Origin of the sequence: Kosakonia sp. CFBP8986, from assembly GCF_034044935.1 — a bacterium.
Taxonomy (GTDB): Bacteria; Pseudomonadota; Gammaproteobacteria; order Enterobacterales; family Enterobacteriaceae; genus Kosakonia; species Kosakonia cowanii.
This window is the reverse complement of the sequence record NZ_JAXCXB010000005.1, coordinates 342301-398247: the sequence shown is the minus strand read 5'-3', so window position 1 is coordinate 398247 and position 55947 is coordinate 342301. Positions and strand designations below refer to the sequence as shown.

59 protein-coding genes (2 of these 59 cut by a window edge) are annotated in these 55947 nt (G+C 56.6%); 22 read left to right on the top strand and 37 right to left on the bottom strand.

All coding sequences use genetic code 11. The features are described 5' to 3' along the window. Positions 1 to 351: the 5' portion of a TetR/AcrR family transcriptional regulator gene (locus SOM48_RS14140; RefSeq protein WP_320512188.1), read on the bottom strand. Its footprint begins 246 nt before the window's first position; only the first 351 of its 597 coding nucleotides appear in the window; it begins with the start codon at positions 349 to 351; its stop codon lies beyond the left edge, outside the window. Positions 352 to 459: 108 nt separating this feature from the next. Here SOM48_RS14140 and SOM48_RS14135 point away from each other — a divergent pair, with 108 nt between their 5' ends. The 3 genes from SOM48_RS14135 to sodC all read left to right on the top strand — a co-directional run bounded on the left by SOM48_RS14135 (position 460) and on the right by sodC (position 2256). Further along, entirely contained in the window at positions 460 to 711 is a 252-nt protein-coding gene (locus tag SOM48_RS14135) for a DUF1289 domain-containing protein (protein ID WP_164896944.1), read from the top strand. Between the two features lie 48 nt (positions 712 to 759). Continuing rightward, positions 760 to 1656 carry an aldo/keto reductase gene (locus SOM48_RS14130; protein WP_289743142.1) on the top strand — a complete coding sequence of 299 codons (897 nt, stop codon included), beginning with the start codon at positions 760 to 762 and terminating at the stop codon, positions 1654 to 1656. Between the two features lie 78 nt (positions 1657 to 1734). After that, positions 1735 to 2256 (top strand): superoxide dismutase [Cu-Zn] SodC, encoded by a 522-nt coding sequence (gene sodC / locus SOM48_RS14125; protein WP_054802854.1) that lies wholly within the window; start codon positions 1735 to 1737, stop codon positions 2254 to 2256. Here the strand turns inward: sodC and SOM48_RS14120 are convergent. From SOM48_RS14120 to SOM48_RS14110, 3 genes are read right to left on the bottom strand one after another with little or no spacing between them, the layout of a single operon-like run. Next, positions 2249 to 4273 (bottom strand): FUSC family protein, encoded by a 2025-nt coding sequence (locus SOM48_RS14120; RefSeq protein ID WP_320512187.1) that lies wholly within the window; start codon positions 4271 to 4273, stop codon positions 2249 to 2251. The genes sodC and SOM48_RS14120 overlap by 8 nt on opposite strands. After that, entirely contained in the window at positions 4270 to 5133 is an 864-nt protein-coding gene (locus SOM48_RS14115; protein ID WP_320512186.1) for an HlyD family secretion protein, read from the bottom strand. Before SOM48_RS14115 ends, SOM48_RS14120 begins: the two co-directional genes overlap by 4 nt. A 2-nt stretch (positions 5134 to 5135) precedes the next feature. Continuing rightward, positions 5136 to 5372: a DUF1656 domain-containing protein gene (locus tag SOM48_RS14110; protein ID WP_054802851.1), complete on the bottom strand. Its 237-nt coding sequence runs from the start codon at positions 5370 to 5372 to the stop codon at positions 5136 to 5138. Between the two features lie 154 nt (positions 5373 to 5526). Between SOM48_RS14110 and slyA the strand changes: the two genes are divergently transcribed. Beyond that, entirely contained in the window at positions 5527 to 5967 is a 441-nt protein-coding gene (slyA, locus tag SOM48_RS14105; protein ID WP_054802850.1) for a transcriptional regulator SlyA, read from the top strand. An 89-nt stretch (positions 5968 to 6056) separates the two neighbouring features. Here slyA and slyB read toward each other — a convergent pair whose 3' ends face one another. Then, positions 6057 to 6524 (bottom strand): outer membrane lipoprotein SlyB, encoded by a 468-nt coding sequence (gene slyB / locus SOM48_RS14100; protein WP_054802849.1) that lies wholly within the window; start codon positions 6522 to 6524, stop codon positions 6057 to 6059. Positions 6525 to 6806: 282 nt separating this feature from the next. On the opposite strand from slyB, the gene anmK reads away from it, so the two are divergent. The 4 genes from anmK (at position 6807) to tyrS (ending at position 10472) form a co-directional block, all read left to right on the top strand. Then, on the top strand, positions 6807 to 7931 hold the full coding sequence (gene anmK / locus SOM48_RS14095) for an anhydro-N-acetylmuramic acid kinase (RefSeq protein WP_054802848.1): 1125 nt from the start codon (positions 6807 to 6809) through the stop codon (positions 7929 to 7931). A gap of 91 nt (positions 7932 to 8022) precedes the next feature. After that, on the top strand, positions 8023 to 8343 hold the full coding sequence (mliC, locus tag SOM48_RS14090; protein ID WP_076769771.1) for a C-type lysozyme inhibitor: 321 nt from the start codon (positions 8023 to 8025) through the stop codon (positions 8341 to 8343). Positions 8344 to 8399: 56 nt separating this feature from the next. After that, positions 8400 to 9056, top strand: coding sequence for a pyridoxamine 5'-phosphate oxidase (gene pdxH, locus SOM48_RS14085; RefSeq protein WP_076769772.1), 657 nt, complete (start codon positions 8400 to 8402; stop codon positions 9054 to 9056). 141 nt (positions 9057 to 9197) lie between these two features. Continuing rightward, positions 9198 to 10472 carry a tyrosine--tRNA ligase gene (gene tyrS, locus SOM48_RS14080; protein ID WP_054802846.1) on the top strand — a complete coding sequence of 425 codons (1275 nt, stop codon included), beginning with the start codon at positions 9198 to 9200 and terminating at the stop codon, positions 10470 to 10472. 81 nt (positions 10473 to 10553) lie between these two features. Here the strand turns inward: tyrS and gstA are convergent, their stop codons facing one another. Both gstA and dtpA read right to left on the bottom strand, forming a co-directional pair. Beyond that, positions 10554 to 11159 (bottom strand): glutathione transferase GstA, encoded by a 606-nt coding sequence (gene gstA / locus SOM48_RS14075; RefSeq protein WP_320512185.1) that lies wholly within the window; start codon positions 11157 to 11159, stop codon positions 10554 to 10556. A gap of 105 nt (positions 11160 to 11264) precedes the next feature. Next, positions 11265 to 12767: a dipeptide/tripeptide permease DtpA gene (dtpA, locus tag SOM48_RS14070; RefSeq protein WP_042716881.1), complete on the bottom strand. Its 1503-nt coding sequence runs from the start codon at positions 12765 to 12767 to the stop codon at positions 11265 to 11267. Positions 12768 to 13509: 742 nt separating this feature from the next. Here dtpA and SOM48_RS14065 point away from each other — a divergent pair. Continuing rightward, on the top strand, positions 13510 to 13935 hold the full coding sequence (locus SOM48_RS14065; protein ID WP_139567719.1) for a CopD family protein: 426 nt from the start codon (positions 13510 to 13512) through the stop codon (positions 13933 to 13935). A gap of 4 nt (positions 13936 to 13939) precedes the next feature. Here the strand turns inward: SOM48_RS14065 and nth are convergent, their stop codons facing one another. The 10 genes from nth to blr form a co-directional block, all read right to left on the bottom strand. Then, positions 13940 to 14572 (bottom strand): endonuclease III, encoded by a 633-nt coding sequence (gene nth, locus SOM48_RS14060; protein WP_094420003.1) that lies wholly within the window; start codon positions 14570 to 14572, stop codon positions 13940 to 13942. After that, the gene (locus SOM48_RS14055; protein ID WP_076769773.1) at positions 14572 to 15273 is read right to left on the bottom strand and encodes an electron transport complex subunit E; all 702 of its coding nucleotides are present in this window, start codon (positions 15271 to 15273) and stop codon (positions 14572 to 14574) included. The genes nth and SOM48_RS14055 overlap by 1 nt, the downstream gene beginning before the upstream one ends. Positions 15274 to 15276: 3 nt before the next feature. Next, entirely contained in the window at positions 15277 to 15897 is a 621-nt protein-coding gene (gene rsxG / locus SOM48_RS14050; RefSeq protein ID WP_054802841.1) for an electron transport complex subunit RsxG, read from the bottom strand. A 9-nt stretch (positions 15898 to 15906) separates the two neighbouring features. Further along, positions 15907 to 16959: an electron transport complex subunit RsxD gene (rsxD, locus tag SOM48_RS14045; protein ID WP_320512184.1), complete on the bottom strand. Its 1053-nt coding sequence runs from the start codon at positions 16957 to 16959 to the stop codon at positions 15907 to 15909. Then, a complete protein-coding gene (gene rsxC, locus SOM48_RS14040) occupies positions 16960 to 19146 on the bottom strand; it encodes an electron transport complex subunit RsxC (protein ID WP_320512183.1) in 2187 nt (728 codons plus the stop codon). Beyond that, positions 19139 to 19717, bottom strand: a complete 579-nt coding sequence (gene rsxB / locus SOM48_RS14035) for an electron transport complex subunit RsxB (protein WP_023481647.1) — start codon at positions 19715 to 19717, stop codon at positions 19139 to 19141. The genes rsxC and rsxB overlap by 8 nt, the downstream gene beginning before the upstream one ends. Beyond that, positions 19717 to 20298, bottom strand: coding sequence for an electron transport complex subunit RsxA (rsxA, locus tag SOM48_RS14030; RefSeq protein WP_023481348.1), 582 nt, complete (start codon positions 20296 to 20298; stop codon positions 19717 to 19719). Before rsxA ends, rsxB begins: the two co-directional genes overlap by 1 nt. Before the next feature lie 78 nt (positions 20299 to 20376). Then, positions 20377 to 20817, bottom strand: coding sequence for a DUF2569 domain-containing protein (locus tag SOM48_RS14025; protein ID WP_054803863.1), 441 nt, complete (start codon positions 20815 to 20817; stop codon positions 20377 to 20379). An 85-nt stretch (positions 20818 to 20902) separates the two neighbouring features. Further along, positions 20903 to 21118, bottom strand: coding sequence for a transcription modulator YdgT (gene ydgT, locus SOM48_RS14020; protein ID WP_023481783.1), 216 nt, complete (start codon positions 21116 to 21118; stop codon positions 20903 to 20905). Positions 21119 to 21356: 238 nt separating this feature from the next. Then, positions 21357 to 21494 (bottom strand): division septum protein Blr, encoded by a 138-nt coding sequence (gene blr, locus SOM48_RS14015; protein ID WP_023481427.1) that lies wholly within the window; start codon positions 21492 to 21494, stop codon positions 21357 to 21359. Positions 21495 to 21691: 197 nt separating this feature from the next. Between blr and SOM48_RS14010 the strand changes: the two genes are divergently transcribed. Beyond that, the gene (locus SOM48_RS14010) at positions 21692 to 22732 is read left to right on the top strand and encodes an oxidoreductase (protein WP_076769775.1); all 1041 of its coding nucleotides are present in this window, start codon (positions 21692 to 21694) and stop codon (positions 22730 to 22732) included. A gap of 35 nt (positions 22733 to 22767) precedes the next feature. On the opposite strand, the gene add is transcribed toward SOM48_RS14010, so the two are convergent. The 4 genes from add to malX all read right to left on the bottom strand — a co-directional run bounded on the left by add (position 22768) and on the right by malX (position 27044). Continuing rightward, positions 22768 to 23769, bottom strand: coding sequence for an adenosine deaminase (gene add, locus SOM48_RS14005; RefSeq protein ID WP_320512182.1), 1002 nt, complete (start codon positions 23767 to 23769; stop codon positions 22768 to 22770). 167 nt (positions 23770 to 23936) lie between these two features. Next, on the bottom strand, positions 23937 to 24218 hold the full coding sequence (locus tag SOM48_RS14000) for a hypothetical protein (RefSeq protein ID WP_320512181.1): 282 nt from the start codon (positions 24216 to 24218) through the stop codon (positions 23937 to 23939). 28 nt (positions 24219 to 24246) lie between these two features. After that, a complete protein-coding gene (locus SOM48_RS13995; RefSeq protein ID WP_320512180.1) occupies positions 24247 to 25431 on the bottom strand; it encodes a MalY/PatB family protein in 1185 nt (394 codons plus the stop codon). Further along, the gene (gene malX / locus SOM48_RS13990; RefSeq protein ID WP_320512179.1) at positions 25428 to 27044 is read right to left on the bottom strand and encodes a maltose/glucose-specific PTS transporter subunit IIBC; all 1617 of its coding nucleotides are present in this window, start codon (positions 27042 to 27044) and stop codon (positions 25428 to 25430) included. Before malX ends, SOM48_RS13995 begins: the two co-directional genes overlap by 4 nt. Before the next feature lie 288 nt (positions 27045 to 27332). On the opposite strand from malX, the gene SOM48_RS13985 reads away from it, so the two are divergent. Beyond that, on the top strand, positions 27333 to 27581 hold the full coding sequence (locus tag SOM48_RS13985) for a biofilm development regulator YmgB/AriR family protein (protein WP_076769779.1): 249 nt from the start codon (positions 27333 to 27335) through the stop codon (positions 27579 to 27581). Positions 27582 to 27641: 60 nt separating this feature from the next. On the opposite strand, the gene SOM48_RS13980 is transcribed toward SOM48_RS13985, so the two are convergent. The 5 genes from SOM48_RS13980 to manA form a co-directional block, all read right to left on the bottom strand. Further along, positions 27642 to 27842: a hypothetical protein gene (locus SOM48_RS13980; RefSeq protein WP_128483046.1), complete on the bottom strand. Its 201-nt coding sequence runs from the start codon at positions 27840 to 27842 to the stop codon at positions 27642 to 27644. A 175-nt stretch (positions 27843 to 28017) separates the two neighbouring features. Continuing rightward, positions 28018 to 28317, bottom strand: coding sequence for a hypothetical protein (locus SOM48_RS13975; RefSeq protein ID WP_320512178.1), 300 nt, complete (start codon positions 28315 to 28317; stop codon positions 28018 to 28020). Positions 28318 to 28408: 91 nt separating this feature from the next. Next, positions 28409 to 28660 carry a two-component-system connector protein YcgZ gene (locus tag SOM48_RS13970; RefSeq protein WP_128483045.1) on the bottom strand — a complete coding sequence of 84 codons (252 nt, stop codon included), beginning with the start codon at positions 28658 to 28660 and terminating at the stop codon, positions 28409 to 28411. A 218-nt stretch (positions 28661 to 28878) separates the two neighbouring features. Continuing rightward, positions 28879 to 30411, bottom strand: coding sequence for a YdgA family protein (locus SOM48_RS13965; RefSeq protein ID WP_320512177.1), 1533 nt, complete (start codon positions 30409 to 30411; stop codon positions 28879 to 28881). Between the two features lie 99 nt (positions 30412 to 30510). After that, positions 30511 to 31689, bottom strand: a complete 1179-nt coding sequence (gene manA / locus SOM48_RS13960; RefSeq protein ID WP_320512176.1) for a mannose-6-phosphate isomerase — start codon at positions 31687 to 31689, stop codon at positions 30511 to 30513. 199 nt (positions 31690 to 31888) lie between these two features. Between manA and fumA the strand changes: the two genes are divergently transcribed. Further along, the gene (gene fumA / locus SOM48_RS13955; protein ID WP_139964836.1) at positions 31889 to 33535 is read left to right on the top strand and encodes a class I fumarate hydratase FumA; all 1647 of its coding nucleotides are present in this window, start codon (positions 31889 to 31891) and stop codon (positions 33533 to 33535) included. 150 nt (positions 33536 to 33685) lie between these two features. Beyond that, positions 33686 to 35086, top strand: coding sequence for a class II fumarate hydratase (gene fumC, locus SOM48_RS13950; RefSeq protein WP_288882322.1), 1401 nt, complete (start codon positions 33686 to 33688; stop codon positions 35084 to 35086). Here fumC and tus read toward each other — a convergent pair. From tus to rstA, 3 genes are all read right to left on the bottom strand, one after another. Then, on the bottom strand, positions 35083 to 36012 hold the full coding sequence (tus, locus tag SOM48_RS13945; protein WP_320512175.1) for a DNA replication terminus site-binding protein: 930 nt from the start codon (positions 36010 to 36012) through the stop codon (positions 35083 to 35085). The two genes, fumC and tus, sit on opposite strands and share 4 nt — an antisense overlap. A 76-nt stretch (positions 36013 to 36088) precedes the next feature. Beyond that, the gene (gene rstB, locus SOM48_RS13940; RefSeq protein ID WP_320512174.1) at positions 36089 to 37384 is read right to left on the bottom strand and encodes a two-component system sensor histidine kinase RstB; all 1296 of its coding nucleotides are present in this window, start codon (positions 37382 to 37384) and stop codon (positions 36089 to 36091) included. Between the two features lie 21 nt (positions 37385 to 37405). Next, positions 37406 to 38122, bottom strand: coding sequence for a two-component system response regulator RstA (gene rstA, locus SOM48_RS13935; RefSeq protein ID WP_054803870.1), 717 nt, complete (start codon positions 38120 to 38122; stop codon positions 37406 to 37408). 128 nt (positions 38123 to 38250) lie between these two features. On the opposite strand from rstA, the gene SOM48_RS13930 reads away from it, so the two are divergent. Further along, a complete protein-coding gene (locus SOM48_RS13930; protein WP_023481682.1) occupies positions 38251 to 38586 on the top strand; it encodes a GlpM family protein in 336 nt (111 codons plus the stop codon). Between the two features lie 2 nt (positions 38587 to 38588). On the opposite strand, the gene SOM48_RS13925 is transcribed toward SOM48_RS13930, so the two are convergent. Further along, positions 38589 to 39971 (bottom strand): amino acid permease, encoded by a 1383-nt coding sequence (locus tag SOM48_RS13925; protein ID WP_128483039.1) that lies wholly within the window; start codon positions 39969 to 39971, stop codon positions 38589 to 38591. A 198-nt stretch (positions 39972 to 40169) separates the two neighbouring features. Then, positions 40170 to 41114: a DUF1471 family protein YdgH gene (ydgH, locus tag SOM48_RS13920; protein ID WP_076769782.1), complete on the bottom strand. Its 945-nt coding sequence runs from the start codon at positions 41112 to 41114 to the stop codon at positions 40170 to 40172. 492 nt (positions 41115 to 41606) lie between these two features. Here ydgH and pntA point away from each other — a divergent pair, with 492 nt between their 5' ends. The 3 genes from pntA (at position 41607) to SOM48_RS13905 (ending at position 45759) form a co-directional block, all read left to right on the top strand. Continuing rightward, entirely contained in the window at positions 41607 to 43139 is a 1533-nt protein-coding gene (gene pntA, locus SOM48_RS13915; RefSeq protein WP_139567848.1) for a Re/Si-specific NAD(P)(+) transhydrogenase subunit alpha, read from the top strand. A gap of 10 nt (positions 43140 to 43149) precedes the next feature. After that, complete coding sequence (pntB, locus tag SOM48_RS13910; protein WP_054803873.1) at positions 43150 to 44538, top strand: Re/Si-specific NAD(P)(+) transhydrogenase subunit beta; 1389 nt, start codon at positions 43150 to 43152, stop codon at positions 44536 to 44538. 108 nt (positions 44539 to 44646) lie between these two features. Continuing rightward, positions 44647 to 45759 carry a mechanosensitive ion channel family protein gene (locus SOM48_RS13905; protein ID WP_320512173.1) on the top strand — a complete coding sequence of 371 codons (1113 nt, stop codon included), beginning with the start codon at positions 44647 to 44649 and terminating at the stop codon, positions 45757 to 45759. A 29-nt stretch (positions 45760 to 45788) separates the two neighbouring features. Here SOM48_RS13905 and uspE read toward each other — a convergent pair whose 3' ends face one another. From uspE to ogt, 3 genes are all read right to left on the bottom strand, one after another. Further along, positions 45789 to 46739 carry a universal stress protein UspE gene (gene uspE / locus SOM48_RS13900; RefSeq protein WP_076769784.1) on the bottom strand — a complete coding sequence of 317 codons (951 nt, stop codon included), beginning with the start codon at positions 46737 to 46739 and terminating at the stop codon, positions 45789 to 45791. Between the two features lie 145 nt (positions 46740 to 46884). Continuing rightward, positions 46885 to 47637: a fumarate/nitrate reduction transcriptional regulator Fnr gene (gene fnr / locus SOM48_RS13895; protein WP_023481718.1), complete on the bottom strand. Its 753-nt coding sequence runs from the start codon at positions 47635 to 47637 to the stop codon at positions 46885 to 46887. 209 nt (positions 47638 to 47846) lie between these two features. Next, positions 47847 to 48362, bottom strand: coding sequence for a methylated-DNA--[protein]-cysteine S-methyltransferase (ogt, locus tag SOM48_RS13890; protein WP_094419979.1), 516 nt, complete (start codon positions 48360 to 48362; stop codon positions 47847 to 47849). 457 nt (positions 48363 to 48819) lie between these two features. Here ogt and smrA point away from each other — a divergent pair, with 457 nt between their 5' ends. Next, positions 48820 to 49383: a DNA endonuclease SmrA gene (smrA, locus tag SOM48_RS13885; RefSeq protein WP_076769786.1), complete on the top strand. Its 564-nt coding sequence runs from the start codon at positions 48820 to 48822 to the stop codon at positions 49381 to 49383. Here the strand turns inward: smrA and umuC are convergent. Both umuC and umuD read right to left on the bottom strand, forming a co-directional pair. Continuing rightward, a complete protein-coding gene (gene umuC / locus SOM48_RS13880; RefSeq protein ID WP_320512172.1) occupies positions 49380 to 50633 on the bottom strand; it encodes a translesion error-prone DNA polymerase V subunit UmuC in 1254 nt (417 codons plus the stop codon). The genes smrA and umuC overlap by 4 nt on opposite strands. Then, positions 50617 to 50997, bottom strand: coding sequence for a translesion error-prone DNA polymerase V autoproteolytic subunit (gene umuD, locus SOM48_RS13875; protein ID WP_054803874.1), 381 nt, complete (start codon positions 50995 to 50997; stop codon positions 50617 to 50619). The genes umuC and umuD overlap by 17 nt, the downstream gene beginning before the upstream one ends. Positions 50998 to 51229: 232 nt before the next feature. Here umuD and SOM48_RS13870 point away from each other — a divergent pair, with 232 nt between their 5' ends. From SOM48_RS13870 to SOM48_RS13855, 4 genes are all read left to right on the top strand, one after another. Continuing rightward, complete coding sequence (locus tag SOM48_RS13870; RefSeq protein WP_313162154.1) at positions 51230 to 52300, top strand: AI-2E family transporter; 1071 nt, start codon at positions 51230 to 51232, stop codon at positions 52298 to 52300. Between the two features lie 398 nt (positions 52301 to 52698). Continuing rightward, a complete protein-coding gene (mdtJ, locus tag SOM48_RS13865; RefSeq protein ID WP_054803876.1) occupies positions 52699 to 53055 on the top strand; it encodes a multidrug/spermidine efflux SMR transporter subunit MdtJ in 357 nt (118 codons plus the stop codon). Next, positions 53042 to 53371 (top strand): multidrug/spermidine efflux SMR transporter subunit MdtI, encoded by a 330-nt coding sequence (gene mdtI, locus SOM48_RS13860; protein WP_054803877.1) that lies wholly within the window; start codon positions 53042 to 53044, stop codon positions 53369 to 53371. The genes mdtJ and mdtI overlap by 14 nt, the downstream gene beginning before the upstream one ends. A 97-nt stretch (positions 53372 to 53468) precedes the next feature. Beyond that, complete coding sequence (locus tag SOM48_RS13855; protein ID WP_076769789.1) at positions 53469 to 55631, top strand: putative bifunctional diguanylate cyclase/phosphodiesterase; 2163 nt, start codon at positions 53469 to 53471, stop codon at positions 55629 to 55631. 1 nt (position 55632) lies between these two features. Here SOM48_RS13855 and SOM48_RS13850 read toward each other — a convergent pair whose 3' ends face one another. Continuing rightward, on the bottom strand, positions 55633 to 55947 hold the 3' portion of the coding sequence (locus tag SOM48_RS13850; RefSeq protein ID WP_076769790.1) for a trypsin-like serine peptidase. The gene runs 516 nt beyond the window's last position; the window shows 315 of its 831 coding nt (coding positions 517–831); the start codon falls outside the window, past its right edge; the stop codon is at positions 55633 to 55635.

Here is a 55947-nt window from a genome sequence, read left to right as displayed (position 1 = left end):
ATCGCACACTTCCGCCGAGAGTTTGACGGTCAGGCAGCCGCTGATGTGACCCTGCTGGCAAAACTGATTCAGGGTCTCCTGATAATAGGCCAGCAATCTGTCGCGCGGCGTACCTGGGCCGCTGGCAAAATGTTGCGCCAGCCGCTGGTGGTAACTGGCGTAGTGGCGCTCAAGCAGCGCCACGCCAAACGCCTCTTTCGAGCGAAAGTAGTGGTAGAAGGAGCCTTTCGGCACTTCCGCCGTTTTCAGTAATTCGCTCAACCCCATGCCGGTAAAGCCGCGATGCATACAGAGCTGCTCGCCGGTGGCCAGTAAGTGTTCGCGTGTATCGTGTTCAGAATTCTTGCGCATCGACACACTCTAGCGGGCGAACTTTGTGATGGCAATTGGCGAACAATGCGTTTTTAACAGTTGCGCAATATCTCACCGCGGTCTTGAATGTAGAGAAAGCCTGCATCTATGGAGCGTCCATTGCCTGAACAACTGGAGTTTTTCCCGGTCCAGAGTCCGTGTCGCGGCATCTGTCAGTCAGATGAGCGCGGCTTTTGCCGTGGCTGTATGCGCAGCCGCGATGAGCGCTTTAACTGGCAAGCGATGAGTGATGCGCAAAAGCAGGAGGTGCTGCGCCTCTGCCGCCAACGTTTGCAGCGTAAATTGCGCGCAATGCGTGACCAACCCCCGGAAGAACCTGATCAACCTTCGCTGTTTTAAGGGCAAAAATGGGTATACTCGGGGCAAATTACCTTCGAGGAAATCATGATGGTTCAGCGTATTGCCCTTGCGCCGCAAGGTCCTGAGTTCTCACGTTTTGTGATGGGTTACTGGCGTCTGATGGAGTGGAATTTCACGCCGCGCCAGCTGGTCAGTTTTATTGAAGCTCATCTCGATCTTGGTGTCACTACCGTCGATCATGCCGATATCTATGGCGGCTATCAGTGTGAAGCCGCCTTCGGTGAAGCCCTTAAGCTTGCCCCGCATCTGCGCGCGCGCATGGAGATGGTCACTAAATGTGGCATCGCCACTACTGCGAAGCCGGAACACGCGCTCGGTCACTACATCACCGAGCGCGACCATATTATTCGCAGCGCCGAGCAGTCGCTGGTCAACCTGGCGACCGACTATCTCGATCTGCTGTTGATCCATCGCCCGGATCCGCTGATGGATGCCGATGAAGTCGCCGAAGCCTTTTTACAGCTGCAGCAGAGCGGTAAAGTGCGCCACTTCGGCGTCTCCAACTTTACGCCTGCGCAATTCTCCCTGCTGCAATCACGGCTGCCGTTTACGCTGGTCACCAATCAGGTAGAGATCTCGCCTGTGCACCAGCCGCTGCTGCTTGATGGCACGCTCGATCAACTGCAGCAGTTGCGCATCCGCCCGATGGCGTGGTCCTGCCTGGGCGGCGGGCGCATCTTCAGCGATGCTGACTGCCAGCCGCTGCGCGATGAGCTGCACCAGGTGGCAACGGAGCTGAATGCCGAAAATATTGAGCAGGTGATTTATGCCTGGGTGCTGCGTTTACCCTCTGCGCCGCTGCCGATTATCGGCTCCGGTAAAATTGAGCGCGTGCGTTCATCCCTTGGCGCGCTGAATCTACAGATGTCCCGCCAGCAGTGGTTCCGCATCCGTAAAGCGGCGCTCGGCTACGACGTGCCGTAAGCTAACGCTATGACCTCCCGGTGAAAAGTGCCGCTCTGGCCTACACTTACAGAGCGAAAACAATCGAACGGAGGTCATATGAAGCGTTTTAGTCTGGCAATGCTGGCTCTGCTCACCTGTGCGGGTGCGCAGGCCGCCAGTGAAGAAGTGCAGATGAACCTCGTCACCGCGCAGGGCGTCGGGCAGTCCGTGGGTAGCGTGAAGATCAGCGAAACCGATAAAGGGCTGGAGTTTGCGCCCGACCTTAACGCGCTGCCGCCCGGCGAGCACGGTTTCCATGTTCATGCGAAAGGGAGCTGCGAACCGGCGATGAAAGAGGGCAAGCCCTCTGCCGCTGAAGCCGCGGGCGGCCACCTCGATCCTCATAAAACAGGCAAACATGCAGGACCGGAAGGGGAAGGCCATTTAGGCGACCTGCCGGTGCTGGTGGTCAATAATGACGGTAAAGCGACCGATGCCGTCGTCGCGCCGCGCCTGAAAAAGCTGGACGAGGTGAAAGGTAAGGCGCTGATGATCCACGTCGGTGGCGATAACATGTCCGATCAGCCGAAACCGCTCGGCGGTGGCGGGGCGCGTTATGCCTGCGGCGTAATTAAGTAACCGGCTCGCTGATTGTCCCTGGCGCGGGCGCGTTTTCCAGCTGGGCAAGCGCGCAGTAAAGACGCCAGATTAGCGAGGCGAGTTCCCGCGCGGCGGGCTGGTGATGCTGACCCAGCGCCGCGCAAATCCGATCTAACTCTGCGAGCGTGGCGTTGAGCGACCGTTGCTGCACGCCGCGCTCGCTCATCACATCCCGCAGCAGACCAATGGCGCGATCGCGCACCCGGCTTAACGGATCGGAACGCGTCTCCCAGCCGCGCAGTTGCCACACCACATGCGAACAGTTGAGCAGCACCACGCCCCAACGCAACAACCAGCGCCGCGCCTGTGCATCCTGGCTGTTACTGAGCTGGCTGATGTGGTGATAAACAACCGACTCATATTGGTGTTCCTGCAACTTCGGCGTGCGGCTCAGTTGGTCAACAAAATGGCGGCGCAGGGCGCGAATATGGCGACGGCTTTTGCGCGCATCCGATCCCGGTCGCAACACCGCAAAGGCGAGCCAGGCCAGCGCCACGCCGAGGATCTTTGCCAGATCGGCATTGAGAAAATCGGCAAAATCAAACACCGGTGGGTCGCTCACCGCGATAAACGATCCCATAAAGACAATCAGTTGCCCCCACAGCCCGGCGCGCTTTGGCATCTGAAGCTTGAGCAATTGCAGGGTGGTAAGCAGGGGAAAGAGAAACAGCAGAAACAGCGCCAGCGCATTGATCTGCACCATCAGGCCAAATTTCACCACAAAGCTAAACAGCGTCAGCAGGGCAAGCGTGCGCAACAGCAGAGTTAAAGAGTTGAACGGTGCGGGCGAAACGGAGTAGAGCACACAACTGATCGCCGCCAGTGTCAGCGCGGCGGAGCCATGCTCCCACTGCGCGTTAAGACTCCACGCCCCGACCATGATCAGCGCGACAAAGGTTCGCAGCCCGCTCCACAATGCCTCGGCATTGTCGATATCGCGCATTAACGCCGGGCTGCGCGGTGGCAGCGCTTCGCTTACCGGCGAGGCATTTTCCAGATGGCGTAACCAGCGGCTGCTGGCAAGGTATAACCGACAAAAGTAGCGCAGCCGCTGCCAGAAAGCGTGATGGCGATAGTCAGCGTCCGGCGCAGGTGCCAGCGGAGCAATGATGCGCGCGACCGTGAGCGCGTCGGCATCGTGATGCGCCAGCTCTGCCAGCAGCTGCTCAAGCACAGGGCGCAGAGAGGCGGGCGCGTCTGGCCAGTTGAGCATCATTCGCCGCAGGCTGGAGATGACGCTGGTCATGCGCAACTGCTGATGGAGCAGCCAGGTGAGCACGCGGTTTTGGCGGCGAAAGCGATAGTGGCTCCAGAAGGCCTGAATGCGCAGCAGGTTCGTGGTGAGGATCTGCCCAATCAGGCTCTCATGTGCGTTGCGGATGGCGTCGTTTGTTTCGGCTTGCCAGAGCAGGCTGGCGTGCTCCAGCAGCCGGGCATGCATCCTTCTTAGCGCGGCGAGCAGCGTCGGGCCATCGGCAGTGCCAGGCAGGATCATCATCATCAGGCCGCCGCACAGAATGCCGAGAATCACCTCGCAGACGCGTGCCTGGGCGATGTCCCACAATTCGGTAATTTCAGTGATATTGGTCATTGCAAACGCGATGATGGCAGCGGTGTAGCCCGCCAGCTGGAAGGCGTAGGCGACATTATTGCTGAACTGGGCGCAGGCCCAGGTGCAGAAGGCTATCCAGCCCGCCATGGCAAACAGAAAAAGCCACGGATCGTTAAGGGTTTGCCCGGCGATAATCAGTGCGGCGCACGCCCCAAGCAGGCTGCCGGCAATGCGCCCGAGGCTTTTGCTGATCACGCCGCCGACGGTGGGAAAACTGACGACCGCCGCAGAGGTCATTGCCCAGTAAGGTTCGTCAAGATTGAGCGCATAGGCAAGCGTCAGGGCGAGGCACATAGCAATGCCGTTACGCAGCGCGTAGCGCCACTGACCGCCGGTCGCCTTGACCCACGGCAGGTTTTGCCACAGCCGCGCCAGCCTGCTCACGGCTGCTCGCTGATGGTCACGGTGCAGGTGGTGCCGGCCACCAGCGTCATATCCTGCGGCAGGGCGTCAAACTGAATGCGTACCGGCACACGCTGCGCCAGCCGCACCCATGGAACAGTCGGTTTTATATCCGCCACCAGCCCGCTGTCCGCCTCCACGCTCTGATCGTAAATGGCGCGACCAATGCTGGCTACGTGACCCTGTAACGTTTTGTTGCTGCTGTAGAGCACAATCTTCGCTGCGGCACCTTCACGAATATGGCGCAGTTTGGTCTCTTCGAAATAGCCGACGACATAAAACGAGTGGCTGTCGACCAGCGCAAATACCGGCTGACCGGCAGTGGCGTAGTTGCCCGTGCGCGCAGAGAGGTTAGTCACCCAGCCATCAACCGGCGCGGTAACGCGGGTTTGCGCCAGCTGCCATTTCGCCTGGTTGAGCTGCGCCGTGGCGACGGCGACATCGGCCTGCGCCGCTTTAACGCCAATATTGGCGGTGTCGAGGTCTTCAGCCGAAATGTAGTTATGTGAGAGGTGGCGGCGGCGGTTGGCTTCGTTGTTAGCTTTTGCCAGCTCAGTTTGCGCCTTCGCCAGTTGCCCTTCGGCATTCACTACCGCGATGTGATAAGGGGTATCGTCAAGCAGAAACAGCAGCTCGCCTGCGTGAACATACTGGTTATCTTTCACCGCCAGTTGGCGAATACTGCCGGAGACCTGCGGGGTGATGCTCACCTGCTCGGCGCGCACTTTGCCATCTCGCGTCCAGGGCGACTGCATATAGACATTCCACATCCACCAGCCTGCGGCCAGCGCAATCGCCACGACCAATAACGTTGAGAAATACTTCAGTGAGTTAAGCCGCATCGTTACCACACCATCAACAGGCCGAGCGCGAGGCTCAGCGCAATCACAAAGAGGGAGAGATCCATCAGCATCGGGTGCCAGATGTCGCCCGCGTAGATCCAGTCGCGCAGCAGGCGGTGCGCCATCAGCCAGATAAGAAAACCCAGCATCACGGCTTTGAAGAGCGGCGGAAAATAGACCGAGGCGCCAAAGATAAGATCCTGGAAGGGTAAATCGGGAGAACTTGAGGTTAACTTCACGCGTCACTGTCCTGTTTAAAATAAGTGCGCCAGCGCGCGGAAAGCGGCGCGGCACAAGCCCTGGCGAGGCGAGCAATATATTTGTTTTACAAATATAAATGCTGCAAACTATTCTAAAATGAGTATAATAACTTAGCAAACTAATTATAAGGAGATGAAATTGGAATCGCCATTAGGTTCTGATCTGGCACGCTTAGTGCGCATTTGGCGTGCTTTGATTGACCATCGCCTAAAACCTCTGGAATTAACGCAGACACACTGGGTGACGCTGCACAATATTCATCAGTTACCGCCCGACCAGTCGCAGATTCAACTGGCAAAAGCGATCGGCATTGAGCAGCCTTCACTGGTGCGCACGCTCGATCAACTGGAAGAGAAGGGCCTGATTTCTCGCCAGACTTGCGCCAGCGATCGGCGGGCAAAACGCATTAAATTGACTGACAAAGCGTCGCCTATCATCGATCAGATGGAGACGGTAATTCGTAAGACCCGGGGTGAGATTTTATCCGGGTTCTCTGCGGAGGAGCTTGAGATGTTGATTAAGATGATCGCCCGGCTGGAGCACAATATTACCGAGCTCCAGTCGCGAGACTGAAAGCAAAAAGCCTTGCAATCGCAAGGCTTTTTTTATGCCCGTTAAGGGCAGGCTTATGCGGCCATCAGCATGACCGCACACGCTTATGATTAACGCGGGGAAACGGTAATTTCGCGGCCGTTGCTCGCCATGACGACGCGCTGACCTGCAACGTACTGGGTTTTACCCTGTTTCTGCACCACCATAATGGTGTTGCCGTCATCCTTACGAATTTCCAGCTCCACGCCCTGGGTTTTGTTCATCGCACCCTGCGCGGATTGACCCGCAACGCCACCGGCTACTGCACCTGCGGCGGTTGCCAGCGAACGACCTGCGCCGCCGCCAACGGTGTTGCCCAGGAAACCACCCAGCACGGCACCGCCCAGCGCGCCGATAACATTGCTGTCATCGCCGCCCTGAATCTGCACCGGACGAACGTTAACCACGGTGCCGTAAGTGACATTTTGCACCTGTTTGGCTTCGGATGCAGAGTAGACGTCGCCGGAGAGCGAGTCGTTATTCACACACCCAGCCAATGTAAAACCAACCAGCGAAACTGCCAGTGCACGTAACATCATTTATGAATCTCCTGTTCACCATGAAACGCCCTTGCGAGCATCCGTCATGGCTAAATTATATGGCATATTCGCAATGCCACTCGAATCTTCAGCCAATTCCCGAAAAAAATGATACACAAAGCGCGATCAACCCGATCTAAACGAAGCGATTATAAGCGTACTTTGCGCCATTTACACTTAAGCAAAATGGTGAGGATTGTTAAAAAGTGTTTGCAGTTGATGGCGTAAACGGACGCTTTATGGTGGAGTGGAGCCTCTTTGCCATGCATGAAAGGAAGGGATATGAAATCAGGTCGCTATATTGGGGTGATGTCGGGCACCAGTCTGGACGGGGTAGATGTGGTGCTGGCCGCCATCGACGACACCATGGTCGCGCAGCAGGCAAGCCTGACCTTTCCCATTCCGCTGCCGCTTAAAGAGGGGATCCTCAATATCTGTCAGGGGCAGGAGCTGACCCTCTCTCAGCTTGGCCGCCTCGACACGCAGCTCGGCAAACTCTTTGCCGATGCGGTATTAGCCCTGATGGACAGAGAGCAGCTCGTTGCCCAGGATATTGTGGCGATTGGCTGTCACGGCCAGACCGTCTGGCACGAACCAACGGGCGTGGCGCCGCATACGCTGCAAATCGGCGATAACAACCAGATTGCCGCGCGTACCGGTGTTACCGTAGTCGGTGATTTTCGCCGCCGCGATATGGCGCTCGGCGGGCAGGGCGCGCCGCTGGTCCCCGCTTTTCATCACGCGCTGCTCGCGCACCCGGTTGAGCGGCGTATGGTGCTCAATATCGGCGGTATCGCCAATCTCTCACTCTTAATCCCGGGTCAGCCGGTCAGAGGTTTCGACACCGGGCCGGGCAATATGCTGCTTGATGCGTGGATCTGGCGTCATCTGGGCAAACCCTACGATGAGAACGCGCAGTGGGCGAGCGAAGGCAAAGTGATCCTGCCGCTGCTGCAAAGAATGCTGAGCGATCCCTATTTTGCCGAGCCGGCACCGAAGAGCACCGGGCGGGAGTATTTCAATGCCGCCTGGCTGGAGCGTCATCTTGTTCACTATCCGGGGCTTGCCGCCTGCGATGTACAGGCGACGCTGGTGGAGCTGACGGCGGTCACCATCTCCGAACAGGTGTTACTCAGCGGCGGCTGCGAACGGCTGCTGGTGTGCGGTGGTGGCAGCCGTAACCCGCTTTTAATGGCGCGCCTGGCAAGCCAGCTTCCGGGTATTGAAGTGGCACCGACAGATGATGCCGGGATCAGCGGCGACGATATGGAAGCGCTGGCCTTTGCGTGGCTGGCGTGGCGCACGCTGGCTGGCTTGCCGGGCAATCTCCCCTCGGTGACCGGTGCTGCCGCGCCAACGGTGCTGGGGGCTATCTTCCCGGCTAACCCACGGCAGAATCAGAGTTAACCGCATTCCACTTCAGGGGTACGCCGCTAGACTGACCGGGTTTAAGGAGGGCGCTTCGCTCTCCGTGACCTGGAGCGTCCCGGAGTATCCTATGAAAAAAATTCTTATCGTCTGCCTGCCCGCACTGCTCGCCGGATGCAGCTATTACAACCAGTTCGTTGAGCGCATGCACACCGATACTCTCGCCTATCAGTGCGATGAAAAGCCGCTGACCGTCAAGATTAACCAGACCCGCCAGCAGGCGAGTTTCGTGCTTGATAACCAGCAACTGACCCTGCAACAGGGGCTCTCCGCCTCGGGCGCGCGTTACACCGACGGCGTATACGTTTTCTGGTCAAAAGGCGACGGCGCCACCGTCTATAAACACGACCGCATTGTGTTAAACAACTGTCAGTTAATTCCGCAGCGTTGAGATTTTCACCGGGGGGCGCATAATAGCTCTCCCTGAGGACAACTTTCGCTAACGCCATGACTGATAACGATCAATTGCAGCACATCGCGCACCTGCGCCGTGAGTACACCAAAGGCGGTCTGCGCCGCGCCGACCTTCCCGCTGAACCCTTAACGCTCTTTGAGCGCTGGCTTGGCCAGGCGTGTGAAGCGCAGCTCGCGGACCCGACTGCCATGGTGGTCGCCACCGTTGATGAGCAGGGGCAACCCTATCAGCGCATCGTGCTGCTCAAGCACTACGACGAAAAAGGGCTGGTGTTCTACACCAACCTCGGCAGCCGTAAAGCCCAGCATCTGGAACATAATCCGGCTATCAGCCTGCTCTTTCCGTGGCACATGCTGGAGCGCCAGGTGATGGTGACCGGCAAAGCGGAGCGTCTCTCCACCCTTGAAGTAGTGAAGTATTTCCACAGCCGCCCGCGCGACAGCCAAATCGGTGCATGGGTCTCAAAGCAATCAAGCCGCATCTCGGCGCGCGGTATCCTCGAAAGCAAATTCCTCGAACTGAAACAGAAATTCCAGCAAGGCGAGGTGCCACTGCCCAGTTTCTGGGGCGGCTATCGCATCCCGATTGAGCAGATGGAGTTCTGGCAGGGCGGTGCAAATCGTCTGCACGATCGTTTTTTGTACCAGCGTGAAAATGGCGCGTGGAAAATCGACCGTCTGGCACCGTAAAACGCCGAAAATGTTGTGATAAGCGCTGGTGCAACGTAGCCCGGCGCTTTATGCTATCTGCCCCCCTGAAGTATCCTTTCGCATCTGGCGAAAAGTCGTGTACCGGCATAGGTGCAGTCCGTTTTATACATGGAGAATTTGATGGCTAGCAGTAACTTGATTAAACAATTGCAAGAGCGGGGCCTGGTGGCCCAGGTGACGGATGAGGAAGCGTTAGCAGAGCGACTGGCGCAGGGGCCAATCGCGCTCTATTGCGGCTTCGATCCCACCGCTGACAGCTTGCATTTGGGGCATCTGGTTCCTTTGTTATGCCTGAAACGCTTCCAGCAGGCGGGTCACAAACCGGTCGCGTTGGTGGGCGGCGCCACGGGGCTTATCGGCGATCCGAGCTTTAAAGCCTCCGAGCGTAAACTCAATACCGAAGATACCGTGCAGGAGTGGGTCGACAAGATCCGCAACCAGGTGGCACCGTTCCTCGATTTTGACTGCGGCGAGAACGCAGCTATCGCGGCGAACAACTACGACTGGTTCGGCAGCATGAACGTGCTGACCTTCCTGCGCGACATCGGTAAGCATTTCTCTGTTAACCAGATGATTAACAAAGAAGCGGTCAAACAGCGTCTGAACCGCGATGATGTCGGCATCTCCTTCACTGAATTCTCCTACAACCTGCTGCAGGGCTATGACTTTGCCTGCCTGAACGAGCGCTACGGCGTGGCGTTGCAGATTGGCGGCTCCGATCAGTGGGGCAACATCACCTCCGGTATCGATCTGACCCGTCGTCTGCATCAGAACCAGGTCTTCGGCCTGACCGTACCGCTGATCACCAAAGCCGACGGCACCAAGTTTGGTAAAACCGAAGGCGGCGCGGTGTGGCTCGATCCGAAGAAAACCAGCCCGTACAAGTTCTACCAGTTCTGGATCAACACCGCTGATGCCGATGTCTATCGCTTCCTGAAATTCTTCACCTTTATGGACATCGCTGAGATCAACGCGCTGGAAGAAGAGGATAAGAACAGCGGGAAAGCGCCGCGCGCGCAGTATGTGCTGGCCGAGCAGGTAACACGTCTGGTTCACGGTGACGAGGGTCTGACCGCCGCGAAACGCATCACCGCAAGCCTGTTCAACGGCACGCTGAGCGATCTCAGCGAAGCTGACTTTGAACAGCTGGCGCAGGATGGCGTACCGATGGTTGAGATGGAGAAGGGCGCGGATCTGATGCAGGCGCTGGTGGATTCCGAGCTGCAGCCGTCCCGCGGCCAGGCGCGCAAAACCATCGCCTCTAACGCGGTCACCATTAACGGTGAAAAGCAGGCCGATCCGGAGTACTTCTTTACCGATGCCGACCGTCTGTTCGGTCGCTACACGCTGCTGCGTCGCGGTAAGAAGAACTACTGCCTGGTGTGCTGGAAGTAACCTTCACTGGCTTCAGACGATAAAAAAGGCGGGATATTCCCGCCTTTTTCTTTGCCTTGCATTTAGGCAGGCCGCTGTAAATCAGGCAATGCCTTCCGCGGAGAGTGCCGCAGCCACCGCCGGGCGTGCCGCCACGCGTGACATGTAGGCTTCGATATTGCCAAGACCGCTCATATCGAGTTTTACCGCATGCGCCCAGCGCAGCACGGTGAAAAGATAGCCATCGGCAATGGTAAAGTGCTCACCACTGATCCAGCCGTTACCGCTCAGGGCGTCGTTAACGTAGTGCAGCTTCTTCTCCAGCTGTGCGCGCACGGTCGGTTTGTACTCTTCCGGCGTATCCGGGCGGAACAGCGGGGTAAAGCCCTTGTGCAGCTCGGTGGCGATATAGTTCAGCCACTCCAGCGCCTTGTAGCGCGGCAGCGTACCGACAGCCGGCAGCAGCTGGCTTTGCGGCGCGTTATCCGCAACGTACTGCATAATGGCAACGCCTTCGGTGATCAGCGTGCTGTCATCCAGCAGCAGCGCCGGAACCTGGCCTTTCGGGTTAATCGCGAAAAAGTCTTCGCCATCTTCCAGACGTTTTTTCATCAGATCGACGCTGATAAGGGAGATCTCTTTTCCGGTTTCGCGCAGGGCGATATGGGAGGCAAGTGAGCAGGCACCTGGCTTGTAGAACAGTTTCATCGACGTTTCCTTTTATCTAAATTCCGGCATAGAGTAGTACGCCGTTGCATAAAAAAAAAGCCGCTAACTGACGTTAACGGCTTCTTCATGTTTACCCGCTTGCGATTACGCAGTGGCGGTTTTGGACGCTTCATCCGCGTCGTCACGGCTCTGGGTCATGCGGTTCAGCTTCGGCGCAGTCAGCACCATCAGCACGGCAATCACCGCCGTCGCAATACCAATCTGCAGGAAGACGCTACCGTAGATGTTCAGGGACATCAGCGGGTCGGTGACGTTCTCCGGGATCGCCATCTGGTTGGCCACGTAGCCGGCGATGATATTCGCGCCCGCGGTGGTCAGGAACCAGCTGCCCATAATAAAGCCCATCAGACGCTGCGGCACCAGCTGTGCGACCATCGCCAGGCCAAGGCCGGAGATCATCAGCTCACCAATACTCTGCAGGCCGTAGCTCGCAATCAGCCAGCTTACGGAAACAATGCCGGCATCAGAGGCGAACTTGGTGCCCAGCGGCAGCACGAGGAACGCGCCGGAGCAGAGCACCATCCCGATGGCAAACTTGTGCGGCATCGGCAGGGTATCGCCCATTTTGTTATAGATAGCGGCAAGAATCGGGCTACCGATAATGATCCAGAACGGGTTCAGCGCCTGATACTGCTCCGGCTCAAACGCGATGCCGAACAGAGTATGTTCAACGTTACGGATAGCGAAGAAGTTCAGGGAGGTCGGCATCTGGCTGTAGAGCACGAAGAAGACGATAGCCTGCACCATCAGGATAAAGGCGACGATCATCTTGCGACGCGCCGCGCCCTGCAGGGTAAAGGTCTCCTTCGCGAAGATGGCGATAATGCCCAGCGCGATCACGCCCAGTACCATACGCGCGATACCCTGGTTATGCAGCAGCCAGGTGGCGATAGCGATCAGCACCGCGATACCGACGATAGTCGCCAGCAGGTAGCCAACGCGCAGCGGTTCGAAGTCCGGTTTGGAGCCGTAGTTTTTCACCCAGCGTTTGCAGAACGCAAAGTTAACGATGGTGATCAGCAGGCCAACGACGCTCAGACCAAACGCGGTGCTCCAGCCAAAGCGGGCAGCAAGCCATGGCGTTGCAAGCATTGAGAAGAAGGAGCCAACGTTCACCGCCATGTAATACATGGTGAACGCACCGTCGAGACGCGGGTCATCCTTGTCATAGCAAGTTGAGAGCAGCGAAGAGGGGTTGGCTTTAAACAGCCCGTTACCGACGGCAATCGCTGCCATGCCCATATAGACGATGCTGGCATCGTGACCTGACCAGGCCACCAGCGCATAACCCAGCGCCAGCACAATCGCGCCCAGCAGGATCACACGTTTAGTACCGAGCACTTTGTCGCCCAGCCAGCCGCCGATAGCCACCAGGCCATAGACCAGTGCGCTGAAGGAGGAGAAGAGCGTAATGGAGTCTGATTCCGACATTCCCAGTTGCTTAACCAGGTAAACGGCCATGATCCCTTGCAGGCCGTAGTAACCAAAACGTTCCCACAATTCGATCGAGAAGATGAGATAGAACGCTTTCGGTTGTTTGAAAGCGTTCATGCTGACGCTTTCTGTTGGTTTGTTTGCAGTTGACACGTAGACCTCTTTTTTTACATCCCATATTAACGGGGGGTGTTCAGCGCGCGATAACCAGTTTGCATCACGCTTTTAGTTATATTGGGAGGAGAAACGGCGGGTAATGTTCACTATCCTGGCCCATGAGGCAAGTCTTTTGACATATTCTGTTACATAGATCCAGCGCATAACTTTGCTCGGCAAACTGAATTGTTATTCAGAGTTTAATTTTATCATTTTGGTAAAAGTGGATTTTTCTACTGGTTCTTAACATCTCAATGCGGGGGTAAGGGATATGTTCGGCTATTTTCGCGCACAGGCAGTGCATTGGGCTGGTTTCTGAGACATATCTGGTTGGATGTCCCGGCAGAGTAGGGACGGGATGGATATCAGGGATGCGTAGATTTTAACATTTAGCCCTTTATTAACATTACCTTAGCAAATAAGCCTCAAAGCGCCTGGCGTTGGATTTTTTTCTTCTAAAAAAAGGTTTCAACTGCCTGAAAGTGTATAAGCGGATGATTATTTGCTCAAAGCGCCATTCGACTGCCCGATCGTGTCACCGGGTGACTCTTTTGCAGAGTTGTGAGGCATATCACAATGAGTTATCTCCTAAAATCAGCCACTTTGTGGCGGCTTTTTTTACAAGCGATACGCTTAACAGAGAAATAATTAACAATTCTTGCCCGGATAAGCCGGTTGTTCATGACAGCAGGGGGCTGCAGTGGCAGACTTCTGACTTCATTTTTATGGGAGCAAAGCGATGAATTTTCATCCGTGGATCAACGCAGTACATATTGTCAGCGCAATCATCTGGATTGGCGGCATGCTGATGAGCGCCATGGTGGCGCAGTGGAGCCTGCGACAGAAAGATAAAAGCACCACCCTGGTTCTGCTTAACGATGTACGCAGCTGGAACCGCAGAATGACCAGCCCGGCGATGATCGTGCTGTGGATTGCCGGTATCGCCATGCTGGTGGCCTACGGGCAGATGCCGCACCTGTGGTTAATCATCAAGATCGTGTTTGTGGTGCTGCTATCGGGCCTGCACGGCTTTCTCTCCGCCACGCTGCGTCGGCTGGCGAACGGTGAAGCCCTGAAGCGTACAGGCGCGCTGAACAACGCTACGCTGCTGCTGGTGCTGTTTACCGTGGTGATTACGGTACTGGCGGTGGTACGCCCCTTCTGAGGCGTTAATCGGTCTTACTGTCGTATTCGCACAAATCTTCAATGATGCAGGAGCCGCAGCGGGGTTTACGGGCGATGCAGGTGTATCGCCCGTGCAGAATAAGCCAGTGATGGCAGTCGACTTTAAACTCCGCCGGCACCACTTTCAGCAGCTTCTCCTCCACCTCTTCGACATTCTTCCCCGGCGCAAAGCGCGTGCGGTTAGAGACGCGGAAAATATGGGTATCAACGGCGATAGTCGGCCAGCCAAAAGCAGTGTTCAGCACCACATTGGCGGTTTTACGCCCGACGCCCGGCAGGGCTTCCAGCGCGGCGCGATCTTCGGGCACTTCGCCACCATGTTTTTCCAGCAAAATGCGGCAGGTCTTAATGACGTTCTCCGCTTTACTGTTGTAAAGGCCGATGGTTTTGATGTACTGCTTCACGCCATCAACGCCCAGTTCCAGCATCGCCTGCGGCGTATTGGCAACCGGGTAGAGCAGCGCCGTTGCTTTATTGACGCTGACATCCGTCGCCTGGGCTGAAAGCAGCACGGCGATCAGCAGTTCAAACGGCGAGGTGAAGTTCAGTTCGGTGGTCGGATGCGGGTTGTTCTCCCGCAGCCGGGTGAGGATTTCGAGGCGTTTCGCTTTATTCATTATGCCTTCCCGGGCGAGGTCTCTGGCGCGTCGTTCACCTGCGCGGCGGCAGCGGCTTCACGACGTTTTTTCATTTTCTGATCGATTAAGTATTTCACTGCCAGCATCATACCGAGGCCGATAAACGCGCCCGGCGGCAGCATCGCCAACAGGAACGGCGAGTCCGTATGGAACACTTCGATGCGCAGCCCTTTAGCCCAACTGCCCAGCAGGCCATCCGCGCCGTCAAACAGCGTGCCGTTGCCGAGCATCTCACGCATTGAACCGAGCACAAACATTGCGCCGGTCGCCCCCATGCCGATGGCAAAACCGTCCAGCGCCGACAGCGCCGGCCCTTTTTTCGCCGCAAACGCCTCTGCGCGACCGACCACGATGCAGTTGGTGACGATCAGTGGAATAAAGATGCCCAGCGACTGATAGAGGCCGAAAGCATAGGCGTTGATCAGCATCTGCACTGCGCTCACCACCGAGGCGATGATCATTACGTAGATGGGAATACGGATCTCCGACGGCGTCCAGCGCCGCAGCAGGGAGATAAACAGGTTGGTCAGGGTCAGCACCAGCGTAGTCGCCAGCCCCAGCCCGAGGGCGTTGGTAGCGGTCGACGTTACCGCCAGCAGCGGACACATGCCGAGTAACTGCACCAGCGCGGAGTTGTTTTTCCACAACCCCTGGACAATAACCTCTTTTACTTCGCTCATCGTTTACTCTCCACACTCTGGCAAACGGGACAGCTGCTCAGGCAGCGTCATGGCGTAAATCCCGGTGCGTTTGACTGCATTCACCACCGCGCGCGGGGTGATGGTCGCACCGGTAAACTGATCGAAATCGCCGCCATCTTTCTTCACGGCGAAGTGGCTATCGGCCGGGCCGTCGATTTTCTTGCCGGCAAAGTAGGTGATCCAGTTACTGATGCGCAGCTCGATTTTATCCCCAAGCCCCGGCGTTTCATGGTGTTCGGTAACACGCACGCCCAGCACCGTGCCGCTAAAATCCGCGCCGACCAGCAGCTGGATAGCACCGGAGTAGCCATCCGGCGCGGTGGACTCAATCACCGCCGCCACCGGTTTATCGTCCTTCTGCGCAATCCAGACGCGATGCGGGCCTTTGCCGAGCGCCGGGTCGCTCACCACATAACAGCTCTGCGCCAGCGCGTTAGTATAGCTCTCGGGTGGCAGCACCTGATCGAAGAGCGCTTTTTGCTGCAATACCGCCTGGTCGGCGATGGTGCTTTTGGTCATCTGGTTAATGGCGGCGGTCAGGCCGGTGGAGCCAGCGGCAAAGAGGGCCAGCGTGACGCCATGTTTACGCATTGTATCTAGCATGACGGCTCCTTAACGATGTCCGTACACGCGCGGGCGCGTGTAGTAATCAATCAGCGGCACGGTGATATTCGCCAGCAGCACCGCAAAGGCCACGCCATCCGGGTAGCCGCCGAAGCTGCGGATCAGCCACACCAGCAAACCGGCCAGCGCGCCGAAAATCAGACGACCTTTGTTAGTGGTCGAGGCGGTGACCGGATCTGTAAGAATAAAGAATGCGCCGAGCATCGTCGCACCCGAGAGCAGATGCAGCTGCGGGGCTAAGAAGGTCTGCGGGGCAAAGAGCCAGCCAAGGGTGGCACACAGGGTTAGCGAGAGCAGGAAGCTGACCGGGATATGCCAGCGAATGGTGTTCTGCGACAGCAAAAAGATCCCGCCCGCCAGATAGCCGAGGTTGACCCACTGCCAGCCTGCACCTGCCAGCACGCCGCTGTAGATCGGGTACTGCATTATCTGCTCAACGCTGTGTCCGGCATGCAGCGAGGTTTTAAAGGTGTCGAGAGGTGTCGCCTGGCTGATGCCATCCACCCCCATGCGCAGCGCATCCATCGTTGCACCCGTGGTGCTGTGACCGGTAAAGATCACCTGAAGGGCATCCAGCAAACCGGGCACCGTGCGCGCAATATCATGGGGCGGCAACCAGCTGGTCATCTGCACCGGGAATGAGATAAGCAGCACCACATAGCCGATCATCGCCGGGTTAAAGGGGTTATGGCCGAGACCGCCATACAGCTGCTTGGCGATAATCACTGCAAACACAGTGCCCAGCACCACCATCCACCACGGCGCAAAGGAGGGGATGCTGATGGCGAGCAGCAGGCCGGTTAACAGGGCCGAGTTATCCGCCAGAATGGTGCTGATGGACTGTTTGCGCAGTTTCAGCACCAGCCCTTCCGCCAGCAGGGCGCTGACGATAGCGAGGATAAGCTGGATCAATGTTCCCCAGCCGAAGAACCACAGCTGCGCGGCGATGCCCGGTATCGTCGCCAGCGTGACCAGCAGCATAATGCGCGAGGTCTGGCGCTGGTTATGGGTGTAAGGGGAACTTGCGATTCTGAAAACCATTTAATCCTCGTTAACAGCTTGCTGCGCGGCTTTTTTAGCCTGAACTCGGGCAATGGCCGCCGCGACCGCCGCTTTACGCGGCTCGTCATTGGCAGCCTTGGTGTGCGTGGAGGCCTCTTCTGCGCTGGACTGCGCGCGGGCCTGCTCTGCTTTGCGTGCTTTGGCACGGGCAATCGCCGCTTCGACGGCGGCTTTGCGCGGGTCAACCGGCTCGCTGCTTTCCGGCTCGGCGGCAGGCGTCTCTTTCTGCGCCTGCTCCGCTTTACGTGCTTTGGCACGGGCGATTGCTGCTTCAACGGCGGCTTTGCGCGGGTCGACCGGCTCACTTGTTTCCGGCTCGGCAGCAGGCGTCTCTTTCTGTGCCTGCTCCGCTTTACGTGCTTTGGCACGGGCAATCGCTGCTTCAACGGCGGCTTTGCGCGGATCGACCAGTTCGGTGGTTTCCGGTTCGGTAGCGGCAGCGACTTTCTGCGCATGCTCAGCTTTACGGGCTTTGGCGCGGGCAATCGCTGCTTCGACAGCGGATTTGCGCGGGTCGTCGCCTTCAGCCGTCTGCTGCGCTTTTTCCGCCTGACGCGCGCGCGCCTCGGCTTTACGCGCTTCGCGGGCGGCAATCACTTCACGGTTATCCGGCTCGGCGCCAGCCTGCACCACCACCGGCTCTGCGGCAGCGGCCTGTTTCTCTTTCACGCGCGAGAGCGCGGCTTCAATTGCCTGCTTATCCTCTTCGCCAGGCTTCGCTGCGGCCTGCTTGTGTCGCGCCTGGCGCGCCAGTTTCTCGCGCTCAAGGCGCGCCTGACGGGCTTCAAAACGCGCCTTCGCTTCGGCGGTGCGTCGCTCTTCCTCGGCGATGGCGGAGATCTCCGCTTTCTCCTGGCGGAAATATTGCACCAGCGGAATATTGCTCGGGCAGACCCATGCGCAGGCACCACACTCGATGCAGTCGGAGAGATTGTGTGCGATGGCTTTGTCGTGCTGTTGCCCTTTGCTGAACCAGTAGAGCTGCTGCGGCAGTAAGTCCGCCGGGCAGGCATCGGCGCAGGCGCTACAACGGATGCACCCTTTCTCTTCCTGCGTTTCGCCCATTTCGCTGGCCGAAGGGGCGAGCAGGCAGTTAGTAATTTTGACCACCGGCACATCCAGCCACGGCAGGGTAAAGCCCATCAGCGGGCCGCCCATAATCACCAACTGTTCTGCCGAAGGCTGGAAGCCAGCATAATCGAGCAGGTGACGAACCGGCGTGCCGAGCCGCGCCCAGACGTTGCCCGGCCGGGTAACCGCTTCACCGGTCAGAGTCACCACGCGCTCCGTTAACGGTTCACCGTCGATCACCGCGCGCTTCACCGCATAGGCGGTGCCGACGTTCTGCATCAGCACGCCGATATCGGACGAGCGGCCACCGTGCGGCACCTGCTTGCCAGTGAGGATCTGCGTCAGTTGCTTTGCGCCGCCGGAGGGGTATTTGGTCGGGATCACTTTCAGCTGAATATCGTGGCTGCCCGCCAGCACCGCACGCATCATCGAGATCGCCTGCGGTTTATTATCTTCGATACCGATCAGCACCTGGCGCGGCTGAAGGATATGCGCGAGGATGCGCACCCCTTCCATAATCTGCGCGGCGCAATCCTGCATCAGGCGATCGTCGGCGGTGATATAGGGTTCGCACTCGGCGGCATTGATAATCAGCGTATCGACTTTATCGCCTGCACCTTGCAGCTTGGCACCAGTCGGGAAGCCGGCTCCGCCCAGCCCGGCAACGCCGAACTGATGGATGCGCTCAATCAGTGCCTCAACGCTCTGGGCGCGATAATCCTGCCACCCTTCGCGCGCAATCCAGCGATCTTCGCCGTCCGCTTCGATAATGACGCTCAGTTCAGGCAGGGCGGAGGGGTGCGCGGTAGCGTGAGGGGCAATCGCCACAACGGTGCCGGAGGTCGGCGCGTGCACCGGCAGCATACGACCGCGGCCGCGGGTCAGCGGCTGTCCGCGCAAAACGCTATCGCCCACGCTGACGCACAGTTCGCCTTCAGCGCCGATATGCTGCTTTAAAGGAATGACAAAACGGTTCGCCAGCGGCAGTTGACGTAGCGGCGTACCGTTAGACTGGGTTTTCATCTCCGGCGGATGAATGCCGCCGTGGAAATCCCACAGTTTCTCTTTTCGGAATGCGGAAAATAACTTAAGCATGGTGCTCCACAGGAATAGTGCGCACCGGAATGGTGTGCAGATCCCATTTCCAGTTCTGCGTGGTTGGCGCAACCGGGCGCAGGTCGATACACTGCGTCGGGCACGGATCCACACAAAGATTACAGCCAGTGCAGAGATCGCTTACCACCGTATGCATGGCGCGGGTTGCGCCCACGATGGCGTCGACCGGGCAGGCCTGGATGCATTTTGTACAGCCGATGCAGTTGCTCTCATCGATGATGGCAAGCATACGCACCGGCTCCAGCGCGTCGGCATCGCCATCAATCGGCTGCGGGTCGACGTTTAACAGCGTGGCGATTTTCTGCATCACCGCTTCGCCGCCGGGGGCGCAGCGGTTGATCTTTTCACCCTGGGTGCCTACCGCTTCGGCGTAGGGGCGACAGCCGGGGTAGCCGCACTGCCCACACTGGCTCTGCGGCAGCAGTTCATCGATACGTTCAACAACCGGATCGTCCTCGACCGCAAACCGGCGCGAGGCGTAACCGAGGATCAGGCCGAACAGCAGCCCAAGTACGCTCAGGACTGCAACGGCGATGGTTATCGCATTCATTACAGTTTTACCAGACCACTAAAGCCCATAAAGGCCAGAGACATTAAGCCGGCGGTAACTAACGCAATCGCATTACCGCGAAACGGCGCGGGAACATCGGCGACGGCAAGGCGTTCGCGGATCGCGGCGAACAGCACCATCACCAGTGAGAAGCCGACGGCGGCGGCGAAGCCATACAGCGCCGACTGCATAAAGTTGTGCCCAAGGTTGATGTTGAGCAGCGCGACGCCGAGCACCGCGCAGTTGGTGGTGATAAGCGGCAGAAAGATACCGAGCAGGCGATAGAGCGCCGGGCTGGTTTTACGCACCACCATCTCGGTGAACTGCACCACCACGGCAATAATCAGGATAAAGGAGAGGGTGCGCAGATAGACCAGGTTCAACGGGATCAGCACCCAGTTGTCGATAAGCCATGAGCAGATCGAAGCCATGGTCATGACGAAGGTGGTTGCGAGCCCCATACCCATTGCGCTTTCCAGCTTTTTGGAAACGCCCATAAACGGACACAGGCCAAGAAACTTCACTAGTACGAAGTTGTTGACCAGTACCGTTCCGATAAATAGCAGAAGATAGTCTGTCATTATTTGGCCTGAAATGAAAAAAGCCGCCTATTATCGGGCAAACTGCCCCGGGCGACAACAGGTTAACTGTAAGGTTATTTACGGGTTAATAAAGGTCTTCTTCACGCGCACCGCGCGCTTGAAGTAGGGCACAAACAGCGCCGCCGCCAGCAGCGGAAAGATCAGCTGGCGAACCGCCATCGCATCGGAAACGGGTGAAAAAGCAAATGCTTTTATCGCCAGCAGCACGCAGACCAGCAGCCAGATAATGTAGTGTTTCGGCACCAGGCTGCGGCGTTTGAAAAAGGCGATGGTCAGCCAGAGCGTATAGCACCAGAGTGCGGCAGCAAAAATAAAGGATAAGATCAACAGCAGCATCGCTTTCGACGGCTGCGCTAGCAGGGCCGAGAGCGCATGCGGCGTTAACAGGGCGGTGACGTAGAGCATTAACGCCAGCGAGGTGCTTAATAACGCGACCAGCAACCAGGCCAGAGGGGCGAGTAACCAGCCTCCGATACGTTCTGCGGGTGTTGTTGTCATGCCATTTCCTCTGTTAACACATTCAGTTGCGGCAAACATTGCCGGGCGACGAGTATAAAGCATCGCACGGCGATTGCCAGCGGCCTCAGACCACGTAGCGCCATACCGAGCGCGGAACGCACCCAATGTCAAATAGCCGCCCGCCGGAGACCAGCTCAGCGCGGCGGTGATCGGCCGCGCGATACATATTAATGATCTCACTGCTCTCGGTCAGGGTGTAGTTAAGGTGATCAAAGAGCTTTTCCAGGCTTTCAAGCGAACTGATTTTGCGAAATTTTAATAAATAGTCCTGCACGGTCATGTCGGAGGGTGTCCATATAATGAAGAGGCAAAAAAAGAACGACTATGCGCGCAAATAATAGACGTTATTATCCGGGCGTAACTAGCGTGAGAATAATCTGCCATTAAATTAAGCATATTCTTTTCAGATAAAAACCCGGCGCCACGAAGGCGCCGGGCGAAGAAGGTTAACGTCCTTCCTCATGACGGGCAACCCGCTTCTGGCGCGATATGGGCTATCGCAGCAATAGGGAATACCTTTATTTCTTTTGCACTACCACGCTTTGCTCAGGCGGCTGGTAATTATCAATATGGCTGGCAAACACCAACAGAATGGTTGATACGCCGAGCACAATCCAGCCCATTAATTCAACAATCCGATTGAATATTGCGGTCATATTTATACTGCTCCCTGGGATTAACATCACACGCCGGTAGTCATTAACGGGTGTTGGGCGCAGATTTAAGCAGATTTTGTGACCGGAAACCAGACCAGAATAGGCTGAATTATTCGTCGTAAAAATGCGACACAACAGCGGTTGTCGGCATCAGGCAGATAGTGTGAAATGGAGGTCCACTGAAAAGAGGCCGTGATATGAGTGATATTATTCGGGTTGGCGTGATCGGATATGGCTACGCCAGTAAAACATTTCATGCACCGCTGATTGCAGGCACCGCCGGAATGGCGCTGGCGGCTATTTCCAGCAGTGATGAGTCAAAAGTCAAAGCCGACTGGCCGAACGTCGATGTCGTTGCCGATCCCAAACGTCTGTTTAACGATCCCAATATCGATTTAATTGTCATCCCCACACCTAACGATACCCACTTTCCGCTGGCGAAAGCGGCGCTGGAAGCGGGCAAACATGTGGTGGTTGATAAACCCTTTACCGTGACACTGTCACAGGCGCGTGAACTGGATGCGCTGGCACGCAGCTATGGTCGCCTGTTGTCGGTGTTTCACAACCGCCGCTGGGATAGCGACTTCCTGACGCTGAAAGCGCTGCTTGCCGATGGCGCACTGGGTGAAGTGGCCTATTTCGAATCGCATTTCGACCGCTTCCGCCCGCAGGTGCGTGACCGCTGGCGCGAACAGGGCGGCCCGGGGAGCGGCATCTGGTACGATTTAGCCCCACATTTACTCGACCAGGCGGTCAATCTGTTTGGTCTGCCGGTCTCATTAACTGTCGATCTGGCCCAGCTGCGCCCGGGCGCGCAGTCCACCGACTATTTTCACGCGGTATTGACCTATCCCCAGCGTCGCGTGGTGCTGCACGGCACACTGCTGGCAGCAGCGGAATCCGCGCGCTATATCGTCCACGGCACGCGCGGCAGCTATGTGAAATATGGGCTTGATCCGCAGGAGGAGCGCTTAAAAAGCGGGGCGCGCTTACCGCAGGAGGATTGGGGCTATGACATGCGTGATGGCGTGTTGACCCGCATCGACGGCGAAACGCGGAAAGAGGAGACCTGGCTGACGCTGCCGGGCAACTATCCGGCCTATTATGCGGCAATCCGTGATGCGCTGATGGGCGGCGGGGAGAACCCGGTTCCGGCCAGCCAGGCGATCCGCATTATGGAGCTGATTGAGCTTGGTATTGAGTCGGCAAAACACCGCGCAACCCTCAGCCTCACCTGAATGAGTGGCTCACGGCCTGCCGTGAGCCACGCTCATCAAGCCTGCGCGACGCGCTCGCGCAGCGCCTGTTTCTCTTCGGCAGTGATAAAGGCCAACTCCAGCCCGTTAATCTGCGCCTGGCGGATCTGCTCTGCGCTCAGACCGGCTGCCGGAGCGGCAACCTCATACTCGTGACCAATGTCGATCCCCTGTACCGCCGGATCGTCCGTATTAATGCTGGCCAGAATGCCGTGATCGAGGAAGGCTTTCAGCGGGTGGCGATCGAGAGAGGCCACGGTGCTGGTCTGAATGTTAGAGGTGAGGCAGGATTCAATACCAATGCGCTGTTCGGCGAGGAAGTCCATCAGCGCGGCATCTTCAATCGCTTTTACCCCGTGACCGATGCGCACGGCACCCAGTTCACGGATCGCCTGCCAGATGCTCTCGGGACCCGCGGCTTCACCGGCATGCACGGTGATCTGCCAGCCGGCATCGCGGGCGCGGGTAAAGTGGGAGAGGAACAGGCTTCCCGGAAAACCGAGCTCATCGCCCGCCAGATCAAGCGCGGTAATACCGTCGCGATGGGCGAGCAGCGCGTCCAGCTCCTGTTCGCAGGCTGCTTCGCCGAAGGTGCGGCTCAGAATGCCGATTAAGCGCGCCTGCACATTAAAATCGCGGCTCCCTTCACGCACACCGGCAATCACCGCTTCCACCACGCCCGCCACCGGCAGGTTGTGGGTCATCGCCATATAGCCCGGCGAGAAGCGCAGCTCAACATAGTGCAGGCCATTTCGCGCTGCATCCTCCATGTTTTCATAAGCGACGCGACGGCAGGCATCCAGCGAGGCCAGCACCTTCACGCCCCAGTCGAGTTTGGCGAGAAAGCTCACCAGATCCGGTTCGTTCGAGGTGACCTGCACATGCGGGCGCAGCTCGTCGAGGGTTTGCGCGGGGAGAGTTAAATTATACTGGCGGCCAAGATCGAGGATGGTTTGGGCACGGATATTGCCGTCAAGATGACGATGGATATCGGTTAAAGGCAGTTTTAAATCAATCATGATCGCACTCATCTTTTTGTAAAAGTGCAAAGCATTATACAACACTTCGTTAACTTATTAAAAATAGTAATAAAATGAGCAGGATGGAAAAGGAGGGCGTGCAAAGATGAGGGAAAAATACGCACCTGTGGATGCCAGCGCAAGCCGGGCTGGCATCGATCACGCCCTCAGAAGAAGACGTTGAAAATTACTGTGACGATCAGCAGCCAGCAGGGGAGAGAAAAGTAGAGCGTGCCCTTTTTGTCCGGGCTACGTTTAAGCAACTGGAGCGTGATAAAGGTCACCGCCAGCGCGGCGAGATAGAGGATCACCAGCAAGTGGCTCTGCAGCACATTGTGCAGCGCGATGGCCAGCAGCAGGCTCGACACCAGCGCATAGAGGCGGAACGTGCGGGTAAAAAAGATCCAGCCGAGAACAAAGTAAACCAGCGACACGCCCCAGACCATCATTCACTCCCTTGATAAATTTCGCCACAGGCTAACATGAACGCAGCGCGGCAATCAGCCTTTTTACTCCCTCTTCCAGCTTTACACGCGGGCAGCCGACGTTGAGACGAATAAACCCTCGTCCCTGTGACCCGTAGACATCGCCGCGCATAATCGCCACCTGCTGCTCCTCAATCAGCGTTTTTTGCAGCCTGTCATCATCAATCTCCAGCGCTCGCAAATCGATCCACGCCAGATAGGTCGACTCCGGCGGCTGCCAGCGCAGCTGCGGGAAGGCGTCGTTCAGGGCAGTAGCGAGGTAAGCGAGGTTAGCGCGCAAATAGCTGCGCAGGGCTTTAAACCATGGGGCGCCTTCACGATAGGCGGCAACATGTGCCGCTACTGCCAGCACCGCCGGGGAGGATAAGCCGTTCGCGTTTTTTAACGCATCGAGGTAGCCGTTGCGCGACGCCTTGTCGCCAAACAGCCCCCATGCGCCGGTTAAGGCCGGGATATTGAAACTTTTAGATGCCGAGGAGAAGAGCGCCCACGTTGAGCGCGCGACATTGCACCACGGAATGTGCTGCTGCGCGGCCCAGACCATATCCATATGGATCTCGTCGCTAATCACTTTCACCTGGTGGCGCTCGCACAGTAATGCCATCGCGGCCAGCTCTTCATGCGTCCACACTTTGCCGGTTGGGTTATGCGGGCTGCAGAGCAGCAGAACCTTGCTTTCCGGCCGTGCCAGCACCGCTTCGAGCTGCGTCATGTCACACACCCAGCCGCCGTGATACTGATGCAGCGGTACCGTCAGCAGCTTGCGCTGATTGTGGCTTATCATCTTCGGAAAGGCGTCATAGGCGGGCGTGTGAACCACAACGGCATCGCCGGGCTGCGTCCACTGGCGGATGGTCTCGGCAATCATCCAGATAACCGATGGCCCATAGACCAGGGCGTCGCAGTCGATTCGGGTGTCGAAACGGCTGGCGAGCCAGTATTCGATGGCGCCGATGAAGTCATCGTTCTGCCAGCGGCTGTAGCCGAAAACCCCGTGCGCAAGGCGCTTTTGCATGGCGTTGAGAATGCAGGGCGCGGTGGCGAAATCCATATCCGAGATGGTAAAGGGCAGCAGGTCGGCGCGGCCAAAACGATCGCTCACGTAGTCCCACTGGGTGCACCAGGTGCCGTGGCGATCGACCGGGGTGGAAAAATCAAAGGAAACGTCGCGCTTCATCTACTTGCCTCTGGGGTTATCTGTACCTGCGCTGCCGTGATGAGCTGCGCCATTTCATCTTTTACCGATTGCACCTGCGGCCCAATCACCACCTGCAGGTTGTGGTCGTTGACCTTCACCACGCCGAGGGCGCGATGGGCTTTCAGCGCGGCGGCATCGACCTGCGCCATGCTGCCCACCGACAGGCGCAGGCGGGTAATGCAGTTATCCAGGCTCTGCACATTTTGCGCTCCGCCAAGGGCGGCAAGCAAGGCCGGGACATCATAGCCGGAGCGACCTCTCGCTTCTGGCGTCGTACTTTGCTCGCTCTCAACCGTCTGCGGTTCACGGCCGGGCGTCTTCAGATCGAAACGGGTAATGGCAAAGCGGAACAGCGCGTAGTAGACGATAAACCACACCGCGGCGACCAGCGGCACCAGATACCATTTGGTCGCCAGCCCGTGCAGCACGCCGAAGACGATAAAATCAATCACATTGCCGTCGGTATTACCAATCGTCACCCCAAGCACCGCCATCACGGTAAAACCGAGGCCAGTGAGGAGGGCGTGGATCAGGTAGAGCGCCGGGGCGACAAAAAGAAACAGAAACTCAACCGGTTCGGTAGTGCCGCCAACGACGCAGGCGATAACGCCTGAAATCAGCAGCCCCTTAATCTTATGACGGTTTTCCGGGCGCGCGCAGTGGTACATCGCCAGCGCTGCGCCGGGCAGCCCACCCAGGAACGCAGGCATTTTCCCCTGCGAGAGAAAACGCGTCGCGCTCTCAGAAAAGCCGTGCGTCTGCGGGCAGCCAAGCTGGGCCTGGAAGATGGTCAGCGCGCCGCTTACCTGATGACCACACACCTCCATGGTGCCGCCTGCGTCGGTAAAGCGGATCAGCGCCACCAGAATATGTTGTAAGCCGAAGGGGAGCAGCAGCCGCTCGCCGGTGCCGAAGATCATCGGCCCGAAGTCGCCCGCGCGATCGATAAGCTGCCCGAGGCCGCTAATGCCGAGCGCAAACCAGGGCCAGATAAGCGGGATCAGCAGGCCAGCAATGCCCATTACTACGCTTGTGACAATCGGGACGGAACGCGTGCCGCCAAAAAAGGCCAGCGCGTCCGGCAGGCGCAGGGTGTGAAAGCGCTCATGCAGCCGCCAGACGATCACCCCCGCAATCACTGCGCCGAGAATGCCGGTGTCAATTGACTGGATGCCGAGCACGCTCTGAATATTATGTGCCTTGAGCACGGCAGCGTCGCTGGTGGGTAAAATGCCCTGCGCGGTGAGCCAGAAGTTGACCGCCAGGTTCATCACCGCATAGCCGACAAAGCCAGAAAAGGCGGCGACGCCTTTATCTTCCCGCGCAAGGCCCAGCGGGATGGCAATACAGAACATGACCGGTAAGAAGGTGAAGGCAAATGCGCCGATTTTGCTCATCCAGATAAAGATCGCCTGCAATAACGGATGGCCTAATAGCGGCAGCAGCGTAATCACATCGCGGCTGCTCAGTGAGCTGCCAATCCCCAGCATAATGCCGCAGAAGGAGAGCAGCGCGACCGGCAGCATAAAGGTGCGGCCCAGCTGCTGAAAAAATTCCCATATGGCATTACCCGACCTTTTTTTACCCGTCATAACAACTCCTCAAAAAAGTAAGCGAACGGCAGGCTTCCTGACTATGCGTATAGCGTTGTATCAGGTTTCTGGCGCTGGCGGCAGAGCTAATCATCCTGACGATCTTAATTAGGAATTCAACAAGATAGAGGGCGATTTGCGAGCTGTTTTCCAGCTTTGGTAAATGGCTGAGAAAATTTTATATATCCTGTTGCGAAGGCTGAAAACCACGACTATTTTTAGTGGCGAAATTACACCCTCCGACCCTGATGCGGAGGCCCGCTTTTCGTATCGCTATGCAGGATGAGTATGCAGACGACAACCACAGAAGAGCAGTTCAACGCCTTTTTTGGCGTGACCGCGCGTGATGAAGAGGCTGAAAAGCAGGTCATTAGCACCATCCTTTCGAACCTGCGTTTGCAGCAGCGCGACGTCAACGATAAACATCTCATCCTGGCACTGATTGGGCTGCTGGAAACAGAAGATAACCCCGCAATGCTGGAGGTGTATCGCAACGCATTAGAAAGAGTGGTGCAGAAAACGCCGGACCATATCTAAACCGGCATCGATTTATCAACGAAGACGCCTTCATAACAGACGAAGGCGTTTTCACGTTAATCAGGCGGAGTAGGTTATCCTGTCGAGGATAAGCTGCCGGGCGGCATCGAACACGCGCTTCTGTCTGGGATCGGTGGTTATACTGCTCTGCGCACGCAGCACCATAATCAGGTTGCTGGGTTTCACAGGCCGTTGAGAATGCATAAGGTAGGTGGCGGCTAAGCCGATAGCCTCATGGATCTCTGCGGGTTGAACTTGCACATCGTCGTTCAATGATTCTCCCTTATTGCACTGGTGACTTTTTCTTCTAAGCCTGCGGGCCAGATCAAATCCACTGTGCATTCGTCGAAACATGCGAAGCAAGTCTGAATAGAAGGGTGAAAATAATGGTCCGGTAGGGAACGCCAGACCTGGTGAAGAGATGTTGCTGGAAAAATCAGTGCTTGCGGGCTTTGTTATCGATGCCCGGGCCTGATAAAGGCAACCGGCTCTTTAGGCGGCTGGCCTGTAAACTGCTTTTGCGCCCGCGCGTGGCCGGCTGGGTTTTATAGTGGTGGATACCGCTGATCGCGATTTGAAGTGCTTTACGCCGTGTGCTGTCGACTTCACTCATCAGGGACTCTTGCAACTGCCCAATCAGCGCATCGAAAGAGACATCATCATCTGAATCAAGCAGGGCCAGTACCGCCTCGCCCATTACCGTATCTACAAGCTTATCTGACTCATTTTTACTCATTCTGCCTCACACATTTGCTGCACCGTACAAAGGTTTCCCGGTCATGCATCTTAGTAACGTTATGCTGCATGTTATAGCTTATTCATTAAGATTATGGAAATGACGAGCCCATTTTTCTGGTGAAAATCAGCTTCAGCAGATCGCCATAGCGCGCTTCTGTTAACGGATCGTTGGCGTTATCAAGACGCGTTGCCAGTTTGATACAGAGGCTTTGTCGGCTGACCTGGCCTTTTTCACGCAAAAGCTCGATCACAATCTCACCTAACAGCTCCTCTTGCGAGAGCGTGCAACCCGGCTGGAAGAACGCACTCTCATCCGGACCTTTACCCTGGAAACCTTTCACGACTGTCCTCTCTTCAACGGGCTAAATGCCAAAAGAATGATTTTGCATCAACGGACTGATTCGGTTATCAGCCTCGCGCTACAAAGCATTCAGCAGCCCCGAATTTTGCTGGCTAATAATAACTGAAAGAAATAGATAGGGAAGGGAAAAGGGGCTTACGGAGGATATATCTTCCAGGGGAAAGCAAAAAAATGCCCCTCATGTGAGGGGCGTTTTGCTTACTGCTGCGGGATTGCCGGCGAAGCGGGAGGAACCGTCTCGCCCGGCATGGCTGGCTGCAGTGACGGCAGGCCAAACATGCCGACAAACTGCTCCAGCGGCATCTTCTCGCCGTTCAGCGTCACCTGGCCGTTGGCATACTGCAGGCTGGTGAGAATGGTGTTGTTCTCAAGGGTAGTGATGCGGAACATCTGGCCCATTGCCGCCAGGCCTTTCACCTGCTGGTTAGCCAGTTTCGCCGCATCCTCTTGCTGATACCCTTGAAGCTTCGCTACCTGCGTCATCAGCTCGGTCGCCATATCCACCGGAATGGAGAGCTTGCCATCGAGAGATTTCACATTGCGATCAACCTGCTGCGCCAGCGTCTGCGGGGCATCAGCGGTTTTTGCCGGATCTTTCAGGAACAGCGAGAGGTTAAAGGTCGATTCGCCTTTCGCATTTTTCCAGCTCAGCGGCGCAACGGTAATCACCGGCTCGCCTTTCAGCAGCAGCGGCACGACGCTGAGAAACGCTTCGGTCGCTTTCTGCTGGTACAGTTCAGGATTCTGGGCGATATCAGGCTGCGCCATCAGCGCGCGGATCTGCGCATCATACTGCTGCGTGGCCTGATGCCAGGCATTGCCATCCACCTGGCCGACTTTCAGCGTCAGTTTGCCGTTGCCGAGATCCTGACCCTGTACTTTGAGGCTGTTAAGGGTGTAATCGACCTGGCTGTTGATATTTTTCTTATCATCCGCCACGTCCGATTTTGCCGTAAGCTCCATCCCTTCAAGAATCGCCATCTCTTTGTTTTCAATGGAGATAGCAAGTTTATCAAGGCTCATCTTCTGGCTGCCGGTGCGCTCATTAAAGGCGCTGATTTCACTGGAGCCATCGGTTTTGAAGTTATTAAAGGAGAGCTGCACTTTCTGGCCAAACTCGTTAACCGTATCGACCAGGCCGCTTTGCGCTTCGCCGCTCACCGCGACCGCATTGCCCTCTTTATCAGCGCTGACGCGGAAATTACCGCCGCCGAAAGCGACTTTCTCACCCTCATTTTCGACATTCAGCGCGCGCAGGTTGATGTCGCTGCGGGTATCACCGGCGTAGCCAATACGCGTTTCGGCGACGAACGGAGACTCACCTTTCGCCATCTCAAACAGCGCTTTGGTGACATCATTATTGACCAGCTGCGTATGGACGGAGGCCATCGCCGGCGTCAGGCTGAAGGATTTCAGCTGCGCCAGCGGGAAGGGGCCGTGATCGACATTTTCATGCAGAACCACGCTCTGGCCGGGCTTCAGCCACGGGCTGGTGGTGCCGGCAATCGGCTTGACCTGCAGGGTGAAGGTACTGGAGAAGAGGCTGCGTTTGTAATCCTGCGCCGAAAGCTCAACATTGGCGTCCGGCGCGCTGCGTTTGATCTGGGCATTTGCCTGGCTCACCATCTCGCCCAGACGTCCTTCCAGCTGTTTCCCGGTATACCAGGCTCCGCCTGCCCAGACGACACCTAATGCAACAATAACCCCGGCGGCAACCAACGTTTTTTTCATAGCGCTTATCCCTGAAAAAGAAACCAGGCGGTGTAAACCGCCTGGACTGTCAATGAAGTTCGCTAAAGCTTAGCAATAGTTGCTTAAAACTTCAGTAACTTAGTCGATTTTATTAAACACGCGTGCCACCCGTCCGGTGCCGCTTGCGGCGACCGGCGACTCATCCGCGCCGATAAACGCCGATTCACCCGCTTTCAGCACCAGCGTTTGTTCACCTTTGCTGAGCACCGCTTCGCCTTCGACACAGAAGATAATCGCCGCGCTCTGCTGCGCCAGCGGCGTCTCGTGGGTGGAGAGATCGTGCAGCGAGAAGGCGAAGTCAGCGACCGGAATCGGGAAGTCGAGGGCGGCATTGTCACGAACCGGCTGTGTCAGCAGATCATCCGCCGCTTTCGGCGTGAATTTGACGTTCGCCACCAGTTCCGGGATATCAATATATTTCGGCGTCAACCCGGCGCGCAGCACGTTATCGGAGTTGGCCATTACCTCCAGCGCAACGCCTTGAAGGTAAGCATGCGGGGTTTCCGCGAACAGGAACATCGCTTCGCCAGGGTTAAGTTTGACCACGTTAAGCAGCAGGGGTGAGAAGAGGCCGCTATCGTCCGGGTAGAATTCGGCGATGGTGCGGATTGTGTTCCACGGCTCGCCATGCTCTTTATCAAGCACCGATTTCAGCACCGCCAGCGCGCGGGATTTCTCCTCATTCTGCATGTTGAGCAGCGCGGCAAAAAGCTCGCTCAGGCGATCGGCTCCGGGCTCCTGCAAGAAATGCGCAATGGCGGGGTGTGCACCGGCGACAGGTTGCAGCAGGGAGACGATATCAGAGAACTCGCGGAACGCGTTCATCGCCAGGAAAGGGGTGAGGGCAAAGACCAGTTCCGGCTTGTGGTTAGGATCTTTGTAGTTGCGCTCGGCGGCATCCAGCGGGATACCGGCCGCGTTCTCTTTCGCAAAGCCCAGCTCTGAGTTTTTCTTGTTCGGGTGAACCTGGATTGAGAGCGGTTGGTCAGCGCAGAGCACTTTAAACAGGAACGGCAGTTCGCCAAAGCGTTCAGCCTCGGCATCGCCAAGCAGGCGGCGCTTATCGGCCTCGATTACCTCGCGCAGCGCGCGGGTTTGCCCCTGTTCGTCCTGCACTTTTGAGCTGCTCTTCGGGTGGGCACCCATCCATAACTCGGCCATTGGCAGATTATCCGGATTGGCGATGCCGTAGAGTTCCGTTAACGCACTTTTACTACCCCAGGCATAGTTCTGCACGGAGTTGATGAGTTTTTGCATTATCAAGCCCTTTTTTGATTAGGAAAATTATCGCGCCATTAAAGCAACAAACCCGGCGGAAGTAATCAGTGAGGGTAAAAAGTCGTACTAGTCTCAGTTTTTGTTAAAAATTTGTGTAGGATATGGCGACTCGCTTTAACACAGGCTGAGGGATCTCCTGCCTGAACAATAACCAAATCTTGCCGTAAGTGAGAGAACAATGTCGAACAAACCCTTCTGTTATCAGGATCCTTTCCCCCTCGGAGAGGATGACACCGAATACTATCTGCTAAGCCGCGACCACGTCTCCGTTGCCCAGTTCGAGGGGCAGGATATTCTTAAAGTCGATCCGCAGGCGCTGACGCTGCTGGCACAGCATGCCTTCCATGATGCATCGTTTCTCCTGCGCCCGGCGCATCAGCAGCAGGTTGCCGATATTCTGAGCGATCCGGAGGCAAGCGAGAACGATAAATATGTCGCACTGCAGTTCCTGCGCAACTCGGAAATCGCCGCTAAAGGCATTCTGCCGACCTGCCAGGATACCGGCACGGCGATCATCATGGGTAAAAAGGGGCAGCGCGTCTGGACCGGCGGCGGCGATGAAGCCGCGCTGGCGCAGGGCGTTTACAACACCTATACCGAAGATAACCTGCGCTACTCGCAAAACGCGCCGCTGGATATGTATAAAGAGGTCAACACCGGCACCAACCTGCCAGCGCAGATCGATCTCTATAGCGTGGATGGCGAGTCCTATAAGTTCCTGTTTATCGCCAAAGGCGGCGGCTCGGCAAACAAAACTTATCTCTACCAGGAGACAAAAGCGCTGATCACCCCGGCGAAACTGAAAAACTATCTGGTAGAAAAAATGCGTACCCTTGGCACCGCGGCCTGCCCGCCGTACCACATCGCTTTTGTCATTGGCGGAACCTCTGCGGAAGCGACGCTGAAGACCGTTAAACTGGCTTCGACCAAATATTATGACGCGCTACCAACCCAGGGTAACGAGCACGGCCAGGCGTTCCGCGACGTGCAGCTTGAGCAGGAGTTACTGCAGGAAGCACGCAACCTCGGCCTCGGCGCGCAGTTCGGCGGCAAATACTTCGCTCACGATATCCGCGTCATCCGTCTCCCGCGCCACGGCGCATCCTGCCCGGTCGGCATGGGCGTGTCGTGCTCCGCTGACCGTAATATTAAAGGCAAAATTACCCGCGATGGCATCTGGCTTGAGCGCCTCGAGCAGAATCCTGGCAAATACATCCCGGAAGCACTGCGCCAGGCGGGCGAGGGTGAGGCGGTAAAAGTCGATCTCAACCGCCCGATGAGCGAGATTCTGGCTCAGCTGTCGCACTATCCGGTCTCTACACGCCTGTCGCTCACCGGGACGATTATCGTCGCCCGCGACATTGCCCATGCCAAACTGAAAGAGCTGATGGACAGCGGCGAGCATCTGCCGCAGTACGTAAAAGATCACCCAATTTACTACGCCGGACCGGCGAAAACGCCGGAAGGGTACGCGTCGGGATCGCTCGGCCCAACCACCGCCGGACGTATGGACTCCTACGTCGATCAGCTGCAATCCCAGGGCGGTAGCATGATCATGCTGGCGAAGGGCAACCGCAGCAAACAGGTGACAGACGCCTGTGCGAAACACGGCGGCTTCTACCTCGGCAGTATCGGTGGCCCGGCGGCGATCCTCGCGCAAAATAGCATTAAGCATCTCGAGTGCGTCGCCTACCCGGAGCTGGGTATGGAGGCTATCTGGAAAATTGAGGTGGAGGATTTTCCGGCGTTTATCCTCGTGGATGACAAAGGCAATGACTTCTTCCAGCAGATCCAGTCTGGTCAGTGCGCCAGCTGCCTGAAATAGTACCTGCCGCCCTGCGGGGCGGCTTTTTCCCCGTTTTGGCCGTTATAAAGCACGAACTTCACAACAACATTCTAAAAAGCATCAATACTTTTACCTGTTTGCAAGTGAGCCAGTCGAAAACCCTATCACTTTGTACCCAAGGAGAGAGTAATGACAACGCATCGCAGTGAGAAAGATTCGATGGGCGCGATTGACGTCCCGGCAGATAAGCTGTGGGGCGCGCAGACCCAGCGGTCGCTTGAGCATTTCCGTATCTCAACAGAGAAGATGCCGGTCTCGCTGATCCACGCCCTGGCGCTGACCAAACGCGCGGCGGCAAAAGTGAACCAGGATCTGGGGCTGCTGCCGGAAGAGAAGGCGCGTGCGATTATGGCGGCGGCCGATGAGGTGCTGGCCGGAAAACATCCTGAAGAGTTTCCGCTGGCGATCTGGCAGACCGGATCGGGCACCCAGAGCAACATGAACATGAATGAGGTTCTGGCAAACCGTGCCAGCGAGATCCTCGGCGGCGAGCGCGGTATGGCGCGCAAAATCCACCCCAATGATGACGTCAACAAGAGCCAGAGCTCCAACGATGTCTTCCCGACGGCGATGCACGTCGCGGCGGTGATTGGCGTGCGCGAGCAGCTTATCCCACAGCTTCAGGTGCTGAAAAAGACCCTCAGCGAAAAAGCCACCGCCTTTGCCGATATCGTCAAAATTGGCCGTACCCATCTGCAGGATGCAACGCCGCTGACTCTCGGCCAGGAGATCTCCGGCTGGGTAGCGATGCTTGAGCACAATCTTAAACATATCGAACAGAGCCTGCCGCATCTCGGCGAGCTGGCGCTGGGCGGCACGGCGGTAGGTACCGGGCTGAATACCCATCCGGAATATGCCGAACGGGTGGCAAAAGAGCTGGCAAGCTTTACGCAGCAGCCGTTCATTACCGCGCCGAACAAATTTGAAGCGCTGGCGACCTGCGATGCGCTGGTGCATGCCCACGGCGCGTTAAAAGGGCTGGCGGCGTCGCTGATGAAAATCGCCAACGACGTGCGCTGGCTCGCCTCCGGCCCGCGCTGCGGGATCGGCGAAATTTCGATCCCGGAAAATGAGCCGGGCAGCTCCATCATGCCGGGCAAAGTGAACCCGACCCAGTGCGAAGCGATGACCATGCTCTGCTGCCAGGTGCTGGGTAATGACGTGGCGGTGAATATGGGCGGTGCCTCGGGTAACTTTGAGCTTAATGTCTTCCGCCCGATGGTGATCCATAATTTCCTGCAGTCGATTCGCCTGCTGGCGGATGGCATGGAGAGCTTCAATGAGCACTGTGCGGTTGGCATTGAGCCAAACCGGGAGCGTATCGATCAGTTGCTGAATGAGTCGCTGATGCTGGTGACTGCCCTCAATACCCATATTGGCTATGACAAAGCGGCGGAGATTGCCAAGAAGGCGCATAAAGAGGGGCTGACGCTGAAAGCCTCGGCGCTGGCGCTCGGCTACCTGACGGAAGCCGAGTTTGACAACTGGGTACGGCCGGAATCGATGGTCGGCAGCATGAAGCCTGCCTAATCCGCCACGTAGAGGTGCAGCCGGGGAATAATCGGGGTTAACGGCTGCGCCTGCGGTTTGTAGCGGTGCTGAATGTTATCGGCGTTGTAGTCCAGCAGTTCGCCGACGTCCGGCACCGCGCCGCCATTCTCCTCCGAGATCAGCGTGATAATCGGCGTCGGGCAGGCGTGCTGCACCTGTTTTTGCGAGCCGGCGTACCAGACGCGGGCGATAGGTTGTACCTTCACCGGGCGTTTGATCTTCAATCGCGCTTTTTGCGGCAGGGCGGCGATATCGTTGTACTCCTGCTGAACGCGCGCCAGCCACTCATCTCTGCTCCAGCCTGCCACTGCGCGCGGTGATTTTAGGCTCTTCTCCAGCTGTGCCAGCACCTCATCGCGGGTGAAATTTTTAATAATGTGCTTATTGGCCCAGCCGAAACGGATGGTCGCCGGTGCGCGCAGCAGTGTTAACGTACGGTAGGCATTGAGGGTGATAAGCCCCGGCAGATGGCGGTGCACCCACTCGAAGCGGGCCGTGGGCGCCAGCCCGGATTCAACCGTGACGATCTTTTCAAACGCCTGCTTGAGTGAATTAATCGTTTTAATGCGCGCTTCCAGCACCTGCAACATCGCGTCACTTGCCTGATAACAGACCACGCCGGGCAGCCGCACGGCGGCTTTACTGCTGCGGTTTTCCGACTGCTGCTGAATAAAGAGGTGGGTGTAATGGTTGAGCGCGAGGCCGGCCGCCGCTTTGCCGATATGCTGCTTCACCGCGATGGTCGGGAGCGGATCGTGCTCGGCCCCTTTGGCAATTGCCGGCAGGGTAAAGACGCGGGCGACCATCAGGCGGCACTCACTCAGTTCAGCCTTCAGTGCCGCCAGCTCTCGCTCCAGCTGGCGAAAGGTGCTGTTCAGACGGTCAATCAGATCTAACGCAGCCATTTTGCGCTCCTGTAGTTACAACATACTCATGGTTTATAGCACAGGAGCCGGGCATTAGCCACTGTGCGTTGAAGGGTTAAACAGGAAGCGGAAGGTTATGGTAGATCGGCCACTGGAAGGTAAATTTCGCGCCGCCAAGCTCGCTCTCGCCGCAACTGACGCTGCCGCCAAAGGCCTGGGCGATGGAGTGGACAATCGCCAGCCCTAAGCCGCAGCCGCCGGTGGCGCGATCGCGGCTCGGATCGAGGCGCACAAAGGGTTCGAAAATACGCTCCCGTTCAGCTGGTGCGATACCGGGGCCATCGTCTTCCACCGTCATGCTGGCAAGCGAGCCCTGACGCTGCAACGTCACCTTAATCGTCCCTTCGCTGTAGCGCAGGGCATTATTCACCAGGTTATCGAGCACGCGCTCCATCAGGCGCATATCGAGCGCGCCATACTCGTCACCAGCCTGGCAGTCGAGCAGCAAGCTGTGTTGCGGGTTCATGCTGCGCGCATCATCGAGATAACTGCTGAACCAGGCGGGCAGAACCGGCGTCGTCAGCTGCAATTCCGTCTGTGGGCGATCGAGTCTGGCGTAAGTCAGCAACTCCTCAATCAACCCCTCCAGTTGCCCGATATCGCGGTTCAGCGCGGTGTGCTCCGCCTCGCTGAGGTTATCGCTCATCTCCAGCCGGTAACGCAGCCTGACCAGCGGCGTACGCAATTCATGGGCGATACCGTCAATCAGCTGCTTCTTACTGGCGATTAAGGCGTTGATATTGTCCGCCATCTGGTTAAAAGCGATGCCGAGCCGTTCGAAACTGGAGGCGCTATCAAAGTGGATGCGCTCCTCAAGATGGCCTTCGCCAAAACGCTGTGCGGCGGACTCCAGCCGCAGCATCTCTTGCCAGTGTGGCCGCATCCAGATAAAGACCGGGAAGGCCAGCGAGATGGCAATCAGCGCCATTAACCCCATATCCAGCAGCCGCGTTTCATGCAGGAAAAAGAGATAGGGCACCGGGCCGACCGCCAGCACATAGTGGCTGCGCGGAATGCGCTGGATAAAGGTGTATTCCGAATCAAGTGCGACGATATCGCCCTCGCGCAGACGCTGGGCAGCAGCCGGATCGAGGTTGAACTTGTTCATCGGCTCGACCTGCAGATCGAACGAGAGATTAAGATCGAGCTCTTTTAAGGTCTTTGCCCACTCGTGAGGCGGGATTTCACGCAGTTCGCTGCGCATCAGGTAGAGCGAGCTTTTCATCAGGTCGTCGAGAGACTGGCGACCGGCGCGCTCGGCGGTAAATTTGTAGACCAGACCGACCAGCATCGTCATCACCAGAAAGCAGACGAACAGCAGAAGGTAAAACTGGACGAACAGCTTTTTCATCGTGACACCTGGTTACGGATTTCAGTTGTCCCACGCATGGGGAGCAAACAGATAGCCTTTGTTACGGACGGTTTTAATACGATAGGGCTCAGTGGCGCTGTCGAGGAGCTTTTTACGCAGGCGCGAAATCGCCACATCAACACTGCGATCCATCCCGTCGTAGCTTACGCCGCGCAGGTTTTTCAGCAACGCATCGCGATCCATAATCTGCCCCGCGTGGGTGGCAAGCTCCCACAGCAGATCGAAGTCAGCGGTTGAGAGCGCCACTTCAACGCCTGCCAGCAGAACCTGGCGGTTAACGGGGTCAATCGACAGTGTGCCGAAGGTAATGGTTTTATGCTGTTTCAGCGACGGCACCGCAGGCTCGGCGGCCGCGGCGCTGCGCTGGCGTAGATGGAGCCGTAGCCGCGCCAGCAGCACGGCGGGCGGGGTGGTTTTCAGAATATAGTCGTTAGCGCCCATCTCCAGCGACAGGATATGGTTCATATCGCTATCAAGGGAGGTCAGCAGCACAATCGGCCCGTTCCACTGTTTGCGCAGATCGCGGCACAGGGTCATGCCATCTTTGCCTGGCAGCATGATATCGAGCAGCACCAGCTCCGGGTTTTCCCGCGCGATCACCTCTTCCGCGCGATCGCCTCTCGGCTCGACAATGACATCCATATCGTGCTTGCCAAGGTATGCGGCAATCAGGGCACCCACATCCGGGTCGTCTTCTACAAAAACGATCTTATTCATAAGCCATCATGATGAGCAAAAACGTCAACATACACCGCCTTGATAGAACCTGCCATTACTCTTTTCTAAACGAGCGCGCTTCCGCTATGCTGGCGGTCTATGTTGTTGAAGTGTTAACGGGAAAAATGATGGGCTTGCTGATGAAGGCAGCGATTGGCGCGCTGGTGGTAGTGCTGATTGGTCTGCTGGCGAAGACAAAAAACTACTATATAGCCGGATTAATCCCGCTCTTTCCTACCTTTGCCATGATTGCGCACTATATTGTCGCCACCGAGCGCGGTGTCGAGGCGCTGCGCACCACCATTATCTTTGGCATGTGGGCGATCATCCCTTACTTTCTCTATCTGCTTTCACTCTGGTACTTCACCGCTTTTATGCGGGTAGGGCCGGCGCTGGGCTGTGCGGTGATCTGCTGGAGCCTCAGCGCCTGGCTGTTAATCTACTGCTGGAGTCGCCTGCACTGATCTCAGCGCACCAGCATCCAGGTGGCGGGCAGGGCGGCAACCAGCAGCAGGAAAATCAGCACTTTTTCGCGCTGCATCAGCGAGATGGTTTCGCTATGGGTGCTGCGGGCATAGATAAAGACCAGCAGACCGGGGGCATAGAGCACCACCGAGAGCAGCAGGTGCATCGGGCCGGAGGCATAGAGCAGCCATAAACCGTAGAGGCAGGCCCCAACGGCGACCATCCGATGCAGCGGACGGCGCGCGATTTTCAGCAGGAAAGCGCCAACCAGCAGATAGGGCACGAGGATCATCTCTGAAGCAATGGTCAGCAGAGTGTTGTAATCCGAGCCGGTAAGCCAGATCAGCACCAGGCAGATCTGCACGCTGGCGTTGGTCAGCCACAGCGAGGCCGCAGGCGCGCTCTGTTTGTTCTGGTGCGCAAAGATACGCGGGAAGGCTTTATGCGTTGCCGCCAGCAGCGGCACTTCCGCCGCCATAATGGTCCAGCTCAGGTAGGCACCGCACACGGAGATAATTAACCCCGTCGCGATCACCACTTCGCCCCAACTGCCCAGCAGTTTCACCATCAGCCCGGCCATCGACGGGTTGCGCATTTCTGCCAGTTCCGGACGCGCGACCACGCCTAAAGAGAGCAGTGTAACCAGCAGATAGACCGTCAGTGCCGCCAGCACCGCCAGCAGCGTCGCGCGGCCCACATCCTGTTTGTTACGCGCGCGGGCAGAGACGACCACCGCGCCCTCCACGCCGATAAATACCCACAGGGTGATCAGCATGGTGTTTTTCACCTGCTCCCACACCGGCACGCCGAGCGCTACGCCGCTGAAGTCGAGGGAGAATTTATCGAGGTTGAAGGCCAGCGCCGCCAGCACGACAAACAGCCCGAGCGGGACCAGTTTCGCCAGCGTTGCCGCCAGGTTGATGCTCGCTGCGGTTTGCACGCCGCGCAGCACCAGCGCATGAACAATCCACAGCAGCGCAGAGGCACCGACAATCGACTGCCAGGTGTTGCCATCGCCAAACAGCCGCAATGACGGGCTGTCAGTGAAGAAACTGAGGGCGGAGAAGACGATCACCAGATAGGAGACATTGGCAATCACTGCGCATAGCCAGTAGCCCCAGGCGGAGCAGAAACCAATCAGCTCGCCAAAGCCTTCGCGGGCATAGGTGAAGATACCGCCATCGAGATCCGGGCGGATGCGGGTCAGGATCAGCATGGCGAAGGCGAGAAGGATGATGCCGACGCCGGTGATCAGCCAGCCGATAATCAGCGCGGCAGGGCTGGCGACTTCCGCCATATTTTGCGGCAGGCTGAAGACGCCCGCACCAAGCATTGAGCTCAGGACCAGCGCAGTTAAAGCGCTAAGGCCAAGTTTCTTTTCCATTGTTATCCTGTCAAAAAAGCAACTCATCCAGAATAATTATTTTGCCGGAGCGCATAAATATGGTGGATATCACTAAGGCGCGGAATTTTACGGAGAGTCGTCAGGGCATGCAATGAGGGCGAGGGGAATTTTGTGAAAAAGTAGATAAAACTGAAAAAAAAGGCGGCTTTCTAAGCCGCCTTTTCTCTGAGCGACGCCTTATTTATAGAGGTCGGCGCTGATGGTCATGTTGTTGCCGCTTTCAGACCACTGACGCGTGATGTGATAGTACTTCGCGCCTTTTGCGGCGGCACGTTTGGCGACCTGATAAGAGATTTCAGTCATGTTGCCATAGTTGCCGGTGAACTTAACGCTGTCGAAAGGCACCATCTGCGCGGCGGTGATTTTATTCAGCTCTTCAATCTTTTGACCGTCCGGAAGCGTGACACTGTAACGACCACCGGTAGAGGATTGCGTTTCAAAGAAACGGCCGACGCCGACGCCTGCGGTGGCGTCTGACGCTACGCCTGGAATTTCAACACGCTTCGCTTCTTCACCGCCTTTCGCCAGCGCGGCACGGCCCGCTTCGGAGTTGCGTGGGATGGCGTCTGCGCTCTGAATTACGCGTTTTTTCGCATTGGCTTTATAGATGAAGGCCGTAATCAGCTGGTTGCCGCCCTGGTTGGCATCAACCTGGCGCACGATATAGAACGCATCCGCGCCCTTGGCTTTCGCCGCTTTGCTGATAGCGTCGTTAACTTCCGGCTGGGTGCGGTAGAAACCCTGCACCGTCACGGTATCGTAAGGCTCGAGCGCAATGGCTTTATCTTTTGGATATTCGGTTACGCCATTGATCACACGATAGGTCGGCTTGTCTGCTTTCGCCGCATCAGCTTTATAGAGATCGGCGGTGACGCGCTGGTTGCCGCTGTTATTGGCATCAGAGGTGTCAACGACATAAAAAGAGGCCGCGCCTTCTTTATCTGCGCGTTTGGAGACGGCGTTAACCGCATCGCCAATCGCGTTAAAACGTCCGGTAATCACGATGCGATCGTAAGGCTTCACCGCAGCGGCTTGCTCCGGTGTTAACTCTGTCGCGGCGTTAGCAGTAAACGCGGTTGCGGACAGAAGTGCTGACGCCAGGAGGGTGTACTTGAGCTTCATAAAAATAATCCTTCGCCTTGCGCAAACCATAAGTTGTTATTAATAAAACGTTGGTGATTATTGCATTTAAACCGCGCGACTGTCTGCGTCATTTTTTACAGAGTGTGCGCGGCCAGGGGGATAAACCATAACCTTTGGTGATATGTTGAAAAAATAGCCCCTTGACCAGCAAAAGTGATAAAGGTTATGAGTTTTTAAAGTTAATGTAATGTTAAAAGGGATGGTGGGGCGGAGATAAATCATGTTTTGCCGCTTCGCTTAAGCGGAATATCAGCCTTTCCACGTTAATTTAAGTCAAATAACCCTGCCAGCCCGCTTCAGCGCTTAATTTTCGCGGATTAGTGCAGCATTTCGCTTTTCTGACGGTGGATCGCAGGCGTTATTTTCAGTAGGTTATAGAAAGTTTGTTACTGTTTTATTTTCCGCACGGCGTTAATTAGCCACCGCGAAAAACGGACAAACCATCAACTAAAACCGATGGAAGGGAAAACTATGCGTATTGGTGTACCTAAAGAGAGGTTGGCCAATGAAACCCGCGTGGCCGCGACGCCGAAAACGGTCGAGCAGCTACTAAAACTGGGTTTCACCGTCGCGATTGAGAGCGGCGCGGGCAAGCTGGCAAGTTTTGACGACGAGGCGTTTGCCCAGGCGGGCGCGACCATTGTCGATAGCGATAATGTCTGGCATTCAGATGTGATCCTGAAAGTGAACGCGCCGCTGGAGGAGGAGATTGCACTGCTCAATCCGGGCACAACGCTGGTGAGCTTTATCTGGCCTGCGCAAAACCCGGCGCTGATTGAGACGCTGGCGGCACGCAACGTCACGGTGATGGCGATGGACTCCGTTCCGCGCATCTCGCGCGCCCAGTCGCTGGATGCGCTGAGCTCGATGGCGAATATCGCTGGTTATCGCGCCATTGTCGAAGCCGCTCACGAGTTTGGCCGCTTCTTTACGGGGCAGATCACCGCCGCCGGTAAAGTGCCACCAGCCAAAGTGATGGTGATTGGCGCAGGCGTTGCCGGCCTTGCCGCCATCGGTGCGGCCAACAGCCTTGGCGCGATTGTCCGCGCCTTCGATACCCGCCCGGAAGTGAAGGAGCAGGTGCAAAGTATGGGCGCCGAGTTCCTCGAGCTTGATTTTGAAGAGGAAGCGGGCAGCGGCGACGGCTATGCGAAGGTGATGTCGGAAGCCTTTATCAAAGCGGAGATGGAGCTCTTTGCCGCGCAAGCGAAAGAGGTCGACATCATCGTCACCACGGCACTCATTCCGGGCAAACCGGCGCCGAAACTGATCACCCGCGAGATGGTTGACTCCATGCAGCCGGGCAGCGTGATTGTCGATCTGGCGGCGCAAAACGGCGGTAACTGCGAATATACCGTGCCGAACCAGGTCACCACTACCGCCAACGGCGTCAAAGTGATTGGCTACACCGATCTCCCGGGCCGCCTGCCGACTCAGTCGTCACAACTCTATGGCACCAACCTGGTTAACCTGCTGAAACTGCTCTGCGTTGAGAAAGATGGCAACGTAGTGGTTAACTTCGACGACGTGGTGGTGCGCGGCGTAACGGTGGTGCGTGAAGGTGAAGTGACCTGGCCGGCACCGCCGATTCAGGTCTCTGCCCAGCCGCAGGCCGCACCGAAAGCGGCCCCCGCTGCGCCGAAAGAGGAGCCGACACCGGCTTCACCGTGGCGTAAATATGCGCTGATGGCGCTGGCGATTGTGCTGTTTGGCTGGCTTGCCGATGTCGCACCGAAAGAGTTCCTCGGTCACTTCACCGTGTTTGCGCTCTCCTGTGTGGTGGGCTTCTACGTCGTGTGGAACGTCTCCCATGCGCTGCATACGCCGCTGATGTCGGTCACCAATGCCATCTCCGGCATTATTGTCGTCGGGGCGCTGCTACAGATGGGGCACGGCGGCTGGGTCAGCTTCTTCAGCTTTATCGCGGTGCTGATTGCCAGTATCAATATTTTTGGTGGTTTCACCGTCACTCAGCGCATGCTGAAAATGTTCCGGAAGAACTAAGGGGTAACAAATGTCTGGTGGATTAGTTACAGCTGCATACATTGTTGCCGCGATCCTGTTTATTTTCAGCCTGGCGGGGCTTTCAAAGCATGAGACCTCCCAGCAGGGTAACAACTTCGGTATCGCCGGGATGGCGATCGCGCTGGTGGCGACCATCTTTGGTCCGGATGCTGGCAACGTCGCGTGGATCCTGCTGGCGATGATCATCGGTGGCGCAATCGGTATGCGTCTGGCGAAGCGCGTCGAAATGACCGAAATGCCGGAGCTTGTCGCAGTGCTGCATAGCTTTGTTGGCCTGGCGGCGGTGCTGGTGGGCTTCAACAGCTATCTCGACCACAACCCGGGTATGGATCCGGTGCTGGTCAATATTCATCTCACCGAAGTATTTATCGGTATCTTTATCGGTGCCGTCACCTTCACCGGGTCGATTGTGGCATTTGGTAAGCTGCGTGGGAAAATCTCCTCGAAGCCGCTGATGCTGCCGAATCGTCACAAGATGAACCTCGCCGCGCTGGTGGTTTCCTTTGTGCTGCTGCTGGTGTTTGTACGTACCGAAAGCGTTGGCCTGCAGGTGCTGGCGCTGCTGCTGATGACCATCATTGCGCTGGTATTTGGCTGGCATCTGGTGGCGTCGATTGGCGGCGCGGATATGCCGGTCGTGGTCTCGATGCTTAACTCCTACTCCGGTTGGGCGGCGGCGGCGGCGGGCTTTATGCTCAGCAACGACCTGCTGATCGTCACCGGTGCGCTGGTTGGTTCGTCCGGGGCAATCCTCTCCTACATTATGTGTAAGGCGATGAACCGCTCCTTTATCAGCGTGATTGCCGGTGGGTTTGGCACCGACGGCTCTTCCAGCGGTAGCGAAGAGGAAGCGGGCGAGCACCGCGAAATCAACGCTGAAGAGACGGCGGAACTGCTGAAAAACTCCCACTCGGTGATCATCACTCCGGGCTATGGGATGGCGGTAGCGCAGGCGCAGTATCCGGTAGCGGAAATTACTGAAAAACTGCGCGCCCGCGGCGTGAAAGTGCGTTTCGGTATTCACCCGGTTGCCGGGCGCTTGCCGGGCCATATGAACGTGCTGCTGGCGGAAGCGAAAGTGCCGTATGACATCGTGCTGGAGATGGATGAGATCAACGATGATTTCGCCGATACCGACACGGTGCTGGTGATTGGCGCGAACGACACCGTTAACCCGGCGGCGCAGGACGATCCGCGCAGCCCCATCGCCGGTATGCCGGTGCTGGAAGTGTGGAAGGCGCAGAACGTGATTGTCTTTAAACGTTCAATGAACACCGGTTACGCCGGCGTGCAGAACCCGCTCTTCTTCAAAGAGAATACGCAGATGCTGTTTGGCGATGCCAAAGCCAGCGTCGATGCCATTCTCAAAGCGCTGTAAGGTTTACTGCTTAACGATACCGCTCTTCGGAGCGGTATTTTTTTGCCCGCAGTAAGGCTGGTCAGAGCGTCTATACTTCTTGCTTGATCTTTTTTATAAGGAGGAAGGATGACGTTTTTGTCACGTTTTGACTTTATATCCATCTTGATGATGCCCTCATTCTGGATTGGTCTTGGTACGGTGGTGATTGTGACGCTGGTGGTTTACTGGCTCTTCACCCACTTACTGAAAACGGTGCTGAAAGGCGCGCGTAGCTGGAGTGAAAAGCAGGGCGGCGTCGGCACATTGCAGCATGTGGTGGTGGATATGCTCAGCCGCACCAGCAGATTCCTGCTCTTTGTCGCGGCATTACTCTTCAGCCTGCGCTTCGTCGACCTTCCCGACCACCTCTTTAAAACCCTCGGGCACGCCTGGTTTTTAGTGCTGGCGATCCAGATTGCGCTCTGGCTTGATCAGGGCGTGGTGTCGTGGATGCGCCACCTGATGTACTCCCCCAATACCAGCAAAAACCCGGTCACCATGGTGATTGCCGGTCTGCTGCTGCGCATGATGCTCTGGACGATGATGCTGCTGTCGATCCTGGCGAATGTCGGCGTCAATATTACCGCGCTGGTGGCCAGCCTCGGGGTGGGCGGTATCGCCATTGCGCTGGCGGTGCAAACCATTCTGAGCGATGTTTTTGCCTCGCTCTCCATCGGCTTCGATAAACCCTTCGAGATCGGCGACTTTGTGGTGTTCGGCGACGTTGCCGGTACCATTGAGCATATTGGTCTCAAAACCACCCGTATTCGCAGCCTGAGCGGGGAGCAGATTGTCTGCGGTAACGCCATTCTGTTGCAGCAAACGCTGCATAACTACAAGCGTATGCAGACGCGCCGTATCGTCTTTACGTTTGGCCTGGCGCTCACCACGCCGCCGGATAAGCTGCGCAAAGTGGGCGAGATGGTAAAAACCATCATTACCGACGTGGGCAATACGCGTTTCGATCGCGCCCACTTTCTCGGCTTTGGTACCGATCGGCTGAACTTTGAAGTGGTGCACATTGTTAATTCGGCGGATTACAACACCTACATGGATATTCAGCAGGAGATCAATATCCGCATCATGGAGCAGCTGGCGGCAGAAGGGATTGAGCTAGCGATACCGTGCGTGGTGGTGAAAGGGGGGCTGGCAGTTGAAACTCCCTCCTCAGAGCCGCAGAGTGAACAACCGGCAGTATAAAAAAACCCGCCTTGCGGCGGGTTGTTTGCTTAGTCGTCTTCGTCGTCATCCAGTGCCACGGGCGACTGGTAATCATCCGGTTTGATAACCAGCAAATCGCAGCGCAGGTGATCGATCACCTGCTCTGCGGTGTTGCCGAGAAACGCGGCGGAGATACCGGTGCGGCCAATGGTGCCAAGCACCACAATGCCAGCCTGCAGATGTTCCGCCAGGTCCGGGATCACCTCTTCCGGCAACCCTTTCTCGACATGGGTCATTTTCTCATCGATACCAAACTTTTGCCGCAGCGCTTTCATCGCCAGCAGATGCTGGCCGCGAATGGCGTCGTTATAGACGCTCGGATCAAACTCCGGCAGTTCAATCGCAATATTGATGGGGGTGACAGGATAGGCACCGACGAGGTGCACTTCAGTATGGTTGACCTGCTCAGCCAGATGCTGGGTCTCTTTCACCAGCTTCTCATTCAGCGCGTTGTGATAGATCTCTTCGCTGGCAAGGTTAACGGCAACCACAGCGCGACCGCCTTCCGGCCACGGCTGATCTTTTACCATCCACACCGGGCAGGGGCATTTACGCAGCAGATGCCAGTCGGTCGGGGTGAAAATCACTGATTCCAGTTTGTCGTGCTGGTGGGTCATCTTCAGCAGCAGATCGTGGCCGCCGGAGAGCACTTCCTGAATAATCGCTTCGAAAGGACGGTTATGCCACACCACTTTGATGTCGATTGGCACACCTGCGTCGATATAGTATTTCGCCTGTTCGCGGATCCATGCGGTGCGCTGGCTGATAACGCCCTGGCGCATCGCTGTTCGCTCATCGGGGGACAGAAGGGTGGTCATCTCGTATGAGAAGTCGTAAATCGGCAAAAATGCTTTGATCCGACCGCCAATCCGTTGATGCAAATACACGGCACGTCGTAATGCGGGTTGATCGTCCTGATTAGGATCGATGGCGACCAACATATTCTGATACTTAGCCATACAGGGTCTCCTTACATCTGTCACCACTCTCTGACAGTAAAAGATAACCCATATAAGCTGAATGAAACAGCGGAAACCTTTTGCCGGATCAATAAATCAGAAAAATGTAACGACCCGGCAAAAAGGCTAAAGGTGGGGGTGAAACTCAGGCAACGTTACGGGCGTGGCCCGCCAGCTCGGAGAGCAGATCGCCATTTTCGATGGTGATATATTTCCCCTTCACCGCCAGCATGCCACTCTTCTGGAAACGACCCAGCAGACGGCTGATGGTCTCAACGGTCAGGCCCAGGTAGTTGCCGATGTCGCCACGGGTCATGGTCAGACGGAATTCACGCGGCGAGAAACCACGCTGCGCAAAACGACGGGAGAGGTTGTAGATAAACGCCGCCAGGCGCTCTTCCGCGTTTTTCTTCGACAGCAGCAGGATCATATCCTGATCGCCTTTGATCTCGCCGCTCATCAGACGCATCATCTGCTGGCGCAGGCTCGGCATCTTACCGGAGAGATCGTCCAGCGTTTCGAACGGGATCTCACACACCATTGAGGTCTCCAGCGCCTGAGCGAAGCTCGGGTGATGGCCGGTACCGATGGCGTCAAAGCCCACCAGATCGCCCGCCAGATGGAAACCGGTGATCTGCTCATCGCCCTGTTCGGTGATGGTATAACTTTTGATAGTGCCAGAACGGATAGCGTAGAGCGATTTCAGCTCATCGCCTGCTTTAAACAGGGTCTGACCTTTCTGGATGGGCTTTTTACGCTCAATGATATTGTCGAGCTGATCCAGCTCATGCTCATTAAGAGTAAAGGGGATGCAAAGCTGGCTGATACTGCAATCCTGACAATGGATAGCACAACCGCCAGACTGAATGCGTCGAATAATTCGCTTTTCCGGGATCATAGGTCTGCTCTACGCCGTAATTGATATTGGTCAATTTTAACATCTTTTTATGGCGCACGTAAGCCTGGCAAAACGTCAATTCACCATAAATGAAACAGTGGAACGAAACGGTAAAGACTTACTTTGTCTCATGTTATTGAATTTCCACCAATTCACTAAGGCTTTAGCGAGGGAAGTGCATGAAATGCATACTAAACAGACCTGTTTTCTCACAATAGTAAGTAACGTTCATGGCGCAGCAGCCACTCTTTACGGGCCACGCCGCCCGCATAGCCGGTTAGCATGCCATTACTGCCGATCACGCGGTGGCAGGGGACAACAATACTGATCGGATTGGCACCGTTCGCTGCACCCACGGCACGCGCCGCGCCCGCGCGCCCAAGAATTGTCGCCAGTTGACCATAATGCATCACCTGACCACAGGGAATGGTGCGCAGCATCTGCCACACTTCGCGTTGAAAAGGGGTACCGCCCGTCGCGGTCGGCAGGGTATCAATCACCGCCAGATCGCCGTCGAAATAGTCCTGCAGTTTTTGGCTCAACCCGCCAGGATTCTGCGAAGCCACGCGCTGATACCCTTCACGGCGATAGTGAATATTAAGCAGTTCAACCATCCGGGCATCATGTTCTTCCCACTCGACGGCGCGCAGCTGAAACTGCTCATCGCAGATGATCCACAGCGGGCCAAGCGGGGTGGAGATTTTATCTTCAAGCAGGGTGAGCATCGGGCGTCCTTATCACTAAATAGCGGCGATAATTTAGCAAACAAAAAAGCGCCTCACCATACCCTGAAAGGGTGGTAGCTTGAGTCTTCAATAAGGGAATAACACGTAAGAGTTAATTGGCGGATAAAATATAAGGTTACTAACGTTTATTAATTAAAAAAATAGAGCCTGCCGACATCCGTCAGGCTCCAGAGTACACACAAACTGAGCATCCAATCTTTATTTTTTGCACGCGATCCTTGCGCCTTCTTTATATTTATAGCGGCCATAATAATTATTGCCAGTTTTAATCAGTGATTAATTTCACGATTATTTAACAAAGGTTCAGGGTATAAAGAAACGCCTCGTTATACCCTTTTTATAACACCTTGAGCCTACGCATAATTTGCCCGCCGCATTGAGAAGCGCTCCTGCGCCAGCTATAGTACTTCAGCAGATGTTGCTGGAGGACTGCCCCATGAACCCGGATGAAAAATCGCTGTTTCTTGACGCCATGGAGGATGTCCAACCCCTGAAGCGCAGTGCTGATGTGCACTGGCACCCGAGCCATAAATCCCGACCATTGCAGCGCATTGACACCCTGCAACTCGATAATTTTTTGACCACTGGCTTTCTTGACCCGGTAGCGCTTGATACGCCGCTGGAGTTTCGCCGCGAAGGGCTACAAGTCGGCGTGCTCGATAAGCTGCGGCTGGGCAAATATACCCAGCAGGCAAGCCTGAACCTGCTGCGCCAGCCCGTCGAACAGTGCCGGCAGATGCTGTTTAGCTTTATGCATCAGAGCCGTAAGGATGGGCTACGCAATGTGCTGATCATTCACGGAAAAGGGCGCGATGAGACCTCGCACGCCAATATCATCCGCAGCTACCTGGCGCGCTGGCTGCCAGAGTTTGAGGATGTGCAGGCGTTCTGCCCGGCGTTGCCGCACCACGGCGGCAGCGGCGCATGCTATGTCGCCCTGCGCAAATCCGAGCAGGCAAAGCAGGAGAACTGGGAGCGGCACGCCAAGCGCAGCCGCTAGCCGACAAGCGGAACATCCGCTAAGCGTGTGGTCCAGGCGGGGGAGAGCAGGGAGCGCTTCATCTTCCAGCCTGGCGTGATGCCCTGGCCGGCAAACCATAATTTATTTCCCTTCTTATTAAGCATGTCTAAAACATTCATTAGTGATTCGCTATTTTCACGCGGAGTAAATTCATCGAATAAATTAAGTTGCGCGACGCCTTTACTAAAAAAATCCCCCAGCATAACGCCCGCTTTTTGATATCTCGGCCCTTGCTTCCAGATAATATCCAGGCTACGCGTTGCCGCTGCAATAATATCGCGGGTGTCATGGGTTGGCGTCAGTAAACGAATGCCTGCACTGTTGCTGTAATAAGGTTCGTCATCATCGTGCGGGCTACTCTTTATAAAAGCCCCGACATAACGGCAATATTGACGATCCGCGCGCAGCTTTTCAGCGGCCCGCGCCGCCCAGGTGCAGATGCCTTCGCGCACCGATGCGTAGTCGCTGACCCGCTCGCCAAAGGAGCGGGAGCTGATGATCTCATGCTTCGCCGGTGTGAACTCGGCAAATCCAAGACAGGGCTCGCCGCGCAGTTCACGTACCGTTCGCTCCAGCACCACGCTGAAGTTTTTACGGATAAGCCATAAATCGCTCTGCGCCAGCTTGAGCACGGTATCAATACCCATCGCCTCCAGCCGCTTGCTCAGACGGCGACCAATCCCCCACACTTCGCCTACCGGCAGGGCGGCCATCAGCTTTAGCTGCTGCGACTGGCGCGACAGATCGACCACGCCGCCCGACGCATCCGGCCACTTTTTCGCGGCGTTATTCGCCAGCTTGGCCAGCGTTTTCGTCGGCGCAATGCCGACGCCGACGGTAAGCATGGTGCGCTGATAAATCGCATTACGCAGGGTACGCCCAAACTCGCGCAGCTGTGGAATGCCGGTTAAATCCACAAACGCTTCATCGATGCTGTAGATATCTACCGCCGGGCAGAGCTCTTCCAGCAGCGTCATCACCCGATGGCTCATATCGCCATACAGTGCGTAGTTACTGCTGAATACCGCCACATTGTGACGCTCCATTAGCGCCTTCTGCTTGAAGTAGGGGTCAGCCATCGTAATGCCGAGCGCTTTGGCTTCAGCCGAGCGGGAGATGACGCAGCCATCGTTATTGGATAACACCACCACCGGCTTACCGGTTAAATCGGGCCGGAAGACGGTCTCGCAGCTGGTATAGAACGAGTTCACATCAACGAGCGCGTACATGATGGCGGGGCGGCAAAGTGATCACGGTCGTTACGACGCCAACAATATGCGCGCCTTCCTCTTCTTCGATCCTGATCGCCGGGTAAGCGGGGTTATCCGCCACCAGCTGCGGATAAGGCCGCAGCCGCAGCCGCTTTACCATAAAACCGCTTAACAGGCGGGCGACAACAATATCGCCATCGCCCGGTTGCAGGCTGGTATCGACCAGTAACAGCGAACCCGGCAGGATCGCCGCCTCGCACATGGCGTCACTGGAAGCCCGCATTACATAGGTGGCCGACGGGTGGGCGATCAGGCTGCTCACCAGGTCGATCGCATCTTCAATGTAGTCCGCAGCCGGACTCGGAAAAGCGCTGGTAGTCATAATGGGTGTCGATCTTTTATTATTACTGTATATAAATACAGTATCGTTGTTCGCACGAAAGGATCAACCCCCTGGAGGCAGGATCGTTGAAAGATCCTGATGATATTGGCAATTTTTTGCACAATCATTTTCAGCGTTTGCGCGGCGGGCTGCATGTTTCTCCGGTTAATGCTTTTGCAATCAAAGGGTAAGACACTACACTTAGTGAGAATCTTTCCATTGGACGGTCCGCATGACAACGCTCAAGAGCAACAACTTCTTTTTTACCATTTTGTTATTACTGGTCAGCGTGGCGTTTTTCACCCTGATCCAGCCTTACTACTCCGCCATTATCTGGGCGGTGATCCTGGCATTGATCTTCTATCCGCTGCGCACAAAGCTCACCGTGCTCCTGCGCGGGCGGAACGGTATCGCCTCGCTGATTACCGTGCTGCTGATCTGCATCCTCGTCTTTATCCCGATGATGATCGTGCTCTCGTCGCTGGCGGTAGAGATCAACGCGCTCTATCAGCGTCTGCAAACTAACGCGACGGATCTGCCGCAGCTGTTAAGTAACGGCATTGCGCACCTGCCGGAGTGGGCAAAACATGCGCTGCGCGAAAATAATTTCGATTCGGTGGACGCGATCCGCGAAAAACTCTCGGGTGTTGCGCTCAGCGTCGGGCGTTATCTGGCGGGCAGCGCGGTGATTATCGGTAAAGGGACGCTGGGGCTAACCATCAGCTTCTCGCTGATGGTCTATCTGCTCTTTTTCCTGCTGAAAGATGGCGCCGCGCTGGTGAAGAAAATCTACGAGGTGATGCCGCTGTCGGCCAAAATCAAACGCCGTCTGTTCCTGAAATTTGCCGGTGTGGCGCGCGCGACGGTAAAAGGGACGCTGGTTGTAGCGATTGCGCAGGGTGCGCTGGGCGGGATTGGTTTCTGGTTTGCTGGCCTGAGCGGCAGCCTGCTGTGGGGTGCGCTGATGGCGTTCCTGTCGCTGATCCCGGCGGTCGGTACCGCGCTTATCTGGATCCCGGCTGTGATCTTCCTCTACTCCACGGGCGAGCTGCTCACCGCCACGCTGCTGACCCTCTACTTTGTGATTGTAGTCGGGCTGGCAGACAACCTGCTGCGTCCGCTGCTGGTGGGGAAAGATACCCGTATGCCGGACTACCTGATCCTGCTGACCACCCTTGGCGGTCTGCAATTCTTTGGCATCAATGGCTTCGTGCTTGGGCCACTTATTGCAGGGCTGTTTATCTCCTCCTGGAACTTGCTGGCAGAAGCGCGTGCCAATGCGCTTAATACGCCGCCGGAATAAAACGTAACAGGCTGCCGGAAATAAACCGGCAGCCGTTCGTTTAGCCTGCGTTTAATTAATTCGACGAGCGGTAAAGAATTGCAAATACTTTGAGTAAAATCTTAGCTTGTGCTAAATATAAGGCATGTACAACAACTGAGGACAATTTTTAACCGCCACGAAGAGAAGCAACGCGCGGTAAATTGTAAAAATATGGACATTCGGTTCAGTAGTCTTACCCCCTGTTTTTCACTTCCCGTCTCCTTCTGCTGCCCGCCTGCGGGCGAACAATACTGGCGCACTGCGCTGTAGTCCTCTCCTGCCCGATCCGGCGCCCTGTGCGCAACTGTTTATTTTTTTACGGTTTTCCGCTATGCGGTAAATCGCAAGGATCTCTATTCTCAAGCAGGAGAAAAAATATGATTTACTGGATTTTATTAGCGTTGGCGATTGTCTCGGAAATAACCGGCACGCTATCTATGAAATGGGCAAGTATTAACGACAGCCACAGCGGTTTTATTTTAATGCTGGTGATGATCGCCTGTTCCTATATTTTCCTGGCGTTTGCGGTGAAAAAAATCGCCCTCGGCGTGGCCTACGCCTTATGGGAAGGTGTCGGTATTGCCATTATTACGCTGTTTAGCGTGCTGCTGTTTGATGAACCCCTCTCACCGTTGAAAGCGGCGGGTCTGGTGGCGCTGGCGCTCGGTATTGTGCTGATCAAGTCCGGCACGCGTAAGGCCCCACGTCAGGAGCAGGGTCATGTTACTGCTTGAGTGGGTACACGCGTTATGGCTGGCGATGGCCATCATTCTGGAAATTGTTGCCAACATCTTTTTAAAACTTTCTGACGGCTTTCGTCGCAAACTCTATGGTTGCGGATCGTTAGTGGCAGTGCTGGCGGCGTTCAGTGCGCTGTCGCAGGCGGTAAAGGGGATCGATCTCTCTGTCGCCTACGCCCTGTGGGGCGGGTTTGGTATCGTGGCGACGCTCGCCGCCGGCTGGATCCTCTTCGGCCAGCGCCTCAATGGCAAAGGCTGGATCGGCCTGGCGCTGCTGCTTATTGGGATGATGCTGATAAAACTTGCCTGATGTGATATTGCCCGCGTTTGCGGGCAACGAAATTTGTGGGCTGTATTACGCTTAGAGGACAATAACAAACGTTACGGGACACCAGTAAGGGTCGTCGATGCTCAATCCGCTAAGCTGGCGCAATATCCCCACAGCAAGAACGCTTTTTGTGATGATTTTTCTGGCGGGAGCTGGGCTCATCATCTCCGTCGTTGCGCTCCTCTATCTCTCACTGCACCTGATTAGCAGTAAAGCGAATGAAATCGATGAGCACCGCGCGGCGCTCGCCGTGCAGGGGGCGATTCAGACTTCGGTCAACAGGATGCGATCTCTCGGCCTCGATAACGCGGTGTGGGATGAAGCGGTGCGCGTCGTCTACCGCACGCCGATGGATACCGGCTGGCTCTACAACACCTGGGGCGCGGGCTTTAAAGTCGATAATCTCTATGACGGCACTTTTGTGCTGGATGAGCACTTTGCGGTGGTGTGGGGGGCGTTTCGCAGCTTGCCTTTTAATGAGCGCAATCTCGCCTTTTTTGGTGACGGGCTGGCGGCGCTCATCCGCAACCATGCCGCGGCGCTGCAGCAGGGCAAAGATATTTTTGCCGGCATCACCCGCACGCGTCGGGGGGTAGCGTTTGTCAGCATTGGCCTGATCCGCCCGGTGTCGGGCCGGCTTGATAAGCAGGGCAGCGCGCGGCGTTACTTAGTGATGACCCGTCATCTTGATGATGAGCTGCTCAGCGAACTGGGCAGCACCTTTCAGATCCAGAACCTGCGCCTGACATCGCAAAACGCGCCGGCAAGCAGCATGCCGTTGCACGGCTCCGCCGACGAATTCCTCGGTTATATGAGCTGGGAGCCGCACTTTCCGGGCGCGGAAGCGGCAGACGCGGCGGCAGACGATATCCGCCAGATCGCGATGCTCGCCTCGGGTCTTATCCTGCTGTTTATCGTGCTCAGCAGCGCCGGGCTTTATAAGCTGGCAAAAGGGGAGAAGCTGGCGCGCAGCATTGCGTTAACCGACTGGCTCAGCCGTCTGCCCAACCGACGCGCGCTGATTGAGCAGTTAGATCAGTGGAGCGAGTGGGGCAACAGCGATCTGATAAGCGTGGTGTTTATCGATCTTGATGGCTTTAAAGATGTGAACGATATCTATGGTCATGACGTGGGTGACCGGCTGATCGTCACCATTGCGCAGACATTGCAGGAAAAAGTGCCAACTGACGGCATGCTGGCGCGCATGGGTGGGGATGAGTTTGCCATGACCCTGAGCGGGCCGTGGTCGGTTGAAAAAGCCGCCGACTTTGCGCAAATGGTGCTCGACTACTTCTGCGCGCCGGTGCGCATTGGCAAACGTTCACTGCATATCAGCGCCAGCATCGGCATCGCCAGCGGAACGCTGGTGGAGTGCTCAAGCTCCGAGCTGTTCCGCCGGGCTGATATCGCCATGTACCATTCGAAAATGTGCGGCAAAGCGCGGATGACGCACTATGACGCCGCACTAAACAGCGCCCGCGAGCGCCAGCTGATGATTGAAAACGATATTCGTGACGGGCTGGAGCGCGAAGAGTTTGACGTCTGGTATCAGCCGATTATCGATGCCCGCAGCGGCAAGATGAGCGGCGTTGAAGCGCTGGCGCGCTGGCCGCGTCGCCCGGATGGCGAGCTGAAACCGGACGAGTTTATCCCGATTGCTGAAACCAGCGGCCTGATTTACGCGCTGGGGCAGTTTGTCCTGCGTCGTGCCTGCCGCGATCTCTACCCGCACACCGGGCTCAAACTGTCGGTCAATATCTCTCCCGCGCAGTTTCGCGACCCGGAGTTTGAAGACAAAGTCGCTCAGGTGCTGGAGACCTGTCGCTTTCCGGCGCAGCGCCTGCAACTGGAGGTGACGGAAACGTACGTGCTGGAGAACCCGGAGCGCGCGCAGGCGGCGATTGCCAACTTAAAAGCGCTGGGCACGGCGGTCGCACTCGATGATTTCGGCACCGGTTACTCCAGCATCGGCTACCTGCGGCGCTTTAATTTCGACACCATCAAAATTGATAAATCCCTCGCCGGATTAGTGGATAACGATGAGCAGGCCTCAGCATTAGTAAGCGGCACAATCCGCATTGCCAGCGCACTGGGGATGCAGGTCGTAGCGGAAGGGGTGGAAAACGAAACGCAAATGGCGCTGCTGCGTGATGCGGGCTGCGATCAGTTGCAGGGCTTCTACTTTAGCGCGCCGATGCCGCTGGAGAGGCTGTTACAACACCATCTCCAGCGGCAGGAGTGAGTTACTGCACCGTATCGCTGGCCAGCGCGTCCAGCTTGTCACGAAAACCGGTCACCGCAATCGCCCGGTTATCGGCGCGCCAGCGATCTTTTGCCGCCGGGGCTGAGCTTTGCACGGCGATCAGCTGCCAGCCCTCATCGGTTTTTAACATCAGCGGTGAACCGCTATCGCCCGGTAGCGTATCGCACTGATGCGACAGCACGCTGCTCTGCGCCCAGCCCGTCACAATACAATCCTGGTGGCTGAAGAGATTATCCAGATGATCTTGCGGATAACCTGCCTGCGTCACTTTGCGGTTGGCGGCTTTCAGCGCGGC

Coding starts and splice junctions, on each gene's coding strand:
- smrA (WP_076769786.1), top strand. CDS start 48,820: ATGAACCCGGATGAAAAATCGCTGTTTCTTGACGCCATGGAGGATGTC.
- SOM48_RS13925 (WP_128483039.1), bottom strand. CDS start 39,971: ATGGAAAAGAAACTTGGCCTTAGCGCTTTAACTGCGCTGGTCCTGAGC.
- SOM48_RS13905 (WP_320512173.1), top strand. CDS start 44,647: ATGACGTTTTTGTCACGTTTTGACTTTATATCCATCTTGATGATGCCC.
- fumC (WP_288882322.1), top strand. CDS start 33,686: ATGACAACGCATCGCAGTGAGAAAGATTCGATGGGCGCGATTGACGTC.
- uspE (WP_076769784.1), bottom strand. CDS start 46,739: ATGGCTAAGTATCAGAATATGTTGGTCGCCATCGATCCTAATCAGGAC.
- mliC (WP_076769771.1), top strand. CDS start 8,023: ATGAAAAAAATTCTTATCGTCTGCCTGCCCGCACTGCTCGCCGGATGC.
- slyA (WP_054802850.1), top strand. CDS start 5,527: ATGAAATTGGAATCGCCATTAGGTTCTGATCTGGCACGCTTAGTGCGC.
- gstA (WP_320512185.1), bottom strand. CDS start 11,159: ATGAAACTGTTCTACAAGCCAGGTGCCTGCTCACTTGCCTCCCATATC.
- SOM48_RS14025 (WP_054803863.1), bottom strand. CDS start 20,817: ATGACAACAACACCCGCAGAACGTATCGGAGGCTGGTTACTCGCCCCT.
- ydgT (WP_023481783.1), bottom strand. CDS start 21,118: ATGACCGTGCAGGACTATTTATTAAAATTTCGCAAAATCAGTTCGCTT.
- tus (WP_320512175.1), bottom strand. CDS start 36,012: ATGGCTGCGTTAGATCTGATTGACCGTCTGAACAGCACCTTTCGCCAG.
- SOM48_RS13965 (WP_320512177.1), bottom strand. CDS start 30,411: ATGAAAAAAACGTTGGTTGCCGCCGGGGTTATTGTTGCATTAGGTGTC.
- rsxB (WP_023481647.1), bottom strand. CDS start 19,717: ATGAATGCGATAACCATCGCCGTTGCAGTCCTGAGCGTACTTGGGCTG.
- slyB (WP_054802849.1), bottom strand. CDS start 6,524: ATGATGTTACGTGCACTGGCAGTTTCGCTGGTTGGTTTTACATTGGCT.
- SOM48_RS13985 (WP_076769779.1), top strand. CDS start 27,333: ATGCAGACGACAACCACAGAAGAGCAGTTCAACGCCTTTTTTGGCGTG.
- SOM48_RS14055 (WP_076769773.1), bottom strand. CDS start 15,273: ATGAGCGAAGTAAAAGAGGTTATTGTCCAGGGGTTGTGGAAAAACAAC.
- sodC (WP_054802854.1), top strand. CDS start 1,735: ATGAAGCGTTTTAGTCTGGCAATGCTGGCTCTGCTCACCTGTGCGGGT.
- SOM48_RS14130 (WP_289743142.1), top strand. CDS start 760: ATGGTTCAGCGTATTGCCCTTGCGCCGCAAGGTCCTGAGTTCTCACGT.
- SOM48_RS13930 (WP_023481682.1), top strand. CDS start 38,251: ATGGGCTTGCTGATGAAGGCAGCGATTGGCGCGCTGGTGGTAGTGCTG.
- umuD (WP_054803874.1), bottom strand. CDS start 50,997: ATGACTACCAGCGCTTTTCCGAGTCCGGCTGCGGACTACATTGAAGAT.
- blr (WP_023481427.1), bottom strand. CDS start 21,494: ATGACCGCAATATTCAATCGGATTGTTGAATTAATGGGCTGGATTGTG.
- manA (WP_320512176.1), bottom strand. CDS start 31,689: ATGCAAAAACTCATCAACTCCGTGCAGAACTATGCCTGGGGTAGTAAA.
- umuC (WP_320512172.1), bottom strand. CDS start 50,633: ATGTACGCGCTCGTTGATGTGAACTCGTTCTATACCAGCTGCGAGACC.
- mdtI (WP_054803877.1), top strand. CDS start 53,042: ATGTTACTGCTTGAGTGGGTACACGCGTTATGGCTGGCGATGGCCATC.
- nth (WP_094420003.1), bottom strand. CDS start 14,572: ATGAATAAAGCGAAACGCCTCGAAATCCTCACCCGGCTGCGGGAGAAC.
- SOM48_RS14010 (WP_076769775.1), top strand. CDS start 21,692: ATGAGTGATATTATTCGGGTTGGCGTGATCGGATATGGCTACGCCAGT.
- SOM48_RS14000 (WP_320512181.1), bottom strand. CDS start 24,218: ATGATGGTCTGGGGCGTGTCGCTGGTTTACTTTGTTCTCGGCTGGATC.
- SOM48_RS14115 (WP_320512186.1), bottom strand. CDS start 5,133: ATGCGGCTTAACTCACTGAAGTATTTCTCAACGTTATTGGTCGTGGCG.
- SOM48_RS13995 (WP_320512180.1), bottom strand. CDS start 25,431: ATGAAGCGCGACGTTTCCTTTGATTTTTCCACCCCGGTCGATCGCCAC.
- pntB (WP_054803873.1), top strand. CDS start 43,150: ATGTCTGGTGGATTAGTTACAGCTGCATACATTGTTGCCGCGATCCTG.
- SOM48_RS14135 (WP_164896944.1), top strand. CDS start 460: ATGGAGCGTCCATTGCCTGAACAACTGGAGTTTTTCCCGGTCCAGAGT.
- pdxH (WP_076769772.1), top strand. CDS start 8,400: ATGACTGATAACGATCAATTGCAGCACATCGCGCACCTGCGCCGTGAG.
- mdtJ (WP_054803876.1), top strand. CDS start 52,699: ATGATTTACTGGATTTTATTAGCGTTGGCGATTGTCTCGGAAATAACC.
- rsxC (WP_320512183.1), bottom strand. CDS start 19,146: ATGCTTAAGTTATTTTCCGCATTCCGAAAAGAGAAACTGTGGGATTTC.
- SOM48_RS13855 (WP_076769789.1), top strand. CDS start 53,469: ATGCTCAATCCGCTAAGCTGGCGCAATATCCCCACAGCAAGAACGCTT.
- rstA (WP_054803870.1), bottom strand. CDS start 38,122: ATGAATAAGATCGTTTTTGTAGAAGACGACCCGGATGTGGGTGCCCTG.
- rsxD (WP_320512184.1), bottom strand. CDS start 16,959: ATGGTTTTCAGAATCGCAAGTTCCCCTTACACCCATAACCAGCGCCAG.
- pntA (WP_139567848.1), top strand. CDS start 41,607: ATGCGTATTGGTGTACCTAAAGAGAGGTTGGCCAATGAAACCCGCGTG.
- rsxG (WP_054802841.1), bottom strand. CDS start 15,897: ATGCTAGATACAATGCGTAAACATGGCGTCACGCTGGCCCTCTTTGCC.
- rsxA (WP_023481348.1), bottom strand. CDS start 20,298: ATGACAGACTATCTTCTGCTATTTATCGGAACGGTACTGGTCAACAAC.
- anmK (WP_054802848.1), top strand. CDS start 6,807: ATGAAATCAGGTCGCTATATTGGGGTGATGTCGGGCACCAGTCTGGAC.
- rstB (WP_320512174.1), bottom strand. CDS start 37,384: ATGAAAAAGCTGTTCGTCCAGTTTTACCTTCTGCTGTTCGTCTGCTTT.
- ydgH (WP_076769782.1), bottom strand. CDS start 41,114: ATGAAGCTCAAGTACACCCTCCTGGCGTCAGCACTTCTGTCCGCAACC.
- tyrS (WP_054802846.1), top strand. CDS start 9,198: ATGGCTAGCAGTAACTTGATTAAACAATTGCAAGAGCGGGGCCTGGTG.
- fnr (WP_023481718.1), bottom strand. CDS start 47,637: ATGATCCCGGAAAAGCGAATTATTCGACGCATTCAGTCTGGCGGTTGT.
- malX (WP_320512179.1), bottom strand. CDS start 27,044: ATGACGGGTAAAAAAAGGTCGGGTAATGCCATATGGGAATTTTTTCAG.
- SOM48_RS13870 (WP_313162154.1), top strand. CDS start 51,230: ATGACAACGCTCAAGAGCAACAACTTCTTTTTTACCATTTTGTTATTA.
- ogt (WP_094419979.1), bottom strand. CDS start 48,362: ATGCTCACCCTGCTTGAAGATAAAATCTCCACCCCGCTTGGCCCGCTG.
- add (WP_320512182.1), bottom strand. CDS start 23,769: ATGATTGATTTAAAACTGCCTTTAACCGATATCCATCGTCATCTTGAC.
- SOM48_RS13975 (WP_320512178.1), bottom strand. CDS start 28,317: ATGAGTAAAAATGAGTCAGATAAGCTTGTAGATACGGTAATGGGCGAG.
- fumA (WP_139964836.1), top strand. CDS start 31,889: ATGTCGAACAAACCCTTCTGTTATCAGGATCCTTTCCCCCTCGGAGAG.
- SOM48_RS14065 (WP_139567719.1), top strand. CDS start 13,510: ATGAATTTTCATCCGTGGATCAACGCAGTACATATTGTCAGCGCAATC.